Source organism: Deltaproteobacteria bacterium (assembly GCA_030690165.1).
Lineage (GTDB): Bacteria > Desulfobacterota > GWC2-55-46 > UBA9637 > UBA9637 > JACRNJ01.
The window spans coordinates 1-57,671 of the sequence record JAUYHF010000004.1 but is presented as its reverse complement, the minus strand read 5'-3'; the positions used below and the strand labels follow the sequence as shown (position 1 = coordinate 57,671).

Below are 57,671 nucleotides of genomic sequence, written 5' to 3'. Positions count from 1 at the left end.
AGGGAGAACCTCCGCAATCTTTTTTACAGGATAACCGGGACGCGGTATGACAACGAAGTTTGTAAGCTTGAAGAGTTCTTCATATTCACACCATGTAGTTATTTCATTAAATGAATCTGTGCCGACAATAAAACTAAAGTCTGTTCCAGTATATTTGTCATGGAGCTCCCTTAATGTTACAACAGAATAAGACCGCTCTTTCCTTTTTATCTCAATATCAGAGGCCTCAAAAAATGGATTGCCCTTTACTGCGAGCTGAACCATCTCAAGTCTGTGTTCCGGGGATATAAGAGAGCCGTTGTCTTTATGAGGCGGAATGAATGTGGGGATAAAAATGACCTTATCTAAATTAAAGGGCTCTCTGACCTCTTCGGCAATCCTTAAGTGCCCAAAGTGAATCGGGTTAAATGTCCCGCCCATAATAGCTATTCGCATAGTTTTAGTATACTATCCGACAAAGAGGATAATTTCAAGCTTTTCCTGTGTGAGTCAAACCCTTCCAGCAATTATAGATTATAAAACTGCTGCAACAGCCTCTATTACTGCAAAGGTCAAAAGGCCTGTTTTAAATTACTACGGTCTTGGGGCAATGGTAGCCAGAAACACAAGCCTTGTCTTTGCAACATAGCCGTGGGATTCGCCTGGTTCCCATATTATGACGGAGCCGGGTACGCCGGCGATTTCTTCTCCATCGGTCAGAAATATCCCCTCGCCCTCCATGACTGTCATAATAACCCTTGAACTGCTGCGGCATTTTTTAACACCCTGACCCGGCTCTGAACAAAACAGCGCCAGCCGCGCCTCGTCAGCGTCAAAGATTAGAAAAGAATTCTTTGAGTCAGGGGTGAACTCTATCATTTCCTTTGTATCCAGTTTTTTCATTATTGTTGCTCCTTTTTTTAAAACCTTTATAAAAATTTATCATATATTGAGGAATTTGATATGATTTTAATCATATTGCAACTGTCTTACATTCTGTGTTATCTAAACATACATGAGAAACCTTTTAGAACGTCTCAGAACAGGCCTTTTAAAAACCCACAACAGTATTGCCAGCAAAATAGACGGGCTTTTTTCTTCAGGAGCTTCACGGAAGGAATTGGCGGAAATGCTGGAGGAAACCCTTATAACTGCTGATGTCGGCGTAAAGACATCCGGATTTATTGTGGATGATATGAGGAATAAGCTTAAGGGTTATGATGCAGACGGGCTTAAGGTTTATTTAAGAGAGGTTATTTTCAATATATTGAAAGACTGCCAGCGTCCTCTGGAAATTACAGCAAAGCCATTCGTAATCATGATCCTTGGCGTAAATGGCGTTGGAAAGACAACAACAATCGGGAAGCTTGCGGCAAGGTTTACGTCAGATGGTAAAAAGGTTCTTCTTGCGGCAGGCGACACCTTCAGGGCTGCGGCAATAGAACAGTTAGAGGTATGGGCAAAAAGGGCAGGCTGCGATATTATCAAACAGGAGCAGGGAGGCGATCCGGCTGCGGTTGCCTTTGATGCTGTAAGGGCCGGTCTGGCAAGAAAGGTAGATATTGTGATTTTAGACACAGCAGGAAGGCTGCACACAAAGGTAAACTTAATGGAAGAGTTGAAAAAGGTTAAAAGGATCTTGTCCAGAGAAATTCCCGGCGGCCCGCATGAGGCGCTTTTGGTATTGGATGCGTCCACCGGTCAGAATGCCTTGGCTCAGGCGCGGATATTCAACGAGGCAGTCGGTCTTACCGGCATAGCCCTTACCAAACTGGATGGAACAGCCAAAGGCGGCATAATAGTGGCTATTGCAAATGAATTAAAGATACCTATCCGATTTATAGGTGTCGGGGAAGATGTGGAAGATTTAAGGGAATTTGATGCAAGGGAGTTTGTTGAGGCGATGATTTGAGTTGGAGGCTTACCCCATGGATGAAAAGCTTAAAACCTTTTATGATTTGTTTGAGCGAAGAAAAAGCATCAGGGAATTTGCGGACAGGGAAATAGAAAAAGACAAGCTTGAGCGTCTTCTTGAGGCGCTCAGAAGGGCGCAGAGCGCGGCCAATTGCCAGCCGTGGCATTTTATAATAATTGAAAAAGCGGATAGAAAAAAATTAGATAATGTGTTCATAAAAGAAGGGTTTAAAGCCGCGCCGCTTATTATTGCCGCATGTGCAGAGCCCTCAAAGGCATGGGTCAGAAAGGCGGACGGCAAAAACTATGCGTGGGTTGATGTAACCATTGCACTAACTGAGATGATAGCTGTTGCAACGGCAGAGGGGCTTGGAACTTGCTGGATTGCGGCAATTGACCCATTAAGGGTTAAAGATATTCTCGACATACCTTCTCATATAGAGGTAGTTGCGCTAATAGCAATCGGTTATCCAAAAGTCCCTCTTGTAAAAGAAGAGAAGAACAGGAAGACATTGGAGAGTATTATTCACTATGGTAAATGGTGACAAAAAAGACAAACAGGACTATGTGCTTCTGCGTCCCGACAGGAGAAAAAACTTAAGAAACCCCCTCCTTGTCCTCAAGGTCAAGGTGGAGTCGGACAGCAAAAGTTTTTTCGGCTACGCAAAGGTTATAGGCAGGGGCGGGATGTTCATTACATCTGTTAATCCCAAAAATATTGGAGAAGGGTTTTTTATAGAGTTTACCCTCCCTGACAAAACTGTGGCAAGATGCAAGTGCTGTGTTATGTGGCGCAGAGAATTTGTCCCAAGGTCTCAGCATGAGCCAGGCATGGGTATAAAATTTCTGGATTTATCTGAAGATATAAGAAACAAGATCGATGAGTGGGTAAAGAAGGGCTAAAATTGCAAATTGAAGATTGCAAAATGCAGAATGCAAAATTAAAAAATACAATCTACAATTTTCATTTTGCACTTTGCAATTTTCAATGGAGCGAAGCGACGGATGTCTGAATTAAGAAAAGACCTCATAACAAGGGAATGGGTTATAATGTCCCCTGAAAGGGCCAGAAGGCCCTCGGATTTTCAGCATGAACATGAAGCCCAGGCTGTAATTACAAAAAACCATTCTGTATGCCCATTCTGTCCCGGTAATGAATCAATGACCCCCCCAGAGATAATTGCATTCAGGAAAAAAGGGGCTAAAGCCAACTCGTCCGGCTGGTGGGTAAGGGTCATGCCCAATCGTTTTCCGGCGCTCAGGATGGCGGACATCGTGCAGGATATGCTGAAGCAGAGCATAGAGGTTTTTAAAAGCAATAATACGGCGCTCCAGGAAAAAATAGAGGAAAGAGACGACGATGTGGATATACTTGACAGGGAGATAAAGCTTTACCTTACAAAACTGTCTCAGGAGGGTTTGACTGAAGAGCAGGCGCGACGTGAGATGGAGATAATCACATTTACAAACAATCTTGAAAATATCGGCGATGTGATAGATAAAAATCTTATGGAGCTTGCAAAGAAAAAGATAAAAAATCAACTCTCCTTTTCCCGTGATGGATTAAAGGAGATCCTGGAATTTCATCAAAAGGTTATGGAAAATTTTGAGCTCGGCGTATCGGCGTTTACAAGCGGGGATGTTGAGCTTGCCCATCAATTATTAAGGCATAAAACAAGACTTGGCGAGATAGAAAGGGATTTAAGGCAGGCGCATATAAACCGCCTTCATCTCGGCTTAAAAGAATCTATAGATACAAGCGCCATTCATCTGGATGTCCTGACAAATCTTAAGCGCATAAATTCGTATATTGCAAATATAGCCTATCCCATATTGGAAAGGGAAAAGAAAGGATAGGATTTATCCCAAAACCCTAAATCTGATTTCGGGTTATCGTTTTTAGTTGCAAAAATAAGAGTTGTATGTTAAAACCAAACCCGATATTAAAAATAAAAGGAGGATTTGAACATGAGCAAAAAGATTATAGATGCGTTAAATCTGGACAGGGCATTTGAGTTGGCCGCTATTGTCCAGTATATGGGGCATCACTATGAGGCAGAGGGGCTTGAAAGTCCGGCAGTGATTGATATATTCAAGAAAACCTCCATTGATGAAATGAAACATGCTGAGATGCTGGCAGAGAAGATTGTATATCTTGGAGGCGTTCCGGTGCAGAAGCCTACTGAGGTGATAAGGGGCGGAGAGCTTAAAAAGATGATAAAGGATGACCTTGCCGCGGAAAACGGCGCTATAAAGCGGTATAAGGAACATATCAAGCTGTGTGAAAAAGAGGGCGATCCGGCAACAAGGCTTATGCTGGAACAGATACTCTCTGACGAAGAAGACCATGCCGACACATGGGAGACAACCCTGGGGATACGAAAGTAAAGGGTTAGCCTGAAATGGAAAAAAAGTTCTCCAGAAAAGATATAGAAAAGTTTGACGGCAAAGAGGGAAGGCCTGCCTATATAGCGTATAACGGTATTGTGTACGATGTAACTGATAACCTATACTGGATAGATGGCAATCATTTTGAATCCCACTCGGCCAGTGTTGATTTAACTTCTGAGATTGACAATGCCCCCCACGGAGAAGAGGTATTTGAGGGTGTTGTTAAGGTCGGCATACTGGAAGACTGAGATAAACTGGCAAGTTGTCTGCCATACTTCGTTATCGGACAATTTTTGCTCCTCACCGTATCGGTGAACATACGGCTTGTCGCAAAAATTGTCCGCTGCCTCGTCTGGCAGACAACTTGCCAGTTTACCAAAAAAATAAATGTGTTTGGGTATTTTTCCTTCTTTGTTGTATTTGGAGCAAACAGTGTCTGATAACTTCTCTGGTCATCCTGAGCTCATTTCTGAAATAAAAAGACGGATACAGGAAAAAGAAAAGATAACCTTTGCCGAATTTATGGATACTGCCCTTTACTGGTCTGACAAGGGATATTATACCTCCGGCCGCGCAAGATGGGGAAAAGAAGGCGATTATCTTACGAATGTTGACATAAGCCCTGTATTCGGCAGGCTGATTGCAATACAGCTTAAAGAGATGTGGGAGATAATGGGTTCTCCCATGCTGTTTACAATCGTTGAGGCCGGCGCTGGAGGTGGAGGGCTTTCATTTCAGATAAGCAGAACAATCAAGGAGTTGTTCAAGGAATTTTACAGCGCTGTTGAGTTTAAGCTTGTTGATATAAATCCTGCCCTGATAAAAGACCTGATAGAAAAAGACCGGAGAGAAGAGTTTTCATGCCATTCTGCCATTGAAGAGATAGAGCCAGGTATCACAGGCTGTATTATCTCCAATGAGCTTATTGACGCATTCCCTATCCATCGCGTTATTGAGGCAGACGGTTTAAAGGAAATCTATGTCTATGTGGAGGACAGCGGGTTTACAGAAACAGTCGGAGATCTGTCAGACCCTGCAATCAGCGCATACCTTGAAAGGCTTGGGATAAGGCTTCTGCATGGGCAGACCGCAGAGGTAAATCTAAGGGCAATGAACTGGATTAAAAAAGCTGGCGCATTGATTGATAAGGGATTTGTTGTTACAATTGACTACGGTCTTCCCGCAAAAGAACTCTTTCATCCAGATAGGGGCGGGGGCATCCAATGTTATTACAGACACACAATGAGCGATAACCCTTATCAGAGGGTCGGCTATCAGGATATAACATCAAAGGTTGATTTTACAAGCCTCGCATTAGCAGGCAGAGAGGCCGGTTTGGAGGTTACCGGATTCACGACACAGTTTTATTTCCTTACGGGGATCGGGGTGTGGAACGAATTGAAAGAAGTAGCGGAAATCGGCATCAATGATATAGATACATTGAAATGGAATCAAGGGATTAAGGAACTGGCGCTTCCGGGAGGCATGGGGGACGATTTCAAGGTTCTCATCCAGCATAAAGGCGTAGAAAATCCGGCGCTTAAATGCCTAAGTTTCAAGGATTTGAAATATACGCTGTAAGGGCAGGAGGGATTATGGCAGAGGAGACAGGTCTTGCAGACGCTGAATGGTCTGTTGATGATTGGACAAATGAATGGACAATACATGTAGGCAGAGCATACCACTGCGCTGTATGCGGGGCTATGGTTATGGTTACTAAGGGCGGCATCGGCGTGATGGAGCCGAAGTGCTGCAACAGAGATATGGCTTTAGTTGCGAAAACAGATGAAATCAGGTAATAATCTCGGGGTAATATCCTTGGGCCGGGTTTACAGATGCCCTGTATGCGGCGCTGAACTCTCTGTTATAAGGGGCGGCAGAGGCAGCCTGCTGCCGGTCTGCTGTAATACAGAGATGGTTCAGCTTAAGACTATAAACCATGTGTATGTATGTTCCGTGTGTGGCAGCGAGCTTATGGTAATTAAAGGCGGGGAAAATTTACAGCCAATCTGCTGCAATAAAAAGATGAGGCTATACACAGCATCATAAGTAGATACGCATACAGTCTGTATAAAAACTTAATTACAGAGGTGAGAAAATATGGAAGAAAAAAAAGAGAAAGAGAAAAAACATGTCTGTAGTATCTGCGGCAAGCCTTCCGAGGCTACCATATGCCATCCGTGTGAGGAGAAGATAAGGGGAGAGGCGCTCGAACGGAAAAAGGAGATAGATAAGGCAGGCAGAACCGATACCGGAAGACGATAGCCTTAAGGCTGCGGCTGCCGGTAATTTGCAGCTTTCATAGAAAAGGAGGACATATGAAGGAAAAGGCTGTAGAGAATCTTAAAATAGCAGTCCGCACAGAAATTAAAGGCTATAACTTCTATATTACTGCCTCTAATACCCTGAAGGATGAACATGGCAAAACTGTCTTCCGCCATCTTGCCAAGGAAGAGCTTGAACATATAAACGTATTAACAGCGATAGGCAAGTCATTAGAAATCGGCGGCAACTGGCTTGCATATAAGGATGCTGTTGCGTTGGATTTTGGCAAAAGCAGCGCCCCTATATTTATGGAAGAGAATGAACTTACAAAAAGATTAAAAGAGAATCCAACCGAATTAAATGCCGTAACAATTGCTATGGGGGCAGAAGAAAAAGCTGTGGATTTTTATTCAGGACTTCTTAAGGCCGCACGCGAACCTGATGAAAAGACTGTCCTCGGAAAGATCCTTGATATGGAAAAAAACCACCTCAAACTTTTAAGATGGGAAAGAGAGTCTGTTATCCATACCGGCTTCTGGGCTGATTTCATAGAATTTAATTTAGAAAAGGAATTGGAATAAACAGACCCAACACAAAACTAAATTCAAGATGCTATACGATGTCATCGTAGCCGGCCTTGGTCCAGGCGGCGCAACCTGCGCATATGAGCTTGCCCTGAATGGGTTGAATGTCCTCGCCTTTGACAAAGAAAAATTTCCAAGGTACAAGCCATGCGGTGGATGCCTGTCATTAAAGGTTGAGAAGGTTCTGCCATTTGACTTCAAATCCGTTGCAGAGGATATCACCTACGGCGTTATTTTTACCTACAGATCAAAAAGACACATCCCTGTCATATCCCAGAGACCAATCGGCTATAATGTAAACAGAGATAGATTTGACAACCTTTTAAAGGAAAAGGCAAAAGAGGCCGGCGCTGCTGTCAGGGAAGGAGAAAGGGTAACAGGCATTGAAGAATGCGGCGATTACGTAAATGTTAAAACCTCCGGGGGAATATATAGGGCAAGGATTTTGATAGGCGCTGATGGAGCCAATAGTATTGTCAGCAGGGATGTGTTGGGGCTTAGCCCAAAGATGTGCGCTGTGGCCATTGAGGCTGAGGTCCCTTTTGAAGAGGAAAGACTGGCAGAACTAAGAGGAAGGCTTTTTATAGATTTCGGCTGTATACCTCATGGATACGGATGGATTTTTCCTAAAGGCAAGAATCTCTCAGTAGGTATTGCCGGCCTCTCTCATAAGGTAAAAGGTAGGGTAAAAGAATATTTTGGCGATTTTGTTAAAAGAGAAAAGAGTCTTTCCGGCCTGAATATAAATGACATGCACGGATGGACAATACCATTTTTTCATGATACAAAACAGAAGATAGCAAAAGGAAGGGTTTTAGCAGTCGGCGATGCAGCCCATCTGGTTGACCCGTTTTTAGGCGAGGGCATATACTATGCTATAAGAAGCGCCCAGATTGCCGCAAAGGTCGTATCAGAAAAGATAAGGGATGATAAAATTGATTTAAGCCGGTATGAGGAAGTAATGGCAGCAGAACTGTACCCGGAACTATCGGCAGCTGCTAATCTGGGGAATATTGTCTATGCTTATCCAGTGTTGTGGTATGAAATATTGGAATCCGAACCATTGCTTATGGAAAAATATTATAATGTTATAAGAGGGGAAGAAAGGTATGAAGATTTTTATGCAGAGATAGTATCCAGGATTGAGGCAATGCCGTGGAGACTCGTTGTCAGATGGCTGAAAGGAATTTTCGGGTTAGAAAGCAGGGGTTAGGGGTATGTCAGGTCTCTTTCAGCAGTCCATATTTTTTCATTTTATTATAAAGGCTCTTTCTGCTTATATTTAAAATTATTGCCGTCTCTCCCTTTTTCCACCTTGTTTTGACGAGGGCGTCTTTTATCATCTCTTTTTCAGCCACTTCTGTTATGCGTCCTGTCTTTGACCGTAAGGACATCTCCATATCTTCAACCCCGGCTTCTTTACTCAACATCCTCACCGCAACATCAGCAGCTATGGTCTCTCCTTCTGCCAGCACCATGCCGCGCTGGATTACATTCTCAAGTTCTCTTATATTGCCGGACCAGTTATAATCCATAAAAAGCGCCATAGCCCCGGAAGACAGACCTTTTATATTCTTATTAAACGATATGTTGTATTTATCTATAAAGTGGCTTGCAAGCAGTGGAATATCTTCTCTCCTCTCCCGCAGCGGCGGAAGGTTAATGGAAACTACATTTAAACGATAATAAAGGTCTTCCCTGAATCTGCCGTCTTTAACCTCCTTTGCCAAATCCTTATTTGTGGCTGCTATAAGGCGAAAATCCACAGTAATCTGCATTGTCCCGCCAATCCTTGTGAATGTCTTTTCCTGTGTTATTCTTAAAAGCTTTGTCTGGGTAGACGGAGACAGGTCGCCTACCTCGTCCAGGAAAAGCGTTCCTCTGTCAGCAATTTCTATCCTGCCTGCCTTTTGCCTGTGCGCGCCTGTGAACGCCCCCTTTTCATAGCCGAACAACTCCGCCTCCAGCAAGGTGTCAGGTATTGCAATACAGCCTACCTCTACAAAAGGCCCATGCTTTCTTGCGCCCATATAATGAAGGGTTTTTGCAACCAATTCTTTTCCTGTTCCGCTCTCGCCTGTTATAAGAACATTTATGTCCACATCCTTAACTTTTTCCATAAGATTAAAAACCTCTTTTATCTTACGGCTCGTTCCAATAATCCCTTCAAAGCTGTATTTCTCTTCAAGGCTTGAATGAAGCTCCTTAACCTCCATTTTTAATTTCCATCTCTCAACAGCCCTTTTAATGACAACACGTAACTCCTTTATATCAAAAGGCTTTGTAAAGTAGTCGTATATCCCCCTATTAAGGAGTTCCATCGGAATATCCTTGAGACCGTGGGCTGTAATGAGTATGGCTATTACATCGGGGTTTATATGCTTCATCCTTTCAAATGTTTCAATGCCGCTTATGCCCGGCATTTTTATATCAAGTATAGCAATTGGGAAGGCCTCTTTTTTATATATCTCCAGCGCCTCTTCGCCTGACGGGGCTGTTGCAAAGGAATAGCCTTCCTTTTTCATAGCCTCGGCCAGAAAAAATCTCATGCTGGATTCATCGTCTACAATGAGTATGTTGGGGTTAAGCACGATGAAAACCCTCCCCCTGCCCCCTCCCGTCAAGGGATGGGGATGTGAGCGGAAGCTCTACAATGAAAGTTGTCTCTTCTTCATTGCTTTCAACCCTTATATCTCCGCCGTGGGATGATATAATATGTTTTGCAACAGCAAGGCCGAGCCCGGTTCCCCTGCCTTTCGTAGTATAAAAAGGCTCAAATATTTGCTCCCTGCCTTGTGCAGGGATAAAGGAACCCTTGTTGGTTATCTTAACAAACACCGTATCTCCATATTTTGCAACAGTAATTGCAACTGCTCCCCCTGAATCTTGCCCTTTATTTTCAAGGGTTGACTGTAGGGCATTTATCATGAGATTTAAAAACGCCCTTTCCAATCTATCGCTATCCATCCATATCTCTACCGGCGCTTTATCAGAGTCTTTTAATATTTCAACTTTTTTATCTATTGCATGGAGCGCCTTAGCCGCAACCTTGTCTAAAAGCTGCCTTATATCGCAGTATCTGTAGTCCTCTTTAGAAGGTTTTGCAAGATAAAGAAGATTATCTGCCACCTTGTTCAGGCGGTCTATTTCCTCAAGCATTACAGATATGTATTTTATTGCATCGCTGTCCATGCCCGCCTTCTCAGCCATAAGCTGGGTCAGCCCCTTTATGGATGCAAGCGGATTTTTTATTTCATGGGCGATTATGGCTGATATTCCGCCAAGCACAGCCAATCTTTCTAATCTTTCCAAGCCATGAACCGCTTCATCGGATGCGCTGTCCTTTGCCGTTAAGAGACGTTGTTTTATGGTTGAAATAGCGGTATTAAAGGTTTTGCTTAAAGAGACAAACTCATTTGTGATGTCTAAGTTTAATTCCTCTATGTTTCCCGCGGCAATCTTTTTTAATGTATCCTCCAGCCTCTTAAGCGGCCTGTTTAAGGCAAATGCAATTAAAAGACCTGTAATAACAGCAATTGCAGCGCCTCCGAGGGTTGCCACCTTTACATACCAGCGCAGATATTCAATATCCTGCCTATGAGATGACAGGATAGTGCCTGCCGGCAGAAGCCTGTCCATTGCCTCAATTATTGTAAGACCGAGTCCTATTGCAAAAGAGGCAAAAAATACAGGCATGAAAAAATACAGACTCAGCCTGACATTTTTCTTTGACAGCCATTTTTCCATTTCATCTCTTCACAATACTTACTATGTCCCACATAGGAAGGAATATGGCAAGCGCCAGAAATAAAACCATGCCGAATATAACGGTGAGGAGGATGGGCTCAAGGCTTGTGGTCAGGTTTTTTACAGTATAATCAACCTCCTGATCATAATACTGGGCAACCTTTTCCAGCATCTCATCAAGAGCGCCTGTCTCCTCGCCAACCCGAACCATCTGTACAACCATCGGGGGGAAAAGACGGCTTTGCTCCATTAACTCAGACAAGCTCTTTCCAGACCTTATGTCTATCTCTATATCCTTTACTGCCCTGGATATAAGCCTGTTATCAGTCACCCTTGACACTATATCAAGGGACTGGAGTATTGGCAGCCCGCTTTTATAAAGCGAGCCAAACACCCTTGCAAATCTGGACATGGTAGCCTTCTGTGAAAAAGGGCCGAAGATTGGTATGTTAAGCTTCCATTTATCCCAATTGTAATGGCCTGCATCGGTCTTTGTATACCATTTGAAGATTACAATGGGGAGAATAGCGGCAATGGCTGCCAGATACCAATATGATGAAAAGAAATTTGACATTGCAATCAGAATCCTTGTGGGAAGCGGCAGAGGCACATTGAAATTTGAATATAGCCTTGCAAACTTTGGAACAACAAATGTCATAAGTATAATTACGGCTATCAAAATAGCCGCGACAACTATTTTGGGATAAAGCGTTGCGGACTTAACCTTTGAATTTATCTCCTGTATCCTTTCCTTCATGGCGGCCAATCTATCGAGGATACTGTCCAGTATACCGCCAGCCTCGCCGGCCTCTACCATGCTGTAATATGTTTCATCAAAGATATGCGGATGTTTTTTTAAGGCCTGCGCGAATGTAGCCCCGCCTTCAACATCCTCTCTGACGGTTTTTATGATATTTGTTAATTTCTTATTGCTGAGTTGGGTTTCCAGAGTGAACAGCGCTCTTGTTAAAGGAATGCCGGCAGTGAATAATGTAGCCAACTGCCGGCTGAAGAGAATGGTGTCCTGCGGGGTTATAGTCTGAAAGAGAAGGTTTATGTCAGGGAGTTCAATGGATTTTTTTGCAGGCTTGACAGATAGGGGTATAAGCCCCATCCTGTCGATATTGGTTTCAGCCGCAGTCCTGGTTGCAGCCTCCATCCTGCCTGTAACCAATACCCCTGTCCTGTTTCTTGCCCTGTATGAAAAGAATGGCATAGTCCTCCAAAGAGTCAGAGAGTCAAAGAGTCAGAGTAAAACCTCGCTTCTTTAAATCTTTGACCCTTTGACTCTTTGACCCTATTCTATCTCCTGCGTTGCCTGCAAAACCTCTTCTATTGTTGTGTATCCGTTTAAAACAGCCCTTATGCCCTCATGCCGCAGCGTCTTGAAACCGTGTTTTATTGATGCCTCTAATATTTTGCCGGCGTCGCTTTTCTCTAATATCAATTTTCTGATGTCTTCATTTATCAATAGAGTCTCAAAAATTCCAAGACGGCCTTTGAGCCCGCTCCCTTTGCATGCAGCGCACCCCTGACCTTTGTAAAATGATGGAATCTTCTCTGCAGCAGGGATGCCCAGTTCTTTAAGCATATTCGGTGAAGGCTGATAAGAAACCTTGCATTTTTGGCATATCCCCCTTATCAACCTCTGTCCGACAAGACAGGTGATAGCAGAAGATATAAGGAACGGCTCTATGCCCATATCAATGAGGCGGGTTATTGTCCCTACCGCATTATTGGTATGTATGGTTGATATGACGAGATGCCCTGTGAGCGCCGCATGTATGGCAATCTCTGCGGTTTCCCTGTCCCTTATTTCTCCTATCATTACAATATCAGGATCCTGTCTCAGGATATGGCGCAGGGCATTTGCAAAAGTTATGCCGACCTTGGTGTTTACCTGAACCTGATTTATTATTTTCAGTTTATACTCCACCGGATCCTCCACAGTCACAATGTTTTTGTCTATGGAGTTTATCATGGAGAGGATAGTATAGGCGGTTGTTGTCTTGCCGCTTCCTGTAGGACCTGTAAGGAGTATCATGCCAAACGGCTTTTTAACCATCTTTTTTAATATCTCTAATGTGTCAGGGAAAGGGGTCAATTCCTCAAGTTTTAAGAGAAGCGAGGTTTTGTCCAATAGCCGCATAACAGCCTTTTCCCCAAATATGATGGGAAGCGTAGAAAGACGTATATCAATATCGCTGTTGCCGACCTTGATATTAAACCTTCCGTCCTGGGGAAGCCTTTTTTCAGCAATATCCAATCCGCCAAGTATCTTTACCCTGGACAAAACAGCAGGATGCAGTTTAAGAGGAAGATTGCTCATCTCATGCAGAACACCGTCCACCCTCATCCTCACTCTTAAAATGTCCTCATCCCGGCCTCCAGCCTCAGTTCGTAATCCGCTTGGCTCTATATGTATATCGCTTGCCCTTTCTGCTACGGCCTGAGATATTATAAGGTTTACAAGCTGGATAACAGATGCCTTGCCGGCAATCCTTTCAAGCTTCTCCGGCATATCCTCCTCGCCCTTGAGAAGTTCTATCTCTGCGCCTTCAATGTGCCCCGCTATCTCTTCTATAGAGCCTGCCGCTCCGTAATACTGGTCAATGGCCCTTTGAATATCACGTTCTGTTGCCACAGAAGGCAATATCTGACAACCGCTGACCTTCTTAAGGTCATCCGTGGCGAATACATCCAGGGGGTCAAACATTGCCACCCTGATGGCATTTCCCTCTTTTGTAAACGGGATAACCTTGTATCTTCTGGCCAGGGCCTCTGGTATAAGTTTAATAATCTGAGGCTCTATAATTACCCCGCTTAATGATACATACGGGATATTAAATTGATGGGCAAGCGCATGGGCAATGCCTTCCTCAGTTACAACGCCTATATTGACTAATGTCCTGCCGAGCCTGGCGCCTGTCCTTTTGCTTACATTTAAGGCATCTTCAAGCTGTGCGTTTGTAATGAGACCAGCGTCAACCAGAATCTCGCCTATTTTTTTAACCTTCTTTATTACGGCCATAAGGCTCCTTCTTTCTTCTTTACCTGTCTTAAGTTATACTTCTTGCCAATTTTTGTCAAATAAAAAAGGCCGTAGCGGTTAGCCACAGCCTTTAAAGTTCAAACCTGAAGGTTTGTAGTTGCCCAATTTATTGGGCGTATTAAAAGCGCCGATAAATCGGCAGGCTACAAGACTTTAGCCTTGAGGCCCTATCCCACAAATGTGCAGTTGCCTACAGGCGTCCTTGTGTCCATATTTCTGCCCCGGTTTATGTGGTCGTCTATCTCCGCTGCGGAGCCTATCATCCTGCCGAATAAAAATGTGGTAAATGCGGCGGATTCAATCTCCTTTTCCGTAATCTTCCCTGCCCTGAAAGGCTCCCAAAGCATCTTTAAAAGGATTACTGCAATCACGGCATCAACATTTACGCAATAGACATTCTCGCTTACCTTGTTATCAAAAAGAGATTGCACAAGGCTGCGGTAGAAATCAAGGAATACATTGTATATACCCTTTTCCTCAAATACCTTGCTTACAAACTGCTCCCTTGGATCATAATTTACCGCCTTGCCCTTAAATACAGGATGGTTTACGCAAGGCACCTTCATATATTCTATGTTACCTATGGCCTTTTCCTTTGCCTTATACCCTGCGTACCATTTCGCATACTCATCTGCAATTGCCTTGAGATTTAGCCCGTGTTTCTTATCATCCGGTCTTTTGAGCCCTTTGTCCCTGAAGCGGTTTATCAGGAATGAAATGGCCTCGTAGCCGTTCCCGCCATGCGCAAAACCTGTATGTGTCAGGAAACCTACAAACGCCTTGTTTATCTGCACCCTTGACGGGTCCTCAGGGCCGTCTGCGCTCACCCCGCCCTTGCATCCCTGGGCAGATATGGTGCCCGGGCCGTTTGATATAATAAGGCCAAGCAGCATCGAGAACTCAAACAACTCGTTTTGTGAGGGTTTCCTTCCTATCATAGCAATGAAAGCAATCTCTGTGAATGTCAGTTTTTCAATGACCTCGTCAATATCAATGCCGCAGAAGCTATCTTCCTTGTGCTTAAGGGCAGGCACACTGCATGCAGCAAATGCCGAGAACACCCTTGAATACCACGGCAGGCTTAAGAATGTTGTTTTTGAAACCTTCTTCCTCATAAGGGCGTTCCAGCCGATAGTCGCCCACATGCCTGCCATAAGCGCATCGCTTGACGGCTTTCCTGCTGCGGAGTCCTTTACAAAATTTATAAATATTGAGTTAATGCCGAGCCTCTCTATTCTCTTAAGCATCTTGCTGGCAAGCACATCATCCTTTTTTACAGTCATGGTATCTTTCTTTTCCTTGCCCAGCCCTTTTAATATCTCCTTGTAATCAAACTTAGCCACAGGATTCTCAATCTTTGTATGCTGGAACAATTCAAGCAAAGCAGATAATATGTCCATAGAAACCTTAACCCTGCCTTTGCCGATTATGGATATGCCTGCGGCAATGGCTGTATTTGGGGAATTTTCCGAATCCCTTGAGGCATCAGCGGCAATAAGCGCCGCATCGCCGCACATATTCACATAGGAATTAAATGCAAGGTTTGCAAGGTCTCTTGCGTATCCCTCAGGATATTCCTTTAATAAAGAAAATACGAGGTTTTCTTCCAAAGATTTCCTGGACGCATCAAGGACAGGGATATTGTAAACCTTTGTCACCTGTGTCTTTGCATCCATCATTGAAGCGCCGCTTGCGTCTTTCATTATCTGTCTTGGATAGTGCGCGCCTATCTGCCTGCTTATCGCCTCTATCTGCTCATTATACGGAATGGTTGCCTCAGCTATCCTGACATCAAGTTCCTTTGAAAGCTTAAGCCCCTGATTATTCCCGAACCAGCACTTTAATGAGAGGTCTCCCATGGACACAAAATCCGGCTTTATGCCGTTTAGCTCCATTACCCTTGTAAGCGCCTCCGGTATATGGGCTATGTTTATGACAACAGCCCCCTTTTTGCTGAATACAGGCTTTTCCGGCGTATATATCCCGTTTACCCCAAAATAATCCATGAACCATCTTTCCTTTGCCATTGCATCATCGCCTGAGCCTGCAAGACTTCCTGCATGTCCGCACGCCTTTGTAAGCTTTGCCTTCCAGCGGCCCACAACACAGGCAACTGTGGGCTTGTTTATCTCAAGACCATGTTCATAGTATCCGCCCGGCTCAACATATATTACAGCGCCTTTGCTCCTGTTGTCATTATCCATAGCATTGAAAAATTCCTTCGGCGCAAAATGTATATAGACATCCTTGCCGCTGGAAATGGATGTCGTTGTCCCCCACCCATTTGTAAGAAGATAGGTTGCAATGGTTGTGGTGAAGTTGCCTGAATTTGAAAATATAGCGATAGAGCCTTTTACAATGGATTCCTCTGGTTTGTTGCCGCCAAGCGCTCCGCCGATTCTCACCTTATTCCAAGCGTCAGCTACACCGAGGCAGTTGCCGCCAAATATATCAACGCCGTTTGTCTGGCAGATTGCCCTTATAACCCTTGCATCATGGACAGATACCTTTTCAGTAAGGATTATTACTTTTTTTAAATCAGGGTTTTGCCTCACTACCTCGGCAACACCGTCCTTAACACCGGAAGGCGGAAGATAGATGACTGCCGTGTTAAATTTATGACCCGCAGCCCTTGCTTCCTTTACAGAGTTATAGACCGGAATGGGTCCAAGCTTTGTATCAAGAACCTGGCCTGATCTTCCAGGGCCTGTGCCGAACACAACATTGCCGCCTGAATATTCATGGCTCACCGGCGTAACAGACCTGCTCTCGTTTCCCAGTATATTGAGGACACACACCCTGTCCTCTTTTGTTGCTATGTCTGCAAGGGAATTAACCCCCACATAATATGGAAATTTCTTAACTCCTGCCTTGTGCATATTAAAATCTCCCTAAATTATATTCCCATCTTTGCGGGAGCAGGTTTGTAACCTGCTCCATTAAATTTGTTATTACATTATACGAACTGTTTGGGTTCAAGTTACAAACTTGAACCCGCTAAGCGAGACACAACCCCCTGTGTCCCCCTTAACAAAGGGGGATTTAAGGGGGTTGTCCCCTTGCTACTTGACCCAGTCTTTTATATTCCCATCTTTTCTTTTAACTGTTTTTTCCCTTCCTTTTCCATCCAATGGTCAACCTTAAGCGCGTAGTTGACAACCTCTGACATGGCGCTGTCAAAACCAAAGAACCTGTACGGCAGGCCGAGGGATTCTACTGTATCCTTCATATAGGCCATACCCCTTATAAGATTCGGGCCGCCCCTGCCGACAACAACGAATATCGGCGCTGGCCCCGAAGTCTGGAAATACAATCTGAGCGCATCTGCCATTGCCCTGAATGTCTCGTATATGTCTGTATTGTTTGCCTTGCCGCCTATGATGAAAAGCACATTGGACTGGCCGAGCCAATACTTAAACACAATCTTTGAAATCTCCAGCATCTTGGCATAAGGCGGATTGCCTCCGAAGTCAGAGGATATTGTCGCCCTCTCGCCAAGAAGCTCTGTAACAAGGGCGTTTGCGCCGCCGCCAAATGTCGGGGCTGTTATTGTCCCTTTGGGATTTATGACAAACACATCGCTTTGTCCCTGATATGTTCTTAACTGGTTTATCTCCTGCTCAAACTCTGAATAGTCGGACGCAAATAGATGCGGCGGCAGTTCAAGACGCTTCCATGCAGGGTCGTCTATATCAAAAGAACCTTTAAAATCACACGCCACCGGCACAAGCCTGCCTGCGCTGTCGGGCGACATCCTTATGGGATTAAGCTCAATGACATTCATCCCGTAATTATTGTACAGCGTCCAGAGTTTCGGAAGATTCTGCACAAGGGGGCTGATTATCTCGCTCGGCGCCCCAAGCTCTTCAAGGGCATTTGCTATATGAAATGATTTAAGCCCTGTAAGCGGGTCAAAGGGAATCTCCTTTATCTTATCCTTGGTAAGTTCCTCTATGTCAACGCCGCCGTGATGCGTGATTGTCATTGTGGGGGCCCTGAATACAGTGCTTTCTGCTATTGAAAAATATACCTCATTCTTTGCTGGAACACCGCCCTCAAATGTAACGCCGTCTGCCTTTCCTGCGCCAGCAGGATGCTCTGCAAAATATAGCCTCTCTTTTTCCTTTAAAGCTGTTGCAATATCGCTTGCCCTGCCGATAAGGCCTGATTTCCCCTTCTTGCCCACACCGCCTTTAAAAATGGGCTTTATAAAGACCTGTCCCTTCTTCTTTATAAGGTCTTTAATTTCGTCAACGCTGGCCTCAGGCCCAAGCACATCCGCACAAGGGAATTCAACACGTCTTAATAATTTACTGCCCCACAATAAACCGGTTAATTGCATAAATGCTCCTTAATACCCCATGAGTTTATAAACTTGACTCCAATCTTTTGGCAATTGCTTTGATAAACTGCTCGGTATCTACATAGGAATCCTCTGGCGGTTTAGAGGTTTCGTGAATCAATCTTGCCAAGTCGCCGGTAACAGTTCCTGATTCAATTGTCTTAACATTTGCATCTTCCAGAGCCTCGGCAAATTTTACCACATCAGGGGTGTTGTCCAGTTCTCCACGGCGCTTTAAGGCGCCTGTCCATGCAAAGATACTTGCCGTTGGATTGGTAGAGGTCTTTTTCCCCTGCTGATGCAGACGAAAGTGCCGGGTTACTGTGCCGTGTGCAGCCTCTGTCTCCATCTTTCCGTCAGGGCTGACCAGAACAGATGTCATAAGCCCGAGAGAACCGAAACCACTTGCAATCATATCACTCATCACATCACCGTCGCGGTTTTTTGTAGCCCAGAGGATTCCGCCAGGGTGTTTCATTATCTGCGCTACTGTATCGTCAATAAGGGTATACCAGTAAGTGATGCCTGCCTTTTCAAAATCCCCCTTCCTTTTATTTACCTCCTCCTGAAAGATATTCATAAAAAAGGAATCATATTGTTTCAGAATGGTCTGCTTAGCAGAAAACCAGAGGTCTGTTTTACGCTGTAATGCATATGTTATACTTGCCTGCGCAAAGGAGCGGACAGATTTTTCAGTATTATGCATGCCAAGTGTTACACCACGACCTTTAAACTCATGAACGGTTAATGTCGTGGACTGTAAACCATCCGCAGGTTTATAAACCAATTCCACTGTGCCTGGCCCGGGAACGGTAAATTCAGCCGCCTTATACTCGTCACCGTAGGCATGACGACCAATGATTATAGGCTTTTTCCATGAATTCACAGCAGGTTTAATATTCTTACAAATAATAGGTTCGCGGAAGATAGTCCCGTCAAGATGCGCCCTAATGGTGCCATTCGGGCTCGGCCATTGTTTGCTGAGTTTATACTCCTCTACCCTTGCCTTGTCAGGTGTGATAGTGGCGCACTTTACACCTACGCCGTGTTTGGCAATGGCTTTCGCAGCATCCATGGTTATCTGGTCTTTGCACTCCTCCCGCTTGGGAAGCCCTAAATCATAATATTCAAGTTTTACATCCAGATAGGGCATAATCAGATGCTTTTTTATCCATGCCCACATAACCCGCGCCATCTCATCGCCGTCAATCTCTACAATAGGGTTTTTAACCTTAATCTTTTCTGCCATTTTATAATCCTCCTAAAGTTTTTGTAATAAAAAAACCGCCTGGAGCTAAAAAACAGATTTTTTAAAATCTGCAATCTTGCCCAGACGGTCGGCTATCCTTATAAACTTCCGCTCCCCGGTGGTAACCACCTTAATTCCGTCAGTTGCGGAAGACCTCATAAAATTACAAGCTGGATGTTTCTCTATCACAAAAAAGATTCTATTGTCAATCATTTTTTACACCCATGCCAGCATCTTTAAAGACCATGGCCATGTTGCTCTCTTGCCTCTTCCAGTACCTTCTCTGCCTTGACCTTTACAATCCTTCTTCCATCCACATCTACAACAGTAAATCTATAGCCCTTGTAAAAAATAAACTCGCCGCCGCGCGGTATTTTCTGGAGTTTGGAATACATAAAACCGGCCAGGGTATTAAACTCCTCTGTGCTTTCAAAGGGGATCCCTACATCTGTCAAATCCCTTAATTGCGCGGATGCGTCTATTACCATTGCGCCGTCCTTCAGCCTTTCAACAAGCCCGCCCTTTTCTATATCGTACTCGTCTTCTATTTCACCTACTATCTCTTCAAGGATATCCTCTATTGTTACAAGGCCGTCAACCTCGCCGTGCTCATTTACAACAACGGCCATATGAACCCTTCTTCTTTGCAGCTCTCTTAATAAACGGCTTATCATTGCGGTGTCAGGCACAAAATATGGCGGCCGTATCAATTCCCGCAGCGCCAGAGACCTTCTCTCTTCCATAGCCTTCAATACATCCTTGTTGTAAAGTATGCCGACAATATTTTCTTTGGCGCCCTGATAGACAGGGTATCTGGAAAAACCGCTTTCAATTATAAATTTAAACACCTGTTCCAACGACATATTAACTTCTATGGCATTAAACTTGTGCTTGGGAATCATAATGTCTTTAACCGTCATATCCGCAAACTCAAATACGCCATGAATAAGGGCCTCTTCTGTCTCTTCAAATATACCCTGTTGCTTCCCTTCCTTTATAAAATATTTGATTTCTTCCTCTGACACAAATGCCCTTTTTTCCAGACCCTTTGCCCCGAAAACCTTCAACACAAGATTGGTGGACATGGTCAGAAGTTTTACAAATCCATATGATATCCTGGACAGAAAATCTACCGGTCCCGCAGATACACATGCCAGCTCTTCGGCATATCGCAAAGCCAGTGATTTTGGTATAAGTTCTCCGAATATGAGGGTTACATATGATATGACAATGACCACAATGCCAACCGAGATAGGCTCTGCAAATTCCCGGAATGGCCACAGCGGTATGGATAATAAAAGCGGCTTTAATGTCTCTATTGCCGCCACGCCACCGATAACAGATGCGAGACTGCCTATTACGGTAATACCTATCTGAACAGTGGCCAGCAACCTATCGGGGTCGCTCTTTAGCCTGTTTACAATATCCGCAGAGTGCATCCCCTTTTTTGACAGTTCCTCTAACTTGCTTCTTCTCGCAGATATGATGGCTATCTCAGAACCTGAAAAAAAGCCGTTTGCAAAAACCAATATCAGTATTATTATGGCCTCAAGCCAGATACCTTCTGACATAATATCTCCTCTTCTTAAAAGCAGGCATCAACTGCCTGCTGCCTGCATTCAAGATTGCAGATTATAAAAAACCCCTTTTCCCAAAAACTGCGCCGTCTCGCCTAATTCTTCTTCTATGCGCAAAAGCTGGTTATATTTTGCAATACGGTCTGTCCTGGATGCAGAGCCTGTCTTTATCTGTCCTGCATTAGTGGCAACTGCTATGTCCGCGATTATTGCATCCTCTGTTTCGCCGCTCCTGTGGGATATTATTGCTGTGTAACCTGCTTTTTTTGCCATTTCAATTGCCTCAAGGGTCTCTGTAAGGGTTCCTATCTGATTTACCTTGATAAGGATTGCATTGCCGATACCCGCTTCTATGCCCTTTGCCAGGATCTTCTTGTTTGTTACAAATATGTCATCACCAACAAGCTGAACATTTTTGCCGAGCCTTTCTGTCAGGCCTTTCCATCCCTTCCAGTCGTTCTCTGCAAGGCCGTCTTCAATGGAGATAATTGGATATGCCTTAACCAATCTTTCATAATAATCAATCATCTTTTCAGAGGACAGGGTTTTACCTTCGCCTTTTAGATTGTAGACCTTTTTTGAAGAATCATAAAATTCGCTTGCGGCTGGATCAAGGGCGAGCAAGATGTCTTTGCCTGCCTTGTATCGGGCAGCGGTTATGGCCTCCATTATCAATTCAATAGCCTCTTCATTTGTTTTGAGCATCGGCGCAAATCCCCCTTCATCGCCGACAGCGGTGTTTAATCCCTTTTTCTTGAGTATTGATTTAAGGAGATGGAACACCTCCACGCCCATCCTTATTGCATTCCGAAAATCCTCTGCGCCAATTGGCATTATCATAAACTCCTGAAGATCAAGGCTGTTGTCAGCATGTGCCCCGCCGTTTATGATGTTCATCATCGGCACAGGCAGTGTATTCGCATTTACGCCGCCGATGTGCCTGTACAGGGGAATACAAAGGGATGCGGCGGCGGCCTTTGCCGCCGCCAACGATACACCGAGGATTGCGTTTGCTCCCAGATTGCCCTTATTTCCAGTGCCGTCAAGCTCAATCATTGTCCTGTCTATAAGAATCTGATCTAAGGCATCCATGCCCACTATATCAGGTCCTATCTTGTCATTCACATTTCCCACTGCCTTTAAAACACCTTTGCCAAGATACCTCTTTTTATCGCCGTCTCTAAGTTCTACTGCCTCATGCTCGCCAGTGGATGCGCCGGAAGGCACAGCAGCCCTGCCTATTGAGCCGTCTTCCAAAATAACCTCTGCCTCAACAGTAGGATTGCCCCTTGAATCAAGTATCTCTCTTGCTAAGACATCAACAATTGTGGTCATGTAAAACCTCCTTAAAGTGTGAACTGTTTACAGCTCATTCCTTACGGTATTTATTTCGCAGCCCATTAAAAAACCCCTTCAGTATCTTCCCGCATTCCCCGGCCATAACACCCTCGGTTACTTTAATCTGATGATTCAGTCTCTTGTCCTGCGACAAATCGTATAAAGAGCCGCACGCCCCTGCCTTTGGGTCATAACAGCCAAAGACAAGCCTTTCTACCCTTGCCTGAATCAATGCGCCCATGCACATAAGACACGGCTCCAATGTAACATAGATGATTGAATTTGTAAGACGCCATCCGCCGAGTTTTTTAGAGGCCTTTTTAATGGCAATTATCTCTGCGTGGGCAGTAGCATCAGCAGTAGATTCTTTTAGATTATGGCCTCTTGCTATAATTTTATTATCCGAGACTATTACAGCGCCTATAGGGACTTCGCCTTTTGGGGCAGCCTTTTCAGCCTCCTTGAGAGCCTCTCTCATGAACCATTCATCTTTTTCTCTGTCACTGACCACTGTCCACTGTTCACTGTTTTCATTGGTGCGCCCAGAGGGATTCGAACCCCCGACCCCTTGATTCGTAGTCAAGTGCTCTATCCAACTGAGCTATGGGCGCAGGCCGTTTTCATAACCTTTAACATCTTTAAGGTATTAGAGTCAATTCAAAAAAGATAAAAACGGGCTATAGGTGATAGGCAATAGGCAAGGGGTAAAACCCATAGCCTCTTTCCTATTATTTTATCCTTTATTTTTACTTTCCTATAAGATATTATCTGGCGGATATAAATGGCCTTTGATTTTAGATTAACAAAAAATGATTTGCATAGTAAGGCAAGGCTGGGTAGAATCACAATTTCTCATGGCCGGATAAATACACCTGTGTTTATGCCTGTAGGCACACAGGCAACTGTAAAGGCCATGACACCCGAAGAGCTTAAGGATATAGGGGTAGAGATAATACTCTGCAATACCTATCACCTCTATTTAAGACCGGGGCATGAACTTATAAAAAATATGGGCGGCCTGCATAAATTCATGCACTGGGACAGGCCGATACTCACGGACAGCGGCGGGTATCAGGTATTCAGCCATTCTGAATTGAGAAAGATAAAGGAGGAGGGGGTTTGGTTTCAATCGCATCTTGACGGTTCAAAGCATTTTTTAAGCCCGGAAAAGGCTATTGAGATCCAGGAGGCCCTTGGGGCTGATATAATAATGTGTCTGGATGAATGCACTGCATATCCCTCTACATACGAATATACAAAGGATTCCATGGGGCTTACGCACAGATGGGCAAAAAGATGCAAGGAAGCAAAAAAAAGCGAAGGACAATCGCTTTTTGGCATAGTTCAGGGCGGGATGTTTCAGAACTTAAGAAAAGAGAGCGCAGAGGCGATAATGAGAATAGGCTTTGATGGTTATGCAATAGGGGGCTTGAGCGTAGGGGAGGATAAGGTTCTGATGTATGAAATGATAGATGCTGTTGTCCCATATCTCCCTGAGGATAAACCGAGGTATTTGATGGGTGTCGGCACACCAGAGGATCTGATAGAAGGGGTGCTGAGGGGGGTTGATATGTTTGACTGTGTTATGCCCACAAGAAATGCCAGGAATGGAACGCTCTTTACAAAGTATGGGAAATTGGGTATAAGAAATGCCCAGTATGCTAATGACCCTAATCCGATAGAAGATGGATGCAACTGCTATGCATGCAAAAACTATTCAAGGGCATATTTGAGACATCTTTTTGCGGCAAATGAGATCCTTGCAGCGCGGCTCGGCACCACGCATAATCTTTATTATTATATAAAACTTATGGCTGATATAAGAGATGCTATAGAAGAGGATAGATTCCAGGAATTTAAGACAGAATTTTACAAGAATCTGAATTCATAAATCAAAAGGAGGTATCACAGTGTTAAACTTTACCACAATCGCATTTGCAGCAGATGAGGCGCCGGCAGCAGGAGGGATGGGGCAGTTTCTGAGCTTTGCCCCATTGGTTATACTATTTGTGATCTTTTATTTTCTCCTCATAAGGCCTCAGCAGAAAAAGGCAAAGGAGCACAGGGGGATGATTTCCAAACTTGAGAAAGGCGATATGGTTATTACATCAGGCGGTATACATGGAGCCATTACAGGTGTGACAGAGGATACTGTTACCGTAGAGATTGCCGAGAATGTCAAGGTCAAGGTTGGCAAGGAATACATAGCGTCAAAAAAAAATAAATAAAGTACAGGCTATGGGCAATGGGCGAAAGGCAATGGGGAAAAACTATAGCCCATAGCCTATAACCTCTTGCCTGTATTATTGGGGGTTCTTAAATGCCAAAGAGCATAATTGGACGTCTTGTTTTGATCGGCTTTTTCTTTTTGCTGGCTGTCGTGCTTTTTCTGCCTTCAACGCCATTTTCCAAATCCCTTCCTTCATGGTATAAAGATAACTTTCCAAAGATAGCCCTTGGACTTGACCTGCAGGGCGGCATGCATCTTGTTCTTCAGGTTGATACTGAAAAAGGGATTGAGAACCATTTGCAAAGGATGAGTAAAGGCATAGATGGATTGTTCCGGGAGAAAAAGGTTGCCTTTTCAGAGGTAAAGGCTCAAGGCCATGAGGTTTTAATATTGTATCAGAATGAAGCTGCAAAGACAGCGGTAGAAAAGGCTATGGGAGATAACTATCCGATATTTCAAAAAGTATCTGAAAAGGGAAACAGCACAGCATATACGCTTACAGACACCGAAACAAAGAGGATAAAAGAGTGGAGCACATCTCAGGCTATTGAAACCATAAGGAACAGGATAGATAAGTTCGGCGTAACAGAGCCGCTCATCCATGCGCAGGGAAAAGATGAGATTGTGGTTCAGCTTCCCGGATTAAAAGACCCTGACCGAGCCATAGCCCTGATAGGCAAAACCGCAGTGCTGGAGTTCAAGATGGTGGACGAGGCAGGAGATTTAAAAAAGGCCCTGGACGGCCAGGTTCCTGAAGGGGACGAGCTTCTCTACGAAAGAAGAGTAGATATAGAGAGCGGCGCTGTCCGGCAAACGCCATTTCTTATAAAAAAAGAGGCTGTTCTTACCGGCGATCTATTAACCGATGCAAGGGTTGCAATAGATTCTCAGTTTAACGAGCCGTATGTGTCCATAACATTTGACAGCGAAGGTTCAAGGATATTTGAGGATGTTACGAATCAAAATATAAATAAGCGGATGGCGATTATTCTTGACAGAAATGTTTATTCAGCGCCAGTAATAAGGGAAAAGATAGGCGGCGGCAGGGCGCAGATTTCAGGGAGTTTTACGCATGAAACAGCGACAGATTTGGCAATTGTGCTTCGGGCCGGCGCCTTGCCTGCGCCTGTAAATATAATCCAGAATGTTACGGTGGGGCCTTCCCTCGGTGAAGATTCTATCAAGGCAGGTGTTAATGCGGCAATCATAGGCGGCATTCTCGTCCTCGGCTTTATGCTTTTTTATTACAGGCTTTCAGGCCTTATCGCTGATTTTGCAATGGCTCTTAATATTACAATGCTGCTTGGCGCTATGGCATGGTTCAATGCAACACTTACCCTGCCAGGCATTGCCGGCATTATCTTAACAATCGGCATGGGTGTTGATTCCAATGTCCTGATATTTGAGAGAATAAAGGAGGAGCTTAAAACAGGCAGGACAGTCAGGTCAGCCATTGACGCAGGATATGACAGGGCGTGGTGGACTATCATAGACTCCCATGTGACAACACTTATCACAGCAGCCATATTGTTTCAGTTCGGCAGCGGCCCTATCAAAGGTTTTGCAGTATCCTTAAGCATCGGCATATTGATAAACCTCTTTACCGCCCTTGTTGGGACAAAAGTGGTTTTTGACTTTATAACACAGAGGAGAAGAATAGAGAGACTGAGCATATAAAGGGGGTTTTTAAAATAAATGGATATCTTAAAAGATACAAAGATAGATTTTATAGGAAAGAGGCATTATGCCTTTTGGTTGTCAATAATACTGGCTATCATGGGAATTATTGCGGCTGTGCTTATACCGCTCGGCAAGGCAAATATGGGGATTGATTTCACAGGCGGCATGGCGATACAGCTTAAGTTTGAAAAACCATTTGCCCTTGAAGACGCAAGAAAGATATTGGATAAAGAGAATTTTAAAGATGCTGAGCTTCAGCAGTTCGCCGGCGGCAATCAATTGCTTATAAGGTTCAAAAATACAGAAGGCGAATTAAAGGCAACATCAGACAGGCTGTCGCAAGCCTTTACAAGAGGATTTGCCGATAATAAATTCATTATAGAATCAACCACTGCCGTTGGCCCGACAGTAGGTAAAAAACTCCAAAAGGACGCATTATGGGCGGTTGGCATATTGCTTCTGGGCATCCTTATATATCTGGCGCTGAGATTTGAGCTTATATTCGGAATTGCGGCTGTAATTGCCACCTTTCACGATGTGCTTGCGGTATTGGGTGTGTTTTATGTGTTAAATAAAGAGATAAATCTTTTAATAATCACAGCCCTGCTTACCCTTGCAGGTTATTCCATGACTGATACAGTTGTTGTTTTTGACAGGATAAGGGAAAACTTAAGAAAAAGAGGCAAGGAGACACTTGAGGGTTTAATTAACAGAAGTATAAATGAGGTTCTGAGAAGGACAGTTGTTACATCAGGCACAACACTTTTGGTTTTGGCAGCGCTCCTTACAGCAGGCGGCGAGGTAATACATGATTTCTCGCTTGCGCTCTTTCTCGGTGTGCTTGTCGGCACATATTCGTCAATCTTTGTTGCAAGTCCGCTGCTTCTATTGTGGAAGGGTAAAAGGGGAAGGTTAATCAGGTAAGTAAAGAAATTATCGCCTCACCCATATCCTTGCATCCAACAAGTTTCATTCCATGCTGGTTTATATCCGCCGCGCGAAAGCCTTTATTCAATACCTTCTCCACAGCCCTTTCAATATCACTCGCTGCATCTATGAGGTTGAATGAAAATCTGAGCATCATTGCCGCAGACAGGATAGTGGCAATGGGGTTTGCCTTGTCCTGGCCCGCAATGTCCGGCGCGCTGCCGTGAATGGGTTCGTACATCCCCACTTTGCCGCCGATGCTTGCTGACGGGAGCATACCGATAGAGCCGGTGAGCATTGCTGCCTCGTCAGAAAGAATGTCTCCGAATGTATTCTCTGTTACTATCACATCAAACTGTTTTGGATTTCTTATAAGCTGCATGGCGCAGTTGTCCACATACATGTGATTTAGCTCCACATCCTGATAGTCCTTATGCGCCTTTGTAACAACCTTTCTCCATAACTCGGTGGTCTCAAGCACATTTGCCTTGTCAACAGATGTAACCTTTTTCCTTCTCTTTCGCGCCACATCAAAGGCAACCTTTGCAATCCGCTCTATTTCAGGTGTGGTGTATATCATAGTGTTTATCCCGCGCTCCGTGCCATCCGGGAGTTTCTCAACGCCTCTTGGCGCGCCGAAATACAGACCTCCGGTAAGCTCCCTTACAACCATAATATCAACGTCCTCAATAACCTCTTTTTTTAACGTTGACGCATCTGAAAGAACAGGATATATCTTTACCGGCCTGAGATTTGCGAAAAGCCCGAGTTCTTTTCTTAGCGCCAGCAAAGCCCTCTCCGGCCTTATGGAATAATCAAGCCCCTCCCATTTTGGCCCTCCGACAGCGCCCAATAAAACCGCATCGCTTTCCTTTGCAAGTTTCAAAGTCTCATGGGTAAGCGGAACACCGTATTTATCAATAGATGCGCCGCCCACAAGCGCCTCTTCCAGCTCAAAGCATATCTTATGCCTCTTGCCGATTACACGCAAAACCCTAACAGCCTCTCCGACTATCTCAGGCCCGATACCGTCTCCCGGCAGGACAGCGATTCTGTAACTTTTTGTCATTTTTACTCCTTGCTATCTACTGATATTTTCTGCACCGCTTCAAGAAAAACAGACAGGCCGCTGTGAGGTATTACTACCGTGCTTCTCCTATCATTGGAAAGCTCTGCAATCTGCAGGAATTTACCACCTTCATTTTCCTTCAAGTCCACCCAGATGGTCTTGTTTTCTATATTGATCCTCTCACTGGATATTGTTTTGCTTCTTACGCCTTCCTTCTTCATTACACCCCCTGTATAGTTGATAGTTCATAGCTGATGGCTCATAGTTTTTACTATGAGCTATGAACCATGAACTTTCTTTTTTACCCATTCCATCAATCCGCCTGTATGCACAAGTTCCTGCATAAATGGCGGGATTGGCTGAGCCTTAAAGACTGTGTAATTATGGGAGACTGAGGATTTTGTAATTTTAATCTCTCCACTGTCCATATCAACCTCTAACTCATCACCCTCATTTATATTGTCAACTGCAAATAGCGATTCAAATATCGGCAGCCCCATATTAAAGCAGTTGCGGTAAAATATCCTTGCAAAGCTCTTTGCTATAACGCAGGATACCCCCGCTGCCTTTATGGCAATGGGCGCATGTTCCCTTGATGAACCGCAGCCGAAATTTTTATCAGCAACGATAATATCGCCAGCCTTTATCTTATTGACAAATTGCGGGTCTGCATCTTCCATGCAGTGTTTTGCCAGTTCCTTTGGGTCGGATGTATTTAAATATCTTGCAGGTATAATCTGGTCGGTATCAATATCAGCCCCGAATTTCCATGCCTTGCCTGTAAATTTCATGCCTGCCCCCATACATTTATCTTCTTCTTCCCTTCTTTTTTTGCCATATACATAGCCTTATCTGCCCTTTCAATGAGTTCCTCGGGGCTCTTTCCATCCTCTGGAAAGGAGGATATGCCAGCGCTGAAGGATAGCCCTACTACATCTCCTTCCTTCCCCATGAACCCCTTACAATGGATAGTTTCCAGAAGTTTCTCCGCCAGGACCTTCCCCCCCTTTTTATCGTTTCCTGGGGTGATAATGATAAACTCTTCCCCTCCATACCTTCCTATAATATCGCTCTTCCTTAAAAGTCTCTTTAAGATGTCAGCAAAATCGGCCAGCAATTTATCCCCCATGAGGTGGCCATGTGTATCGTTAAACCCCTTAAAATCATCTATGTCAATAAAGACAACAGAAAGGATAAGGTTCTGTCTGGACGCCCTTGCAATCTCCTCCCGGAACCTCCTCATAATCGCCCCTCTGTTGTATATCATGGTTAGATAATCAAAGGTGGCCTGTCTTTGTAGATCCTCTATGAGATGGGTCTTCTCAATCGCCTCTACCGATTGGGCGGCGAGGATATTCAGAAAGAGGGCCTCTGTATCTGTAAATGCCCCCTCCATCTTACGATAGACCGTTATACACCCTATGGTTGTTTCCCTGGTCTTGAGAGGCACAGAAAGAAGGGCCTTTATCCCCTCCATCTGCGCCAGCTCCTTGTGGACACAGCGCTTTACCTTCATTACATCCGTTGTCATAAACGGTTCTCCACTGAGCACCACCCTCCCCACTATCCCCTCCCCCAAACTTAGAGGCGGTTGTTTTAAAAAACCATTGGATAGACCCCAGCCTGTTTTAATCTCCAGCTTTCCTGTCTTGATGTTAAAGAGTCTAATGGTTGAGGCGTCTGCCCTGGTTAGTGATATGGCGGTTTTGATGATATGCTGTAACACCTCGTCTATATCTTCAAAGACAACCACCCGTTCCATGAGATAATATATCTTTAAGAGATTGTTGTCCTTTAAGAGCGCCATTAACCCTCCTCCCTTCCTGATACCGCCTTGTTTAAATCTTCTAAAAGCCTCTCCACATCTATAAAATGGAGCTTGCAGGCCTGTCCAATGGTAACCAGTTTTGCCAAGGATTTCCTTGCCACCGGATTTGCCAAAAGCCCGAAACAATGCCCCTGTTTAACAAACACATCCATGGTTTCCGGATGTTTGGTTAATACGTCTTCAACTATCATGTCTTTGGTAATCTTCATAATTCATTTCTTAACTACCTCATCCGGGTGCGCAATCCTGCCCTTTACGGCTGTTGCTGCGGCAATCGCTGGATTGGCAAGATATACCTCGCTCTTTGGATGCCCCATTCTGCCTACAAAGTTTCTGTTCGTTGTTGCAAGAGCCCTCTCTCCCTCTGCAAGTATCCCCATATGTCCGCCGAGGCACGGGCCGCATGTAGGCGGGCTGATTATCGCCCCTGCCTTAAGATAAATATCAAACAGTCCTTCTTCCATTGCCTGTTTGTAGATAAGCGGGGTTGCGGGTATTACAATCAATCTCACATAAGGCGCAACCCTTTTCCCCTTTAATATCTTTGCGGCTATTCTCAAATCTTCCATCCTCCCGTTTGTACAGGAGCCGATGACTACCTGGTCAATTGGTATATTTCCAACCTCTGTGATATTTTTTGTGTTCTCTGGAAGATGGGGAAATGCCACCTGAGGCTCTATCTTTGCGCAATCGTATTCTCTCACATTGCAGTAAACTGCATCTTCGTCACTTGCATAGAATTTATACGGCCTCTCTGCCCTTTTATCCACATATGCCTTTGTAATCTTATCAGGCACGATTATCCCGTTCTTCCCCCCTGCCTCAATAGCCATATTGCACATAGAGAGGCGGCTGTCCATAGAAAGCCTTTCAATAGCCGGGCCGCAGAATTCCATTGCCTTATACAATGCGCCGTCAACGCCGATATCGCCTATGGTGTAGAGTATAAGGTCTTTTCCATCAACCCATTTATTCAGCTTGCCTTTAAATATAAACTTCATTGATTCAGGCACCTTGAACCATGCCTCGCCTGTAATCATTGCAGCAGCCAAATCAGTTGAACCGACACCGGTTGCAAATGCCCCCAGCGCGCCATAGGTGCAGGTATGGCTGTCCGCGCCTATAACCAGATCGCCAGGCACAACTATTCCCTTTTCAGGAAGCAGCGCATGTTCCACGCCTACATCCCCGCCGTCAAAATAATGCGTCAATTTCTGATCCTTTGCAAATTCTCTTAAAATCTTGCACTGCTCAGCAGATTTTATATCCTTATTCGGCGTAAAGTGGTCAGCCACCAGCACAACCTTATTTTTATTGAAAACATTTTTTGCGCCGCTTGCCTTAAACTCCTTTATTGCAATAGGCGCAGTAATATCATTGCCCAGGGCAATATCCACCTTTGCATTTATGAGCTGGCCTGGTTTAACCTCTTTAAGCCCGGCATGTTTTGCAAGGATTTTTTCGGTAATGGTCATTGGCATTACACCACCCGCTCCTTCTTCTCTCTCTTTTTATACTCCAGTTTATTCAACGCATTTATATACGCCTTGGCGCTGGCGACTATAATATCGGTATGCGCGCCCTGTCCCAACACTATATGGTCATTTTCCTGCAAGCGAACGGTAACCTCTCCCTGCGCGTCAGCGCCGCCTGTTATGGCATTCACTGAATAGCGCAGGAGTTTGCTCTTTGTCTTTGTCATCTTTGCAATGGTCTTATAAACAGCATCAACCGGCCCGTCGCCAAACCCTGCCTCTTTTACATGTTTGCCGTCTATATACATCTCCACTGTTGCAGTAGGGGTTGATTCTGTGCCGCTTACAACATTTAACTTATCCAGTTTAAATCTCTCAGGTATCTCTATCCTCAAAACCTCATCAGCAACAATGGCCTCAATATCCTCGTCAAAAACCTCCTTTTTCCGGTCAGCAAGGACTTTAAATCTTTCAAATGCCTTATTTAAATTTTCATCAGATAATTCATAGCCCAATTCCTTAAGCCTTATTTTAAAGGCGTGCCTTCCTGAATGTTTTCCCATGACCAACGTTGACTTGGCAAGACCGATGGATTCAGGCCTCATTATCTCGTAGGTGGTCTTCTCTTTCAAAAGGCCGTCCTGATGAATCCCTGATTCGTGGGCAAAGGCATTGTCCCCCACAATTGCCTTATTCGGCTGAACCATTATGCCTGTAATGCTGCTTATAAGCCTGCTTGTCGGATATATATGCTCTGTAACTATCCTTGTGTCAATATTAAGGATATCCTTCCGGGTCCGTAATATCATTACTATCTCTTCGAGCGATGCGTTCCCAGCCCTCTCTCCAATGCCGTTTATGGTGCATTCCACCTGCCTGGCGCCGTTCATTACAGCAGCAAGAGAATTTGCAACTGCAAGCCCCAGATCATTGTGGCAGTGGACCGATATTATCGCCTTTTTTATATTGGAGACATTTTCCTTTATGCCCTTTATCAATGCGCCAAATTCAGAAGGGATTGAATAGCCAACTGTATCAGGTATATTAACGGTTGTTGCGCCCGCATCTATAACAGCCTCAATTACTTCGTAGAGATATTCCCTGTCAGAACGGCTCGCATCCATTGGAGAAAACTCTACATCATCCACATAGCCCTCTGCCCTCCTGACCATCTCAACAGCCCGCTTTTTAGCCTCTCCTCTCGTCATCCTGAACTGATGTTTGAGATGTATATCCGAGGTGGAGATGAATGTATGTATCCTGGGTCTGGCCGCGTCTTTTAATGCCTCCCATGCCCTGTCAATATCCTCAGGCTTTGCCCTTGCAAGACTGCAAATAACAGGACCTTCAACCTCGCTGCCAATTCTTTTAACAGCCTCAAAATCTCCGGGCGAGCTTATTGCAAAGCCTGCCTCAATTATATCCACGCCAAGCCTTGCAAGCTGTCTGGCAATTATTAACTTTTCCTCCACATTCATGGAGGCGCCGGGAGACTGCTCTCCGTCCCTGAGTGTTGTGTCAAATATCTTTACATGTTCTGTCACTTCTTAAAAATCTCCTCTTCCTTGCGCTGGATATTTTGAACGACAGCCTTTTTTGCGCGTCTGTCAAATAATGTAATAACCGGCCCTGACAATGCGTAACCCAATGTCAAAATAAATAATGTCACCTGCGGCTCTGCCGCTACGACAATCAACAGCAGTATCAATCCAACCAGCAGCCTGAACGGCATACGTTTGATAAGGCTGAGTTCTTTAAAACTATAAAACTTGACATTGCTGACCATAAGAAATGCAAGCGCATAGACCATAACCAATATAGTTATATGCTTCGTGGTTTCGTCATGGCCAAAATGGAAAAATAGCAGGACAGTTGCAGCCACAAGCGATGCCGATGCAGGTATCGGCAGCCCGTTGAACCTTTTGCTCTCAAGAGTATCTATCTGTATGTTGAACCGCGCAAGCCTTAATGCCCCGCATACAACATAGAGAAATGCAGCCAGCCAGCCGTATCTGCCGAAAGGTCTGAGCGCCCATGTAAATATCAATATGCCGGGCGCAAGGCCAAATGCCACCAAATCTGCCAGCGAATCGTATTCCACGCCAAACTTGCTTGTTGACTTGGTCAGCCTGGCAACCCTTCCATCCATGCCGTCCAATATCGCGGATATGAAGATGGCAATTGCCGCCTTTTGAAAATGTCCGTCAATGGACGCAATAATAGAGTAAAAACCGCCGAAAAGGCTGGCAGATGTAATCAGATTAGGAAGAAGGTATATCCCTTTTTTAATGCCGCTCCCTTTTTGTTTTATTTTGATCTCATGATCTATCATCTCTCACCAATATGCCAATATTGAACTCCCAGCCTTTACCTTATCACCCACTTTGACATTTATCCTGCAATCCACAGGCAGATATACATCTAATCTTGAGCCGAATCTTATCATGCCGAATCGTTTTCCTCTTTCTATTTTATCTCCCTCTTTTGCATAGCACACAATCCTTCTCGCAATAAGCCCGGCAATCTGGTTTACAACAAATCTCTTGCCATTTTTTGCCTCTATAAGCAAGGCATTCTGCTCATTCTCAAGAGACGCCTTATCCTTATCAGCCGAGAAAAACTTGCCGGGATTATAAAAAACACCTGATACCTTGCCTGATGCCGGAACCCTGTTGACATGAACATTGAAGACATTCATAAATATGCTTATCTTTATCGCGTCCTGTTTCATAAAACGGTTTTCAAATACACTGTCAACAATAATTATCCTGCCGTCTGCAGGAGATATTATGTCATCGGTTTCAGAAGGTATGTCTCTTTCAGGGTCGCGGAAAAAGGAGACAATGAAAATAGTCAATCCGCCTGATAGGTAACTTACAGCTCTTAAACCAGCCAGACATAAAGTTATCGTAACAAAAATTGAGGCCAGGATAAAGGGGTAACCCTCCCTGGCCAAAGGAATCCTCATCTCGCTTCGCTCCAATTAATTCTTCGTCTTATCTACTATCTTCCCTTTCTTCATCCACGGCATCATTGCCCGGAGCTTTTCGCCAACCTTTTCTATCGGATGCTCCTGTCCTTTTCTTGTAAGCGCAGTGAACACTGGTTTATTTGCCTTATTTTCCAGCATCCATTCTTTTGCAAATACGCCGCTTTGAATCTCCGCCAGTATCTTTTTCATCTCTTTTTTTGTCTCTTCGGTTACTATCCTTGGCCCTCTGGTCAGATCGCCGTACTGGGCTGTATTGCTGATGGAATATCTCATGTTCGAAATTCCGCCCTCGTATATCAAATCAACAATGAGTTTTAATTCATGCAGGCACTCAAAATACGCCATCTCTTCAGGATAGCCTGCCTCAATTAGCGTCTCATAGCCTGCCATTATAAGGGCTGTTGTTCCACCGCACAAAACAGCCTGTTCTCCAAATAAATCTGTCTCTGTTTCATCTTTAAAGGTAGTTTCAATAATGCCTGCCCTTCCGCCTCCAATGGCAGATGCGTAAGCAAGCGCCACATCTTTAGCATCCTTTGACGGATCCTGATGAACAGCAATGAGCGTAGGAACACCGTTGCCTTTTGTATATTCATGCCTTACCAAATGCCCTGGCCCTTTTGGCGCAGCCATAAACACATTTATATTTGCATCAGGAACAATCTGGCCAAAATGGATATTGAACCCGTGCGCAAAAGCCAGATATGCGCCTTTTTTAAGGTTCGGCGCAATCTCATTTTTATATAAATCACCCTGCAGCTCATCCGGCACAAGTATCATCACCACATCCGCCTGCTTTACAGCGCCTCCCACTTCCATAACCTTCAGGCCTGCTGTCTCCGCTTTTTTCCACGATGCGCCGTCTTTTCGCAGTCCTACTACCACATCAACCCCGCTGTCTTTTAAATTCTGCGAGTGCGCATGACCCTGACTTCCGTAACCTACTACAGCAACCTTTTTTTTTCTGATAATTTCCAGATTTGCATCCTTGTCATAATAGACCTTCATTCTGTATCCTCCATCTTTAGAGTGTCAGAGTATCAAAGTATCAGAGATTCAGAGTAAAAACTTTGACTCTTTGACACTCTGACTCTATGACACTTTTTATTTCCCTGTCTTCGGGCTCCTTGCCATTGCAATCTTTCCAGTCCTGACTATCTCCTTTATCCCAAACGGCTTTAAAAGCTCCATGATTGCCTTTACCTTTTCATTGTCGCCGGTCATTTCAATCGTGTATGTGATAGGGCTTACATCAATGACCTTTGCCCTGAATATGTCAACTATGCTCAGTATTTCAGCCCTGTCCTTTGCGTCCACATTCACCTTTATCATGGCAAGTTCCCGCTCGATATGCTCCTCCGCGGTAAGGTCAGAGACCTTGATAACATTTATAAGCTTATTCAACTGTTTTGTAATCTGCTCAACAACCTGATCGTCTCCTGTGGTAACAATCGTCATCCTTGAGACCTTTAGGTCAAGGGTCTCAGCAACGCAGAGGCTCTCAATATTGAAGCCCCTGCCGGAAAAAAGGCCGCTAACCTTGCTCAAAACCCCGAACTCGTTATCTACAAGAACAGATATTGTATGACGCATATATTTATTTACCTCTCACACCAACAGCATTTTATTCAACGGCTGCCCTGCTGGAACCATTGGATAGACATTTTCTTCGCTGTCAACCTGAAAGTCCATGAACACAGGCTTGTTCTTTACAGCAAGCGCCTCTTTTACAACAGCATCCACCTCATTTGGTTTAGTTGCCCTGAGTCCGACAGCGCCGTATGCCTCTGCCACTTTGACAAAATCAGGGGCGACATCATTCATGCAGGTGTAGGAATATCTCTTCTCATAGAAAAACTCCTGCCACTGTCTGACCATGCCAAGGAATCTATTATTGAGTATTGCCACCTTGACCGGCAGTTTGTATTGAACCGCTGTTGCAAGCTCCTGAATATTCATCTGTATACTGCCATCGCCTGCAATGTCAATAATAATCTTATCGGGAAATGCAAGTTGAGCGCCGATAGCGGCAGGGAAGCCAAAACCCATGGTGCCAAGGCCGCCTGATGTCAGAAATGTTCTCGGTCTGTCAAATTTATAAAACTGCGCCGCCCACATCTGGTTCTGTCCCACCTCTGTTGTGATAATAGCCTTGCCCTTTGTCAGCTCATAAATCCTTTCTATGACATACTGGGGTTTTATCTTTTTCTCATTCAGTTTGTAAGAAAGTTTATGGGTCTCCGCCCATTTTTTTATCTGGTCATGCCATTCCGATAATGTCTGTTTGTGGGCATGGTGTCCCTTTGTTTCGTCCAGCGCCTTAATTATATCCCTGAGAACCGATTTTACATCGCCGACAATCGGCACATCCACCCTGACATTTTTGCTGATAGATGTCGGGTCAATGTCAATATGGATTATCTTTGCATACGGCGCAAATTCATCTATCTTTCCGGTAACCCTGTCATCAAACCTGGCTCCGACAGCGATGAGACAGTCCGTGTTTGTGACAGCCATGTTTGCGACATATGTCCCGTGCATGCCAAGCATGCCCAGAAATAACGGATGTGTGCCGGGAAACCCGCCGAGACCCATAAGCGTATTGGTAACCGGAATATGCAGCTTCTCTGCAAGTGTTTTCAGTTCATCTGTCGCATCCGATAAGATAACTCCGCCGCCAGTGTATAGCACAGGCCGCTTTGCCTTGAGGATTATCTCAACGGCTTTCTTGATCTGTCCCGGATGTCCTTTGTAAGTCGGTTGATAATTTTTCAGCTCGACCTTTTCCGGATACTTAAATTCACACGACGCGCTAAGCACATCTTTCGGCATATCAACAAGCACAGGCCCTGGCCTGCCTGTTGCGGCTATATAAAATGCCTCTTTGATAATCTTTGCCAGATCTCTCACATCCTTAACCAGATAATTGTGTTTTGTGCATGGCCTTGTGATGCCCACAATATCCGCCTCCTGAAAGGCATCGTTGCCGATAAGTGGAGTGGGCACCTGCCCTGTAAAGACAACAATGGGAATAGAATCCATATATGCCGTTGCAATCCCTGTCACAGTATTCGTTGCGCCAGGACCAGAGGTAACCAAAACAACCCCCGGTTTTCCTGATGCCCTTGCATAGCCGTCTGCCATGTGAACAGCGCCCTGCTCATGGCGCACTAATATATGCTTCAAGGCAGTTACGCCATAAAGCGCATCATATACAGGCAATACAGCGCCGCCCGGATAACCGAAGATGGTATCCACCCCTTCTTTTAAAAGGCTTTCAATGAATATTTGCGCGCCTGTTTTTTTCATAACGACTCTTATAGTTACAAAGATATATTTTTATTTCACCACAGCCCCTGTATTTGCAGATGTTACAATCTTTGCATATCTTGCAAGCCAGCCTTTTTTAATCTTTGGTTCAGGTGGCTTCCAGTTTGCTTTTCTTTTATTCAACTCACTATTCTCAACCCTCAAGTCTATCTTTCTGTTTGGAATATCTATCTCTATCTCATCGCCATCCTGAATAAACGCTATTAGCCCGCCCTCCATTGCCTCAGGCGATATATGACCTATGCAGGGACCACGTGTGCCTCCGGAAAATCTGCCATCAGTTATAAGCGCAACCTTGTCTGCCATGCCCATGCCTGTTATTGTTGCTGTGGGCGCAAGCATCTCTCTCATGCCGGGCCCGCCTTTTGGGCCCTCATATCTCACAACAACAACATCGCCTGCCTTTACCTTTCCATTTAGTATCGCTTGCATGCAGGCCTCTTCGGAATCAAAACACCTTGCCTTGCCTATGAAATGTTTTGCCTTTTCATTTACCGCGGTCTGCTTTACAATACAGCCATTGGGGGACAAATTACCTTTTAAAACCGCTATACCGCCTTCTTTATAATATGCATTTTCCATTGTCCTTATCACATCGCTGTCAATAACCCTGGCGCGGGAGGCAATCTCTTTTATAGTTTTTTTGGAGACAGTTATAGTATCTTTCAAAGAATTTTTCAGCCTGCTCATAACAGCAGGAATTCCGCCTGCGTATTCTAAGTCCTCCATAAAATAGTCACCTGCTGGCTCCAATTTAACGATATTGGGCGTCTCTCTGCTTATCATGTCAAACAGTTCAAGTGGCAGTTCTATCCCTGCCTCATGTGCAATGGCCGGGATATGCAGCGCTGTATTTGTTGAGCCGCCAAGCGCCATGTCAATCCGAATAGCATTCTCAAACGCATCCTTTGTCATAATCTTTCTGGGTGTCAAATCTTCCTCTACCATGCCCACTATCCGCACACCGGAATCAAACGCAATCCGCCTCTTATCCGCAGAGCCTTCAAGACCGGTTGCGCACCCGGCCAGGGACATACCGAGCGCTTCCGTAACACATGCCATTGTATTTGCAGTATACATCCCCTGGCATGAGCCTCCGCCGGGGCATGCGCAGACCTCAAGGTCAGAAAGCTCTTCCTCTGTTATCTCTTTGTTTTTAAACCTGCCTATTGCCTCATATGTATCGCGGACAAACGAGCGGCGCTTCATCTTATACACGCCTGTATGCATCGGCCCTGCTGTAACAATTATTGAAGGCACATCAAGCCGCGCAGCAGCCATGAGCATACCGGGGGTAACCTTATCGCAATTTGTAAGGAGCACAAGTCCGTCAAGGGCATGCGCCATTGTAACAGACTCAATCATGTCGGCAATAAGTTCTCTGCTCGGCAGGGAATAGTGCATGCCTGTATGCCCCATTGCAATACCGTCGCATATAGCAGGCACACCGAAAAAGAATGAATGGCCGCCGCCTGTATGCACGCCTTTTTCAATAAACCTTTCGAGGGTTCTCATACCGATATGTCCCGGCACAAGGTCGTTAAAAGATGTGGCAATGCCGATAAATGGCCTCTCCATCTCCTCTTTTGTAAGACCGGTTGCGTAAAGGAGCGCCCTGTGTGGAACCCTTTCAAGCCCTTTTTTTATTCTGTCGCTTCGCATATATTTATAGAAACAGGTCTTTAGACATGTTAATCCCTTCTTGAGAGGGGCAGGGATGTGTAACTACGAACTGCGAACTATCTATCCGGATACCTTAAAACTATCTCTTCCATCCTGTCCTTCTGCGTCAATTTCATCTTCTTAAGCCTTTTTTCTTCAACCTCTTCTGCTGCTGTTAGATAAATTTTCTTGCTGAGCTTTGCAGCCCTTTTTTCATAGTTTCTATGAGCCTCGTAAATCCTTCTAAATTCTGAATCTCCTTCAAGTAATCCCTTTAAAAAGTTTCCGCCTGATTCGTTCATAAGAATGGCCTCCTTTTTATTTTAGATTACAATGATAGATATTATTACAACATTCCTATCTTGTCAATTTAATCTCTGCCTCCTAAGGCCTCAGATAATTCAAGTTTATCTTTTCAGGGATGCCGGCATCTCCTTTCTTAAACCTCTTCCATGCAAGCAAACCAATGTTTAATGCCCTTATTGACCAGAGATGAGGGGGGGCAAATATTGCCAAATCCTTTAAGGCATCTTTAATAACATCTCCGTATACCTTTATGCCGTTGCCAAGAAATATTGTAGGTTCTTTTACCATCTTTATAAGGACATCAGGGCTTATTGCTGTATCAGGCATAAAACAAGTTGCATATTGTAAGTTATATGTTTCAAGATTTTGCTCCGAAAATGCCTTCCTTACCCCATCCCCACCCCTACCCTCCCCTTGAAGGGGAGGGGGTAAAATATTCTCCTCTCCATCAGGGAGAGGAGTAAGGTGAGGGTGGGGTTGATTTGCATCCTGAAACTTGTAAATCCCTGCGTAAACCTCTTTTTTTCTCGCATCTAATATAGGGCAAATTGGTTTATCAGAATACGGGATATTCATTGCAAGGGCTTCTAATGTTGAAACCCCAACAACAGGTTTATTTAAACTCCATGCAAGCCCCTTTATGGCAGCAAGCCCGATCCGCAGTCCTGTAAAAGAACCCGGGCCGATAGTCAGCGCAAAACCATCTACATCTTCTATCTTTGTGTTGATACTGCTGAGAAGGGTCTTTATCAAAGGCAGCAGTCTCTCCACATGGGTCTTTTGGGTGCAGGTTGTTAATTCAGCAATAACTTGGTCATCCTCAAGCAGCGCGATGCTTCCCGATGATGCGGATGTATCTATAGCAAGTATCTTCAATTTATCAATCTGCGCAGAAATCCGATTATATCAAGCCGCATCACATCATTATATGTTACAAATACCATCAATAAAACCAAGAGACCGATGCCTATATTCTGGACAATAGTCATGACCTTTTCGCTAAGCGGTTTACCCCTTAAAGCCTCTATGCCAAAGAATACAAAAAAACCGCCGTCTAAGACAGGTATTGGTAAAAGGTTTAATATGCCCAACTGGAGACTCAGGAAGGCCGTAAGCGAGAGAAGCGCTGTCAGACCTGATTCTGCGGCCTGGCCGGCCACCTGGGCAATCATCAAAGGTCCGCCAAGGGTCTTGATAGATATCTCTCCTATAAAGAGCTTTTTTATAATCACAAAGGTCATAATGGTCAGCTCTCCCATCTTTTTTGTTCCTTCTATTACTGCCCCTACCGGACCATAACGTCGTGTAATCGTCTCCTGAAGAGGCGATATGCCTATGACATATGCCTTTATATCCTCATTCAACTCAGGTTTAATGCCGACGGTAAAAGTTTCATTTCCTCTTTTTATCAGCAGCAACTTTTCTTCTGCCTTTTTATTTTGAATGGCCTGCTGAAGTTCTATCCAGTGGTCTATCTTTACTCCATTTACAGCGAGGATTGTGTCGCCGATCTTAAGCCCTGCCTTTTCAGCAGGCAATCCCTTATTCAGACCGCCTACCGCAGGGATCACGGGAGGGAGAAATCCTGCAATCCCTCCACCTGTCCGGGAAGACGCCTCAGGTGTAAATAGTATCTCTTTTAACGCCCCATCCCTTTTAATCTTGAGTTTGAGGGATCTATTCGGATTAGATATAATGGCAGTATTCAACTCTTCCCAGTTTTTTATTGATTCGTCATCAATAGATAGTATTATATCTCCTTTTTTTAAGCCTGCCTTATCAGCAATTTCACCCTTTACAACATAGCCGATTATCGGCTCTTTATCTAAATATGCGGGTATTTGAATTCCGATGAGGTATATAAGCGGCAGAAGCGCAAACGCCAAAACAAGATTCATTATCGGCCCTGCTACTACTATTGCCGCCTTTTTTGAAAGAGGCTTATTGGCAAATGATTTTTCATTATCCTCTTGGCTGACCTCTTCATCGGTTGATTCGCCGACCATTTTTACATAACCGCCGAGCGGAAGCGCGGAAATAAGATATTCTGTCTCACCTCGTTTTATGCCGATTATTTTGGGCCCGAACCCGAGAGAGAATTTCAATACCCCCACCCCTGAAAGCTTTGCCATAATAAAATGGCCAAGCTCGTGGATAAAGACTAAAATGCCGAGAACCACCAAAAATGATATTAATGTTGTCATTGTATCCCCTTTTTTTATTTGGTGAGCAGTTTTAAAACTGCTTGATATTACTTGTGTTCAAATTACGAATTGAAATATCCTAAATCTTATCTCTATAATGGTGATGAGAATCAACCACAAACCATGCCAAGACCATTGGCAAATAAAGAGGATTAAGCTTAGGTTTATAATCATACACTGTTATGACAAATGTTGCAAATGGTTCCGAGATTTGAACGAAATTCTTATTCCCTTAAGTGATTTCCTATCTCGAAAGATGCTTCGAAATCTATCACCCCCTCCCAAAAATTCTTTGGACGGCCGAACTTCGCGGGGCCATATATCGGATCAAACCGCACAGTATAAGTTTTTCCCCCTATTAGCTCTCTTTCAATTTTAGAACTATGCCCTTCCTCTGATTTTAGAGCTATCTCGTGAACACCGGGTTTAACCCGCAGTCTTTTTATTAACGTATAATGAATCCCTTCGCCTCTTTCCTCAGCAAGGTTGGATTCTTTTTCCTTTTCACCTTTGACCGATTCCTTGATTTCCTTCCCATCTACAAAAAAGGTAAAGGTATATGAATCTTTTGTTTGCCGTTTCTTAACGTGGGTTATTATGATGACATCTACTTCTTCTTTGGAGAGTGATGCCATGTCTAAAGCGACCTCTTTGACATCTGCCAGCGCTGCTATCTCTTTCGGCGTATGCTTGTAGCATCCTGTAAAAATAACTGCAACAGATAAGCAACATAGAAACTTAGATATCTTTTTCATTTAAATCGCCTCCTCTCCATGTTCAAAGGTTTTTATTCTGACAGCCTTTTCTATATCGTAGACAAAGACCTTCCCATCCCCTGGATTTCCGGTGTGGGCTGTCTTTGTGATAGTCTCAACAACCTTATCCACCAATTCATCTTTCAGCATAATCTGGAAGCAATGTGTCCATTCTTCTATTCCCTCCTCATGTAATAGCCGGGGCAAAGGTTCATCCCCTCTCCGGGATTTCTGCCGCATTCTCTGCCTCTTTTATCCCTACTTCAACAGCTTCGTCTCTTTGGTGAAAGATCCGATAGATCACCGGCAAGACCAGCAGCGTCAGCACGGTAGAGGAGAGAATCCCGCCGATCACCACCGTGGATAGCGGCCGCTGGACCTCTGCCCCAAGTCCCACAGCCAAGGCCATCGGAACAAACCCCAACGACGCAACCAGGGCGGTCATTAACACCGGACGAAGCCGCGTCATCGCACCGTTAAAGATGGCCTGGTCCAAGGAGTGACCTTCTGAACGGAGCTTATTGATGAAAGAAATCATCACAAGCCCGTTGAGCACGGCGACCCCGGAAAGCGCGATAAAGCCGACCCCCGCCGAAATTGACAATGGAATACCCCGCAGCCAAAGCGCCGCAACCCCACCGGTGAGGGCGAGCGGTACGCCGGTAAAAACCAGAAGAGAATCTTTGATTGTCCCGAATGTGATAAACAGCAGGAGAAAGACCAGCAAGAGGGCGACCGGCACCACAATTTTCAGGCGATTTGCTGCGGAGATCATCTGTTCAAACTGCCCTCCCCATGTGGTCCAATAGCCTGCTGGAATGGTCACACGCTCCCGAATCGTCCGCTCTGCCTCCTGCACGAACGATCCGATGTCGCGCCCTCGCACATTGACCGTCACCACTACGCGACGTTTGCCGTTTTCCCGGCTGATTTGATTCGGGCCTGGGGCCACATTGAAATCCGCCACAGCGCCGAGGGGGAGGTAAGCTGCGCCGGCTCGACCTTCAGAATGGAGAGAGGCGATCTGTCGTATCTCTACAGTTCCGGTTTTAGGAAGTGGAACGGGGATCCGTTTCAATGCCTCAATTTTGCCGCGCATATCCTCCGGCAGACGAACAATCATATCAAAGCGCCTGTCTCCCTCAAAAATCTGACCCGCGTTCTTTCCCCCGATGGCGATTTCTATCACCTCTTGAACGTCTGATATACTCAGGCCGTACCGGGCCATCTCTTTCCGGTTCATCTTAATCGTCAGGACCGGCAGGCCGGTCACCTGTTCCACTTTGACATCGGAAGCGCCGGGGATCTTCTCCATCACCTTAGCGATTTTCTCGCCAGTCTCAAACAGAACGTTCATATCGTCGCCGAAAACCTTCACCGCAACGTCGCTTCGCACACCGGCGATCAGCTCATTAAAGCGCATCTGGATTGGCTGGATGAACTCGTAATTATTCCCCGGAATCTTTTTGACCTCCTCTTCAAGCGCCCGGACCAGGTCGGCCTTGGGCCGGTTCGGGTTCGGCCACTCTGACCTCGGCTTCATCATGATAAAATTGTCGGCGACGCTTGGCGGCATCGGGTCGGTGGCAATATCCGCTGTCCCTATTTTTGCAAAAATTGTCTCCACCTCTTGGAATTCTTTGATTTTCTTCTCCAAGACATGTTGCATCTCAATTGCCTGGGAGAGGCTGGTCCCCGGAATCCGTAGCGCATGCATCGCAATATCCCCCTCGTCCAGGCTCGGCATGAACTCGGTCCCCATCCGGGACGCAAGCAACCCGGTCAAAATAACGAGCAAGGTTGCGGTCGTCACCACCAATGCCCTGTTCTGAAGAGAGAGATTCAACAAAGGGGAATATGCCTTCTTGGCCCATCGCACGAGAAAATTTTCTTTCTCGGAAAGCCGCCCGGAAAGCAGAAGCGCTACCGCTGCCGGGACAAAGGTCACCGAGAGGATCATCGCGCCGAGCAGCGCTGTGATTACAGTGAATGCCATCGGGATGAACATCTTCCCTTCAACACCGGTCAACGTCAGGATTGGCAGGTAAACGATCATGATAATCATCTCGCCGAACATGGTTGCCCTCCGGACATCCTTGGAAGCTTCGAAGACGATCTCAAAGCGCTCGGCGCGGGTGAGCAGCCGCCCGAGGCGACGCTGCTCCTCCGAAAGCCTGCTGATGCAGTTTTCAACGATAATGACGGCGCCGTCGACAATGATTCCGAAATCGAGCGCTCCCAGACTCATCAGATTGGCGCTGACCTTTCTTTCGACCATGCCGGTAATCGTAAAGAGCATAGATAAAGGAATGACCAGTGCGGTAATCAGCGCCGCCCGGATATTTCCCAAAAAGAGGAAGAGGATGGCAATGACCAGAAGCGCCCCTTCCATCAGATTTTTTTTGACTGTCTCAATGGTTGCATCGACCAGCGTGGTCCGGTCATAGACCGTTTTGGCGGAGATCCCTCCTGGGAGAGTCCGATTGACCTCTACCATTTTCTGAGCCGCTCGTTGGGAGACGGTTCGGCTATTCTCCCCGATCAGCATTAATATCGTGCTCAAAACTACCTCTTTCCCATCTTTCGTCGCGGCGCCGGTCCGCAGCTCTTTTCCGAGGAGGACCTCCGCCACATCTTTGATGTAAACAGGAACCCCTTGATGATTCCCGAGGATGATCTGCCGGATTTCCTCCAGATCGGCCACCTGCCCCGGGGCCCGGATCAGATACTGCTCCCCGCGATGCTCGATGTATCCTGCGCCGACATTGGCATTGTTCTTTCCGAGGGCCTCAATGATGTCCTGGAATGTCAATCCATAAGATATCAACTTTTCAGGGGAAGGGGTGACATGAAATTGCTTCTCATATCCGCCGATGGTGTTTACGTCGGTGACCCCCGGCACGTTTCGAAGCTGGGGTTTGATGACCCAATCCTGAATCGTTCTCAAATCGGTCGGGGTGTAGGGGGCGCCGTCCGGTTTTTTAGCCCCTTCTTTCGCCTCAACAGTCCACATGAAGATCTCGCCGAGACCGGTGGCAATCGGCCCCATCGTCGCCTCAACTCCCGGCGGAAGTTTTCCTTTGGCCTCCTGGATCCGCTCATTGACCAACTGCCGCGCAAAATAGATGTCGGTCCCGTCCTCAAAAATGACGGTGACCTGCGAGAGGCCGTAGCGGGAGAGGGAGCGGGTCTCTTTCAAATTGGGAAGCCCTGCCATGACCGTTTCGATCGGGAAGGTGATCCGCTGTTCGGCCTCCGCGGGAGAGAAGCCAGCCGCCTCGGTATTAATCTGAACCTGAACATTGGTAATATCAGGCACCGCGTCGATGGGGAGCAGCTGATAATTATAGACCCCCAACGCAGAGACCGCCAGCGTCGCCATCAGGATGAGCCATCGCTGCCGGATGGAGAATTTGAGTATCTTTTCAAGCATGACTAACCTCCTTAAACTGCCAAATCATTTTGTTCACCGGTGCGGATTCGAACCACCTCGGAGAGATTACCGATCGTGATGATGCCGTCACCTTTTATTCCGGTATGCGCTGCGCTACGAATTGCCTCGGTCAGGGCCGGGGCGATTTCGTCCGAGCAAACAATGACCATCACGACCTTGCGGTGGTAGTCGATGTCATCCTCCGTGACGACATAGGCGCCGCCGGTGCCCCGGCCCCGGCCCTGTCCACGGGCATCCAGCAGGGTAAAGCCAGGGAAGTGTGCAATTTCATGCAGGGCGCGCACTACCTTGCTGACTATATGAGGGTGAATGATCGCTTTGATTTCTTTCATCCCGTTATCCTCCTTTTATTTTTTTCTCTGGCATCTGACCCTTGGTCCCGGCCTTCGTCTTTTAATGATCGTGCGTGGCCCCCGTCTTGCCGAGATCGGCCTTCAACACAAAGCTGTTCTTCGCGGCATATTTCTCTCCGGGCGAGAGACCGGAGAGGACTTCCACCCATTTTCCATCGCTTCGCCCCAGCTCCAATGGACGCGCTTCAAACTGATTGCCGTATTGGACGAATACGACATTCCAGTCCCGGAAGGTCTGGATTGCGTCGGCCGACACAGCGACCGGCACTGGCGCCTCTTCCTGAAACAGCTCGACCGTGACGAAAAGACCAGGACGCCAGAGCCCTTTGGGATTCGGGATGTCGACATGGGCCGTGGCAGCACGGGTCTGTTCGCCGACCATGGACCCCAGATACGAGAGATTGCCTGTGGCTTCCAAGCCCAATTCTTTCGACCTCACCGTTGCTTTCTGACCCAGGCGGACGACACGAAGATCTTTGGCATAGACCGTAATTTCCCCCCAAAGCGTAGAGAGGTCGGCAATGACAAAGATGTCGGCGTCCTCCTTGATCGCCTCGCCGACGGCAACCTGCTTTTCGACAATCATCCCGTTAAACGGCGCCCGCAATTCGTAGCGGGCCAGGTTTCCTTCCGTCATTTTTGAGATGTTCTCCATGTCCGCCTTGGAAAGACCTAAGGCGAGCAATCTTTGGATAGCCGCTTGTGACTCGATCTCTGTCTCGGCCAATCCTTGCTTGCTGGCAAGAAAATCCTGCTCAGGGGAGATCTTCTTTTTAAAAAGGCTCTCCTCCCGTTCAAAGTTCGCTTTGGCCAGTTCCACTCGTTTTGCCGAGGATAGATAAGCGCTCTTTAAATCGGCCAACTCCCGACTATTGAGAACAGCGATGACCTCCCACTTCTTGACTTGATCTCCCAAGTTCTTCCGTATCTCTGTGACAACTCCCGATAGTCTGGGGACGACATGCGCCACCTTATTTTTGTTGAGCCCTATCTTGCCGGGAAGCTCCAGAATCATTTTCATCCGGATCGGTCCGGCGGTCTGAATCTCAATTCCGGCGGCCGCCGCCGCTTCGGGGGCCATTTCCACTCTTCCTTCGACCTGGGAGTATTCCCATTGGTAGGACTGCCCCTTCCACTCTGCAGCGACCCTCACATCGAATGAGTGCAGCTCTTCGACCACCTTATCTCCCCGGAGATAATCTCCCTCTTTTTGGAAGCTAATCTCATCGACCTTTCCCCCCAGCCGGTGCAGCGCGATATTGAGTTTCACCTCATTCGGATCAAACGGCTTTCCCTTCTCAAAGAGATAGACCCGAAACTGCGGCGGAACCCCCTTTTCGTAAATCGTGACCTCAACCTGAAAACCGTCCTTGGAGAGGAGTCTTCCTCCGTGAGGCCCTTTCACCACATCGGCCGCCTTCTTTTCAGAGCCTTCATTCTCCTGAGTATTTCTCTCCATCGAGTTTTTGTCTGTGCGCAACGTGAGGAATGCCATGACGATCCCCACCAATAGGACAGCGATGACCGGTATTGCATTTTTATTTTTCATTTTATGACTCCTAATTTATTTTCTTCTGGAGCGTTCTGGACAGCGTCCAACCTTTCCCCAATCAACCGTTCCACATCGGCCACGGCATGGTGGTAGTCAGTCAACGCGCGAAGCAATTGAGCGCGGGAAGCAAAAAAGATCCGCTGCGCGTCAAGAACATCCAAAAGGCCGAATTTCCCCAGGCGATATCCTTCGTTCACCGCCTCAAATGCTGTCTTTGCTCCGGGAAGAACCGTCTCTTCTAAAGAGGTAACCTCTATATATGCCGTGGAGAGGGCGCGGTAGGCCTCGGCGAGTGCTGTGGCGACCCGCACCTTGGCAGCCCGTCGCTCCTCTTCCGCCCTCGTCAGCCGGAAGCGCGCCTCCTGGATGTTTCCCTGATTCCAGTTAAATAAGGGCAAAGGGATGGAAAGGCCAAAGACAAAGAGATTGTCATCCGTCGTGTTGTATCGTCTGTATCCCCCCATCAGGGTGATGTCTGGAATGGCCTTCGACCTTTCCATGTCAATAACTGCCTTACGCTGCGAGATCTCAGCCGCCCACCTGGCGAGGTCCGGATTCTGTGAGAGATGTTGTTCTAATTGCGAAAGTGGAGGTATCTCGTAGACAGGACCGAGATACCCTTCCGCCCTCTTGAAAAGGGAGTGTGTGCTTCCCCATGTCGCGGCCAGGCGTTTACGAGAGGCCTCCAATTCCCGTTTGGCCCGCTCCATCTCTATCCGGGTGGATGAAAGAGCGACATTCGCCTTCGTCTCTTCCACGGGGGAAACCTTTCCTGCCTTCACCCTTTCAGAAACCACTCCCGCAACCTGCTCCGCCAGGCGTACCGTTTCCTCCGTAAGCGCCAATTGTTGCTGCGCGCTCAAAAGAGCGGTAAATGCCTGAGAAACCTGGGTGGCGACATAGATCCGTTTGGTTTCGTAATCCCATCCCGCCAGATCGCGCGTGAGGGAAGCGACTTCTTTTCTTTTAGAGCGCTTTCCTCCCAACTCGATGAGCTGGCTGAGTTGGAGGGTCGACTGCGGCTGTGGGACGCTTTCGACTGAGGCGTCCGTCGCCCCGATGTCTTGCAGGTCAGCCCCGATCGTCGGATTGGGAAGAAGCCCGGCCTGAAGTGTTGCCGCTTCCTGGGCGCGGACTTCCCACGAGAAGGCCGCCAACTCCGGGTTTCTCATTAACGCCAGAGCCAGGGCCTGCAGCAGCGTGACGGCACCGGTCAGCTCTTCTATCTCAATCGCTTTTTGCGCTGTTTCTTCCGTCTCGGCGGGAGGGTGAAATACGGGGAGAGCTCTCCCAAGTGGACGGGGTTCTGGAAAAGCGGTATCTGAACGATAGATGACGCAGCCAGTAAGCCCGAATAGCAACACAACACCTAAAATAATTGTTTTTGAATGCATGAATATCCTCCGAAAAATTTTCTCTCCATAGAGAGGCGACATCTCGCGTCTCTACAGGTTGCCGTCTCTGAGCCAAAATAGAGACGGGCGATGGGATCACTGTTTCGGAAGATTTAAATCAAAAGAATAGTGGTGTGGAGAGAAACAAGAGTAGGATTTGCTTTGGGTGGGGGATCTGATAAGAAATGGGTTGAAATAGACTTAATAAAAACAGGTCTTATCTTGGCGATTGCTAAATCGGTTTTGGATGCCCCAATCGTTTTTACCGCCGCAATGACCAGTTGCTTCTCTTCTGAAACGTGGAATTCGTGGTCCGAATGGTCATCTTGCCCGGCCGCGGTGGAGAGGACTTTGTCCAGTATATCATGTTCATGTTTACGATCATCACCCGCTGGCGACTCATGCTCATCTTGATTTCCTGGATGATGAAGGACGAGATGAATTATGCCATGGCTTTGGCTTAAGAAGATTTTGTGGGTATTTCCTGTCATCACGAAAAGCAAGGGCAACCCCTGAGCGCTTCCCGCCCAGACCAGAAGATAGGCCAGCAGACATAAGGATACTATGAATGGTTGAGTTCGGCTCTTTTTCTGACGCGGTATTTTCGTGGACAACTCCTAATCGTTAGAAATATTTATATCACATTTGTGTTTCGATGACAAATCAAATCAGAAGCTGTTTCGAACAGCTATATAATCCGATATAATCAGATATAAAGTAAAGTAAAGTTTAATTTAAGCAATAAAGATGCGCGCTTATTATCTCTTTTGCCCTTTCCCGCGCCTTTCTGTCCGCATCCAAAATTTCTTTCAGTTTTGGATGGACTTTGGATTTAGGATTGTTGAATTTCTCCATCGTTGTTTTCACAATCTTTGGTATATCCGTAAATTTTATTTTTTGCGCTAAAAACGCCTCCACCGCAACCTCATCTGCGGCGTTCAAAATTGCCGGCATAACACCACCTGCCTCTATTGCCTGATATGCCAATTGCAGCGCTGGAAATCTTTTTTCATCCGGCTCCATGAATATAAGCTTATCCATTTTGCAAAGGTCAAGCGGCGCAACACCGCAGTTAATTCTGTCATCAGGGTATGTAAGGGCGTAGGATATAGGCCCTTTCATATCAGTTGGTCCAAGCTGTGCCATAATTGAACCGTCCACATATTCAACCATAGAATGAACAATGCTCTGAGGATGAACATGCACGCTGATCTTTTCCGGCGGCATGTCAAAAAGCCACATAGCCTCAATTACCTCCAACCCTTTATTCATCAGAGTTGCTGAGTCTATGGTCACCTTTTTCCCCATCTTCCATTTTGGATGGTTCAATGCCTGTTTTGGCTTAATGCCTAATAATTTTTTGATAGGCAGATTTAAAAACGGCCCGCCGGATGCCGTGAGTATCAGCCTTTTAATATCCTTTTTTTTATGCCCTACCAGAGATTGAAATATAGCGCTGTGCTCGCTGTCAATAGGGAGAAGATTAATATTGTTTTTTCTAACCTCCTCCATTACCAATCCTCCTGCCATTACAAGAACCTCTTTATTTGCAAGGGCAATGTCCTTGCCCGCCTTTATTGCCGCCAGGGTTGGCGCAAGGCCGCTTGCTCCAACCAGCGCAGAGACAGTCAAATCTACACCATTGCAGACAGCCACCTCAAGCAAACCATCATCTCCGCAACAAACTTTCGGCTTGTAAGATAAATCGCGTTTTAATTCATTTATATCTTTTTCGTCTGAAAGAGATATGATTTTCGGCTTAAATTCCTCTGCCTGTCTTCTGAACAACCCCTTATTTCTGCCTGCCGCAAGCGCCAATATCTTAAATCTGCCAGGGTATCTTCTGACAATCTCAAGAACATTTTGACCTATAGAGCCTGTGGAACCGAGGATTGCAAGTTTTTTTATCTTAGCCACTTTTTACTCAAAAATACACATCAATCAAGGCTAAAGCCTTGAGTTACGGGTAACCGCAAGCTTTAGCCTGCGTTATGTAACTCAAACCTTTAGGTTTGAAAAATAAGGTAATAATACAAAAACGGGATTGGAAAGATGAGGCTGTCTATCCTGTCCAGCATCCCGCCATGACCGGGAAGGATGCTTCCTGAATCCTTTACTCCCGCGCTTCTCTTGATAAGCGACTCAAAGAGATCGCTTAATTGTCCCAATATTCCTATGAATATCGCCAGCACGCTAATTTCTTTCAGCAAAATATGGGTTAAAAAAAAATGATGAAATATGAGAGCAACTGCAACCCCCCCTATGAGCCCGCCTAATGCGCCCTCCACAGTTTTTTTGGGACTAACCACCGGAGAGAGTTTATGTTTTCCAAGCCCTTTGCCCGCATAATATGCAAATGTATCGTTTGCGGCTATAATACAAACAAGAAATAAAACCCAGAACCTTCCCTGCTCCAGATCCCTTATCAGTATAAGATGGGAAATAGGAAAGGCTATATATATGATCCCCAGAACCCCTGCGCCTATGCGGGTGGTAACAGAGGCAAGCAGGTTGTGTCTAAAAAGGGAGTCTATGAAGATAAAAAAAACTGCAAAGATTAAATAAAAGATTAAATATCCGGAAAACCCTTTATGCTCAAACAGATAAATTATAACAGGGACAATTGCCCCTAACAAAGTTCCGATAACCAAAAAAATCTTATCATAGCCGATGGTTATTTTGTAATATTCAAACATGGCAAGGCAAATTATTAAAACAACTATCGCGAAAAACCAGAAGGCAGCGGCATAGAGCGCCAAAAATACAAATAAAACGCCGAGTAAAAGACCGGTGATTACCCTTGTCAGATAATTCCCCCCCTATCCTATCTGCCTGACTTTAAGCTGGTCCCTTGTGAGGCCGAACCTTCTTTCCCTGTCCTGAAAATCCAGGAGCGCTTCAATAAGATGCTGTTTTGTGAAATCGGGCCACAGTACATCTGTTACATATATCTCGGTATAGGCCATCTGCCAGAGAAGAAAATTGCTTATTCTGAACTCGCCGCTCGTCCTTATGAGAAGATCCGGGTCCGGACAGCCGGCAGTATAGAGATGCCTTGCGAAAAACTCCTCTGTGATATCGTCTATATCAATCCTGCCCTCTTTTACCCCTAAAGCGACCCTTTTTGCAGCCTCTACTATCTCGGCCCTTCCGCCGTAGCTAAGCGCAAGATTTAAGACCATTTCGCTGTTGTCTTTTGTCTTCTCTTCCACCTCTTTTATAATCTTCTGGATATTCGTGGGAAGTTCCCAGAGGCTGCCTATTGCCTTAAATCTTATGCCGTTCTTAACAAGTTTCAGGATCTCGCCCCTCAAATGCCGTTCCAAGAGTCCCATAAGCGCACTGATCTCTGAACGCGGCCTGTTCCAGTTTTCTTTTGAAAATGTATAGAGGGTGAGACAGCCGATGCCAATCTCGCGGCAGAACTCAACTGTGTCCTTCACAGCTTCAATGCCTCTTTTGTGGCCGTTTATTCTCCCAAGATGCCGCTTTTCCGCCCATCTGCCGTTGCCGTCCATGATAATGGCGATGTGTTGGGGAAGCCTCTCTTTTATAAGTCCGTCTAATATATTCACCTTTAGGGTGCGTGGTTTCGCAGGCTAAAGCGTTCGACTGAGCTCACGCCGAAGTCCCACGGCTACCAATCTCCTCTTTTTTTAAAGAAAGCCCTTGCCCTATCTTATCCAATATCCCGTTTATAAACGCCCCTGAATCCTCTGCCCCGTATATCTTTCCAAGCCCTATTGCCTCGTCAATAGCCACCTTAAACGGGATATCAGGACAATAAACCATTTCAAAGGCCGCAAGCCTCAGGATGTTCCTGTCTATAAGGGTAATCCTGTATACTGACCAATTCTCTGCATTCGTCTCTATCAACCTGTCTATCTCTCTTCTATGCTCCCACACGCCGTTTACCAATCTTAAAATAAATCCTTCTGCATCCTTTGCAAGATTTTTCTCTTCGAACTGCATTGCGGTTATATCCTTGATATCACCGTCAGCCATATCAAGTTGATAAAGCATCTCCAACGCCGCTATCCTTGCCTTACGCCTGCTTAAAGCCATCTACTTCCTCTTTCCAAGCTCCTTAAATAAATTTGCCATCTCTATGGCGCTTAAGGCAGCATCCCTCCCTTTATTCCCTGATTTTGTGCCTGCCCTCTCTATCGCCTGCTCCAGATTATCGGCGGTTATAATGCCAAAGGAAATCGGAAGCCCTGCCTCCAAAGATAACTTTGCAATACCTTTCGCAGCCTCAGATGCAATGTAATCAAAGTGCGGCGTGGAACCCCTGATTATGGCGCCAAGACATATAACTGCGTCGTATCTGCCGTTCTTTATCATGGCCTGCGCTGCAACAGGCGTCTCAAAAGAACCGGGGACCTTGACCACATCTATATCGCCGTCTGATGCGCCGCTCCGTAAAAGCGTGTCAACAGCGCCTTCCAAAAGCTTGTTGCCTATAAAGTCATTAAATCTGCTTACCACCAGCCCAAACTTTAATCCCTTTGCTGATAGACCACCTTCTATTATTTTTGGCATAAAACCTCCTGTTTAGTTCATGGCTCGTAGCTCATGGCTCATAGTAAAAACTATCAGCTATGAGCTATCAGCTTTTCTATCATTAGCGCTTACACGAAATATCCTTTTTCTCGTCTTCAACAACCGCTTCAAGATTACCTATCATATGCCCCATCTTCTCTTTTTTAACCCTTAGGTAGCTGATATTCCGCTCATGAGGAACAACCTCAAGCGGTGACCTTTCAACAACCTCAAGGCCATAGCCTTCAAGGCCCACTATCTTTTTAGGATTATTGGTCATAAGGCGCATCTTTCTTACGCCAAGGTCAAGAAGTATCTGCGCCCCTATTCCGTAATCCCTAAGGTCTGCCCTAAAACCGAGTTTTTCATTTGCCTCTACAGTATCCATACCCTTATCCTGCAAGGCATATGCCCTAATCTTGTTTGCAAGACCTATGCCTCTGCCCTCCTGATGCATGTAAAGGATTACCCCTTTCCCTTCTTTTTCAATTAGCTTCATGGCGCACTTAAGCTGGTCTCCGCAGTCGCATCTTTCCGAACCAAACACATCGCCTGTAAGACATTCGGAATGAACCCTGACCAGAACAGGCTCTTCGGGGATTATTTCACCTTTAACCAGAGCCATATGCTCATGTACATCCACATCATTCTCATAAACTATTGCCTTAAAATCTCCGCCATATCGGGTAGGCACTACTGCCTCTGCAACCCTTCTGACGAGCCTGTCTTTTCTTAATCTGTATTCAATAATATCGGCGATAGTAACTATCTTAAGGCCGTGCTCCTTTGCAAAGACTTCCAGATCAGGCATCCTTGCCATTGTGCCGTCATCCTTCATAATTTCGCATATAATCCCGGCCGACTTTAATCCGGCAAGCCTTGCCATATCAACCGAACCCTCTGTCTGTCCTATCCTTACCAATACCCCGCCCTTTCTGGCGCGCAATGGAAAGATATGGCCAGGCCTTGCCAGTTCATCAGGTCTTGCCTCGTCTTTAATAGCTGTGAGGATAGTATGCGCCCTGTCATGGGCAGAGACTCCGGTTGTAACACCTGTTCTGGCGTCTATGGATACTGTAAACGCTGTCTTGAGCGGAGAGGTATTCTCCGCTACCATTGGCCTTAAATCAAGTTCATCTGCCTTTTCCTCTGTCAGGGTAAGGCATATAAGCCCGCGGCCGAATTTTGCCATAAAGTTTATGGCCTCAGGCGTCACTTTTTCTGCGGCCATTGTCAGGTCGCCCTCGTTTTCCCTGTCCTCGTCGTCAACGAGGATGATCATCCGCCCCTCTTTTATATCCTTAATTGCCTCTCCAACCCTTTTTATTGCCATACGCTCCCCTTATTCAAAATACAGACACCAGACTTAAGTCTAAAGTCTAAATTAGACTAACATACAAACTGATTAAACTCAAATCCTCAAACTTCCTGCCAGTTCACTCACTCGTTTAACACCATTCTTCCTGCAATAATCCTCTATCCCTTCTATCATCTTTATGCTTGCCTCCGGGTCTATAAAATTCGCCGTCCCCACCTGAACTGCGGATGCGCCGACGAGCATAAACTCTATTGCGTCCTCTGCCGTCATAATTCCGCCTATGCCTATCAGAGGCGTCTTTACTGCCTTAGCCACTTGCCACACCATTTTTAAAGCAACAGGCTTTATTGCAGGGCCTGAGAGTCCGCCTATTATATTGCCGAGTTTAGGTCTCCGTGTGTTTACATCCACAGCCATGCCTGAAATGGTGTTTATGAGCGAAATGGCGTTGGCGCCTGCATCCACTGCGGCCTTTGCTATTGCCGTTATATCCGTGACATTTGGAGAAAGCTTTACAATCAGCGGAAGCTTGGTGTATTTTCTGACTGCGCTTACAACCTTAAGCGTCATATCAGGGTTTGTGCCAAACTCAAGCCAGCCCTCCTGCTTATTAGGGCAAGATATATTCATCTCTAAACCAGCAATGCCATCCGCACCATCTAAAGCCCTTGCCGCCTCGCAATATTCATCAATAGAGTCGCCGAAAAAATTTGCAATCACTTTTGTGTCAAATTTTTTAAGAAATGGCAGTCTATCTTTTATAAATGCCTCAACACCCACATTTTGCAGGCCGATGGAATTAAGCATGCCTGCTGCTGTTTCCACAATCCGTGGCGGAGAATTGCCTTGCCGCGGTTTTAGAGACAGCCCTTTTACAACCACAGCGCCGAGTCTGTTTAAATCCAGATATGGCGCAAATTCCTCGCCGTAACCAAATGTACCGGATGCGGTCATTACGGGGTTTTTGAGCTGAATGCCCGCTATGTTTACGGACATATCAGGTTTACTTTCACTGACCCTTAACCACTGTCCACTGTCCACTGTCTTTACACCTTTTCCCATTCTATCTCCCTTGCGTCAAACACTGGCCCGTCCTTGCAGACCATTTTATAGACGGGGTCGGGGATCGGGGATCGGGGATCGATGTTTAAACCTTCTGACCCCTGACCCCTGACCCCTGACTTCTGACTCCTGACTTTTACAGCACATCCAAGGCAGGCTCCCATGCCGCATGCCATTGCGTTATCTAAAGATACATGGCAGGGAACATCTGCATCTTCAGCTATTTTTGCAACCTCTTTCAACATACCTTTTGGGCCGCATGCGTACACGACACAATCATCTTTTTTTGTAACTTCCTTTTTGAGCAGATCCGTTACCAATCCCTTTTTTCCCACGCTTCCGTCTTGCGTGGAAATTTCCATTGCAATATCAAGTTTCTTAAAATCCTCTAAATCCGGCAAATCATCTTTGCCCCTTCCGCCAAATAGAAGTTTCAAGCTGATAGCTGATAGCTGACAGCTTTCAGCCAACAAATAAAATGGCGCAATGCCAATGCCGCCGGCAACCATGAGTATATTCAACCCCCTCTGTCCCCCGTTAGCAAAGGGGGATGAAAGGGAGTTAGGAAAGCCATTGCCTAAAGGGCCAAGCATGTCTACCATATCACCTTGCCTTAAACCTGTCATCAGCCTCGTTCCTTTTCCAACCACCTTATAAAGGATTTCAATGCCTTCGTCTATAATCCTATACACCCCAAACGGTCTCCTCAGCAGAGGATCAATATAATTTGTAAAATGGAGCATGACAAACTGTCCCGGCTGAATATTCGGCAAAGGCTGCCAATTGATTCCTATCTTATAGTAGAGAGGAAGTATTTGTTTGTTGTAGAGAATTTTGGTTTGCATAAAATAGGTTAAAGAAGCGAATGATATCCGGAAACCGGACAAACACGAAAAATGGCGTATTATCCGACTGCGTAACTATAATAAAATTAACCGGTTGTGTCAATTCGTATTTGTTTTCGGTAATGTATTATTTCTTGTGTCAGAAGCAAGAAAGGGGTATCTCCATGGTAAGCCAATACCAAAACAAAAGGAGGATACCCCATGACTCAAAGAGCCACAATAGAGAATTATGCACAGGCAGTAAGGATAGTCAAG

Annotated in this window: 59 protein-coding genes, 1 tRNA gene and 1 riboswitch (1 of these 61 running past the window's edge); of the genes, 16 read left to right on the top strand and 44 right to left on the bottom strand. The window is 45.7% G+C overall.

The genetic code is table 11. The features are described from left to right. Window positions 1–435: the 5' portion of a nicotinate-nucleotide adenylyltransferase gene (gene nadD, locus Q8P28_00730; protein ID MDP2681321.1), read on the bottom strand. The gene continues 207 nt to the left of window position 1, outside the view; the window shows 435 of its 642 coding nt (coding positions 1–435); it begins with the start codon at window positions 433–435; its stop codon lies off the left edge, out of view. 138 nt (window positions 436–573) lie between these two features. Further along, window positions 574–882, bottom strand: a complete 309-nt coding sequence (locus tag Q8P28_00725) for an AraC family ligand binding domain-containing protein (protein ID MDP2681320.1) — start codon at window positions 880–882, stop codon at window positions 574–576. A gap of 112 nt (window positions 883–994) precedes the next feature. On the opposite strand from Q8P28_00725, the gene ftsY reads away from it, so the two are divergent. The 12 genes from ftsY (at window position 995) to Q8P28_00665 (ending at window position 8,346) form a co-directional block, all read left to right on the top strand. Next, entirely contained in the window at window positions 995–1,891 is an 897-nt protein-coding gene (gene ftsY, locus Q8P28_00720; GenBank protein ID MDP2681319.1) for a signal recognition particle-docking protein FtsY, read from the top strand. Window positions 1,892–1,907: 16 nt separating this feature from the next. Continuing rightward, entirely contained in the window at window positions 1,908–2,438 is a 531-nt protein-coding gene (locus tag Q8P28_00715) for a nitroreductase family protein (protein ID MDP2681318.1), read from the top strand. Further along, window positions 2,425–2,796 (top strand): PilZ domain-containing protein, encoded by a 372-nt coding sequence (locus tag Q8P28_00710; GenBank protein ID MDP2681317.1) that lies wholly within the window; start codon window positions 2,425–2,427, stop codon window positions 2,794–2,796. Before Q8P28_00715 ends, Q8P28_00710 begins: the two co-directional genes overlap by 14 nt. Window positions 2,797–2,898: 102 nt before the next feature. Next, complete coding sequence (locus Q8P28_00705; GenBank protein MDP2681316.1) at window positions 2,899–3,750, top strand: PhoU domain-containing protein; 852 nt, start codon at window positions 2,899–2,901, stop codon at window positions 3,748–3,750. Between the two features lie 111 nt (window positions 3,751–3,861). Then, entirely contained in the window at window positions 3,862–4,281 is a 420-nt protein-coding gene (locus Q8P28_00700; protein ID MDP2681315.1) for a ferritin-like domain-containing protein, read from the top strand. Between the two features lie 14 nt (window positions 4,282–4,295). Continuing rightward, the gene (locus Q8P28_00695) at window positions 4,296–4,532 is read left to right on the top strand and encodes a cytochrome b5 domain-containing protein (GenBank protein ID MDP2681314.1); all 237 of its coding nucleotides are present in this window, start codon (window positions 4,296–4,298) and stop codon (window positions 4,530–4,532) included. Window positions 4,533–4,716: 184 nt separating this feature from the next. Next, on the top strand, window positions 4,717–5,865 hold the full coding sequence (locus Q8P28_00690; protein MDP2681313.1) for an SAM-dependent methyltransferase: 1,149 nt from the start codon (window positions 4,717–4,719) through the stop codon (window positions 5,863–5,865). 14 nt (window positions 5,866–5,879) lie between these two features. Then, complete coding sequence (locus Q8P28_00685; protein MDP2681312.1) at window positions 5,880–6,083, top strand: hypothetical protein; 204 nt, start codon at window positions 5,880–5,882, stop codon at window positions 6,081–6,083. Next, on the top strand, window positions 6,070–6,333 hold the full coding sequence (locus tag Q8P28_00680) for a hypothetical protein (GenBank protein ID MDP2681311.1): 264 nt from the start codon (window positions 6,070–6,072) through the stop codon (window positions 6,331–6,333). The genes Q8P28_00685 and Q8P28_00680 overlap by 14 nt, the downstream gene beginning before the upstream one ends. Window positions 6,334–6,384: 51 nt before the next feature. Further along, entirely contained in the window at window positions 6,385–6,549 is a 165-nt protein-coding gene (locus Q8P28_00675; GenBank protein ID MDP2681310.1) for a hypothetical protein, read from the top strand. Between the two features lie 53 nt (window positions 6,550–6,602). Beyond that, window positions 6,603–7,130, top strand: coding sequence for a ferritin family protein (locus tag Q8P28_00670; GenBank protein MDP2681309.1), 528 nt, complete (start codon window positions 6,603–6,605; stop codon window positions 7,128–7,130). Between the two features lie 28 nt (window positions 7,131–7,158). Then, the gene (locus Q8P28_00665) at window positions 7,159–8,346 is read left to right on the top strand and encodes a geranylgeranyl reductase family protein (GenBank protein ID MDP2681308.1); all 1,188 of its coding nucleotides are present in this window, start codon (window positions 7,159–7,161) and stop codon (window positions 8,344–8,346) included. A 7-nt stretch (window positions 8,347–8,353) separates the two neighbouring features. On the opposite strand, the gene Q8P28_00660 is transcribed toward Q8P28_00665, so the two are convergent. From Q8P28_00660 to Q8P28_00610, 11 genes are all read right to left on the bottom strand, one after another. Further along, complete coding sequence (locus tag Q8P28_00660) at window positions 8,354–9,724, bottom strand: sigma-54 dependent transcriptional regulator (GenBank protein ID MDP2681307.1); 1,371 nt, start codon at window positions 9,722–9,724, stop codon at window positions 8,354–8,356. Then, window positions 9,717–10,880, bottom strand: a complete 1,164-nt coding sequence (locus Q8P28_00655; protein MDP2681306.1) for an ATP-binding protein — start codon at window positions 10,878–10,880, stop codon at window positions 9,717–9,719. The genes Q8P28_00660 and Q8P28_00655 overlap by 8 nt, the downstream gene beginning before the upstream one ends. Window position 10,881: 1 nt before the next feature. After that, window positions 10,882–12,096: a type II secretion system F family protein gene (locus tag Q8P28_00650; protein ID MDP2681305.1), complete on the bottom strand. Its 1,215-nt coding sequence runs from the start codon at window positions 12,094–12,096 to the stop codon at window positions 10,882–10,884. An 81-nt stretch (window positions 12,097–12,177) separates the two neighbouring features. Next, the gene (locus Q8P28_00645; GenBank protein ID MDP2681304.1) at window positions 12,178–13,911 is read right to left on the bottom strand and encodes an ATPase, T2SS/T4P/T4SS family; all 1,734 of its coding nucleotides are present in this window, start codon (window positions 13,909–13,911) and stop codon (window positions 12,178–12,180) included. 188 nt (window positions 13,912–14,099) lie between these two features. Continuing rightward, on the bottom strand, window positions 14,100–16,811 hold the full coding sequence (locus tag Q8P28_00640; GenBank protein MDP2681303.1) for a CoA-binding protein: 2,712 nt from the start codon (window positions 16,809–16,811) through the stop codon (window positions 14,100–14,102). 200 nt (window positions 16,812–17,011) lie between these two features. Continuing rightward, complete coding sequence (locus Q8P28_00635) at window positions 17,012–18,274, bottom strand: ATP citrate lyase citrate-binding domain-containing protein (protein ID MDP2681302.1); 1,263 nt, start codon at window positions 18,272–18,274, stop codon at window positions 17,012–17,014. Between the two features lie 25 nt (window positions 18,275–18,299). Then, complete coding sequence (locus tag Q8P28_00630; GenBank protein ID MDP2681301.1) at window positions 18,300–19,523, bottom strand: NADP-dependent isocitrate dehydrogenase; 1,224 nt, start codon at window positions 19,521–19,523, stop codon at window positions 18,300–18,302. A gap of 71 nt (window positions 19,524–19,594) precedes the next feature. After that, window positions 19,595–19,680: riboswitch (ZMP/ZTP riboswitch) on the bottom strand. 79 nt (window positions 19,681–19,759) lie between these two features. After that, entirely contained in the window at window positions 19,760–21,094 is a 1,335-nt protein-coding gene (locus Q8P28_00625; protein ID MDP2681300.1) for a hemolysin family protein, read from the bottom strand. A gap of 48 nt (window positions 21,095–21,142) precedes the next feature. Further along, the gene (gene eno, locus Q8P28_00620) at window positions 21,143–22,435 is read right to left on the bottom strand and encodes a phosphopyruvate hydratase (GenBank protein ID MDP2681299.1); all 1,293 of its coding nucleotides are present in this window, start codon (window positions 22,433–22,435) and stop codon (window positions 21,143–21,145) included. Between the two features lie 34 nt (window positions 22,436–22,469). Then, window positions 22,470–22,949: a tRNA adenosine(34) deaminase TadA gene (tadA, locus tag Q8P28_00615; GenBank protein MDP2681298.1), complete on the bottom strand. Its 480-nt coding sequence runs from the start codon at window positions 22,947–22,949 to the stop codon at window positions 22,470–22,472. 23 nt (window positions 22,950–22,972) lie between these two features. Next, window positions 22,973–23,049, bottom strand: a tRNA-Arg gene (locus tag Q8P28_00610). Window positions 23,050–23,219: 170 nt separating this feature from the next. Between Q8P28_00610 and tgt the strand changes: the two genes are divergently transcribed. The 4 genes from tgt (at window position 23,220) to secF (ending at window position 27,272) form a co-directional block, all read left to right on the top strand. Beyond that, window positions 23,220–24,329 (top strand): tRNA guanosine(34) transglycosylase Tgt, encoded by a 1,110-nt coding sequence (tgt, locus tag Q8P28_00605; protein MDP2681297.1) that lies wholly within the window; start codon window positions 23,220–23,222, stop codon window positions 24,327–24,329. Between the two features lie 19 nt (window positions 24,330–24,348). Beyond that, a complete protein-coding gene (gene yajC, locus Q8P28_00600) occupies window positions 24,349–24,666 on the top strand; it encodes a preprotein translocase subunit YajC (GenBank protein MDP2681296.1) in 318 nt (105 codons plus the stop codon). 92 nt (window positions 24,667–24,758) lie between these two features. Beyond that, complete coding sequence (gene secD / locus Q8P28_00595) at window positions 24,759–26,345, top strand: protein translocase subunit SecD (protein ID MDP2681295.1); 1,587 nt, start codon at window positions 24,759–24,761, stop codon at window positions 26,343–26,345. Between the two features lie 18 nt (window positions 26,346–26,363). Further along, window positions 26,364–27,272 (top strand): protein translocase subunit SecF, encoded by a 909-nt coding sequence (gene secF, locus Q8P28_00590; GenBank protein MDP2681294.1) that lies wholly within the window; start codon window positions 26,364–26,366, stop codon window positions 27,270–27,272. Here the strand turns inward: secF and leuB are convergent. The 31 genes from leuB to Q8P28_00435 form a co-directional block, all read right to left on the bottom strand. Next, window positions 27,265–28,344 (bottom strand): 3-isopropylmalate dehydrogenase, encoded by a 1,080-nt coding sequence (leuB, locus tag Q8P28_00585; GenBank protein MDP2681293.1) that lies wholly within the window; start codon window positions 28,342–28,344, stop codon window positions 27,265–27,267. The two genes, secF and leuB, sit on opposite strands and share 8 nt — an antisense overlap. 2 nt (window positions 28,345–28,346) lie before the next feature. Further along, complete coding sequence (locus Q8P28_00580; protein MDP2681292.1) at window positions 28,347–28,565, bottom strand: DNA-binding protein; 219 nt, start codon at window positions 28,563–28,565, stop codon at window positions 28,347–28,349. Window positions 28,566–28,622: 57 nt separating this feature from the next. Then, window positions 28,623–29,135, bottom strand: a complete 513-nt coding sequence (locus tag Q8P28_00575; protein ID MDP2681291.1) for a 3-isopropylmalate dehydratase small subunit — start codon at window positions 29,133–29,135, stop codon at window positions 28,623–28,625. Continuing rightward, entirely contained in the window at window positions 29,132–30,151 is a 1,020-nt protein-coding gene (locus Q8P28_00570) for a sensor domain-containing diguanylate cyclase (GenBank protein MDP2681290.1), read from the bottom strand. The genes Q8P28_00575 and Q8P28_00570 overlap by 4 nt, the downstream gene beginning before the upstream one ends. Next, window positions 30,151–30,381: a DUF1858 domain-containing protein gene (locus Q8P28_00565; protein ID MDP2681289.1), complete on the bottom strand. Its 231-nt coding sequence runs from the start codon at window positions 30,379–30,381 to the stop codon at window positions 30,151–30,153. Before Q8P28_00565 ends, Q8P28_00570 begins: the two co-directional genes overlap by 1 nt. Window positions 30,382–30,384: 3 nt before the next feature. Continuing rightward, on the bottom strand, window positions 30,385–31,653 hold the full coding sequence (leuC, locus tag Q8P28_00560; GenBank protein ID MDP2681288.1) for a 3-isopropylmalate dehydratase large subunit: 1,269 nt from the start codon (window positions 31,651–31,653) through the stop codon (window positions 30,385–30,387). Then, window positions 31,653–33,191 (bottom strand): 2-isopropylmalate synthase, encoded by a 1,539-nt coding sequence (locus Q8P28_00555; protein ID MDP2681287.1) that lies wholly within the window; start codon window positions 33,189–33,191, stop codon window positions 31,653–31,655. The genes leuC and Q8P28_00555 overlap by 1 nt, the downstream gene beginning before the upstream one ends. After that, entirely contained in the window at window positions 33,188–33,979 is a 792-nt protein-coding gene (gene pssA / locus Q8P28_00550) for a CDP-diacylglycerol--serine O-phosphatidyltransferase (protein MDP2681286.1), read from the bottom strand. The genes Q8P28_00555 and pssA overlap by 4 nt, the downstream gene beginning before the upstream one ends. Before the next feature lie 3 nt (window positions 33,980–33,982). Next, window positions 33,983–34,615, bottom strand: coding sequence for a phosphatidylserine decarboxylase family protein (locus Q8P28_00545; GenBank protein MDP2681285.1), 633 nt, complete (start codon window positions 34,613–34,615; stop codon window positions 33,983–33,985). 15 nt (window positions 34,616–34,630) lie between these two features. Next, window positions 34,631–35,647 (bottom strand): ketol-acid reductoisomerase, encoded by a 1,017-nt coding sequence (ilvC, locus tag Q8P28_00540; protein ID MDP2681284.1) that lies wholly within the window; start codon window positions 35,645–35,647, stop codon window positions 34,631–34,633. A gap of 96 nt (window positions 35,648–35,743) precedes the next feature. Then, a complete protein-coding gene (gene ilvN / locus Q8P28_00535; GenBank protein MDP2681283.1) occupies window positions 35,744–36,232 on the bottom strand; it encodes an acetolactate synthase small subunit in 489 nt (162 codons plus the stop codon). A 15-nt stretch (window positions 36,233–36,247) separates the two neighbouring features. Beyond that, a complete protein-coding gene (gene ilvB / locus Q8P28_00530; GenBank protein ID MDP2681282.1) occupies window positions 36,248–37,948 on the bottom strand; it encodes a biosynthetic-type acetolactate synthase large subunit in 1,701 nt (566 codons plus the stop codon). A 30-nt stretch (window positions 37,949–37,978) separates the two neighbouring features. Continuing rightward, window positions 37,979–39,631, bottom strand: a complete 1,653-nt coding sequence (gene ilvD / locus Q8P28_00525; GenBank protein MDP2681281.1) for a dihydroxy-acid dehydratase — start codon at window positions 39,629–39,631, stop codon at window positions 37,979–37,981. Window positions 39,632–39,708: 77 nt separating this feature from the next. After that, window positions 39,709–39,933, bottom strand: coding sequence for a DUF465 domain-containing protein (locus Q8P28_00520; protein MDP2681280.1), 225 nt, complete (start codon window positions 39,931–39,933; stop codon window positions 39,709–39,711). Window positions 39,934–40,015: 82 nt separating this feature from the next. Next, on the bottom strand, window positions 40,016–40,813 hold the full coding sequence (gene tsaB / locus Q8P28_00515; protein MDP2681279.1) for a tRNA (adenosine(37)-N6)-threonylcarbamoyltransferase complex dimerization subunit type 1 TsaB: 798 nt from the start codon (window positions 40,811–40,813) through the stop codon (window positions 40,016–40,018). Continuing rightward, entirely contained in the window at window positions 40,810–42,141 is a 1,332-nt protein-coding gene (gene rseP / locus Q8P28_00510; protein ID MDP2681278.1) for an RIP metalloprotease RseP, read from the bottom strand. The genes tsaB and rseP overlap by 4 nt, the downstream gene beginning before the upstream one ends. Window positions 42,142–42,365: 224 nt before the next feature. Continuing rightward, window positions 42,366–42,896 carry a hypothetical protein gene (locus Q8P28_00505; protein ID MDP2681277.1) on the bottom strand — a complete coding sequence of 177 codons (531 nt, stop codon included), beginning with the start codon at window positions 42,894–42,896 and terminating at the stop codon, window positions 42,366–42,368. Continuing rightward, window positions 42,897–43,136 carry a P-II family nitrogen regulator gene (locus Q8P28_00500; protein MDP2681276.1) on the bottom strand — a complete coding sequence of 80 codons (240 nt, stop codon included), beginning with the start codon at window positions 43,134–43,136 and terminating at the stop codon, window positions 42,897–42,899. Beyond that, on the bottom strand, window positions 43,108–46,329 hold the full coding sequence (locus tag Q8P28_00495; protein MDP2681275.1) for a CusA/CzcA family heavy metal efflux RND transporter: 3,222 nt from the start codon (window positions 46,327–46,329) through the stop codon (window positions 43,108–43,110). Before Q8P28_00495 ends, Q8P28_00500 begins: the two co-directional genes overlap by 29 nt. 11 nt (window positions 46,330–46,340) lie before the next feature. Beyond that, window positions 46,341–46,682: a P-II family nitrogen regulator gene (locus Q8P28_00490; GenBank protein MDP2681274.1), complete on the bottom strand. Its 342-nt coding sequence runs from the start codon at window positions 46,680–46,682 to the stop codon at window positions 46,341–46,343. A 61-nt stretch (window positions 46,683–46,743) separates the two neighbouring features. After that, the gene (locus Q8P28_00485) at window positions 46,744–48,252 is read right to left on the bottom strand and encodes an efflux RND transporter periplasmic adaptor subunit (GenBank protein ID MDP2681273.1); all 1,509 of its coding nucleotides are present in this window, start codon (window positions 48,250–48,252) and stop codon (window positions 46,744–46,746) included. Beyond that, window positions 48,249–49,649, bottom strand: coding sequence for a TolC family protein (locus Q8P28_00480; protein ID MDP2681272.1), 1,401 nt, complete (start codon window positions 49,647–49,649; stop codon window positions 48,249–48,251). The genes Q8P28_00485 and Q8P28_00480 overlap by 4 nt, the downstream gene beginning before the upstream one ends. 113 nt (window positions 49,650–49,762) lie before the next feature. Beyond that, complete coding sequence (locus Q8P28_00475) at window positions 49,763–50,140, bottom strand: hypothetical protein (GenBank protein ID MDP2681271.1); 378 nt, start codon at window positions 50,138–50,140, stop codon at window positions 49,763–49,765. 238 nt (window positions 50,141–50,378) lie between these two features. Beyond that, a complete protein-coding gene (locus tag Q8P28_00470; GenBank protein ID MDP2681270.1) occupies window positions 50,379–51,557 on the bottom strand; it encodes a 1-deoxy-D-xylulose-5-phosphate reductoisomerase in 1,179 nt (392 codons plus the stop codon). Window positions 51,558–51,655: 98 nt separating this feature from the next. After that, window positions 51,656–52,444, bottom strand: a complete 789-nt coding sequence (locus Q8P28_00465; GenBank protein ID MDP2681269.1) for a phosphatidate cytidylyltransferase — start codon at window positions 52,442–52,444, stop codon at window positions 51,656–51,658. A gap of 24 nt (window positions 52,445–52,468) precedes the next feature. Continuing rightward, window positions 52,469–53,224, bottom strand: a complete 756-nt coding sequence (locus tag Q8P28_00460; protein MDP2681268.1) for an isoprenyl transferase — start codon at window positions 53,222–53,224, stop codon at window positions 52,469–52,471. 43 nt (window positions 53,225–53,267) lie between these two features. Beyond that, window positions 53,268–53,714: a transcription antitermination factor NusB gene (gene nusB, locus Q8P28_00455; protein MDP2681267.1), complete on the bottom strand. Its 447-nt coding sequence runs from the start codon at window positions 53,712–53,714 to the stop codon at window positions 53,268–53,270. Further along, window positions 53,715–54,191 carry a 6,7-dimethyl-8-ribityllumazine synthase gene (ribE, locus tag Q8P28_00450; GenBank protein ID MDP2681266.1) on the bottom strand — a complete coding sequence of 159 codons (477 nt, stop codon included), beginning with the start codon at window positions 54,189–54,191 and terminating at the stop codon, window positions 53,715–53,717. An 82-nt stretch (window positions 54,192–54,273) separates the two neighbouring features. Further along, window positions 54,274–55,524, bottom strand: a complete 1,251-nt coding sequence (locus Q8P28_00445; GenBank protein MDP2681265.1) for a bifunctional 3,4-dihydroxy-2-butanone-4-phosphate synthase/GTP cyclohydrolase II — start codon at window positions 55,522–55,524, stop codon at window positions 54,274–54,276. A 78-nt stretch (window positions 55,525–55,602) separates the two neighbouring features. Continuing rightward, window positions 55,603–56,571: a dihydroorotate dehydrogenase gene (locus tag Q8P28_00440; GenBank protein ID MDP2681264.1), complete on the bottom strand. Its 969-nt coding sequence runs from the start codon at window positions 56,569–56,571 to the stop codon at window positions 55,603–55,605. Next, window positions 56,556–57,416 (bottom strand): dihydroorotate dehydrogenase electron transfer subunit, encoded by an 861-nt coding sequence (locus tag Q8P28_00435; GenBank protein ID MDP2681263.1) that lies wholly within the window; start codon window positions 57,414–57,416, stop codon window positions 56,556–56,558. The genes Q8P28_00440 and Q8P28_00435 overlap by 16 nt, the downstream gene beginning before the upstream one ends. Window positions 57,417–57,671: the final 255 nt, after the last annotated feature.

Coding starts and splice junctions, on each gene's coding strand:
- pssA (MDP2681286.1), bottom strand. CDS start 33,979: ATGATAGATCATGAGATCAAAATAAAACAAAAAGGGAGCGGCATTAAA.
- Q8P28_00680 (MDP2681311.1), top strand. CDS start 6,070: ATGAAATCAGGTAATAATCTCGGGGTAATATCCTTGGGCCGGGTTTAC.
- Q8P28_00575 (MDP2681291.1), bottom strand. CDS start 29,135: ATGAAATTTACAGGCAAGGCATGGAAATTCGGGGCTGATATTGATACC.
- ilvC (MDP2681284.1), bottom strand. CDS start 35,647: ATGAAGGTCTATTATGACAAGGATGCAAATCTGGAAATTATCAGAAAA.
- Q8P28_00700 (MDP2681315.1), top strand. CDS start 3,862: ATGAGCAAAAAGATTATAGATGCGTTAAATCTGGACAGGGCATTTGAG.
- Q8P28_00570 (MDP2681290.1), bottom strand. CDS start 30,151: ATGGCGCTCTTAAAGGACAACAATCTCTTAAAGATATATTATCTCATG.
- Q8P28_00715 (MDP2681318.1), top strand. CDS start 1,908: ATGGATGAAAAGCTTAAAACCTTTTATGATTTGTTTGAGCGAAGAAAA.
- tgt (MDP2681297.1), top strand. CDS start 23,220: ATGGCCTTTGATTTTAGATTAACAAAAAATGATTTGCATAGTAAGGCA.
- Q8P28_00440 (MDP2681264.1), bottom strand. CDS start 56,571: ATGGGAAAAGGTGTAAAGACAGTGGACAGTGGACAGTGGTTAAGGGTC.
- Q8P28_00645 (MDP2681304.1), bottom strand. CDS start 13,911: ATGGCCGTAATAAAGAAGGTTAAAAAAATAGGCGAGATTCTGGTTGAC.
- Q8P28_00495 (MDP2681275.1), bottom strand. CDS start 46,329: ATGCTTGAAAAGATACTCAAATTCTCCATCCGGCAGCGATGGCTCATC.
- Q8P28_00670 (MDP2681309.1), top strand. CDS start 6,603: ATGAAGGAAAAGGCTGTAGAGAATCTTAAAATAGCAGTCCGCACAGAA.
- Q8P28_00520 (MDP2681280.1), bottom strand. CDS start 39,933: ATGAACGAATCAGGCGGAAACTTTTTAAAGGGATTACTTGAAGGAGAT.
- Q8P28_00665 (MDP2681308.1), top strand. CDS start 7,159: ATGCTATACGATGTCATCGTAGCCGGCCTTGGTCCAGGCGGCGCAACC.
- Q8P28_00685 (MDP2681312.1), top strand. CDS start 5,880: ATGGCAGAGGAGACAGGTCTTGCAGACGCTGAATGGTCTGTTGATGAT.
- Q8P28_00445 (MDP2681265.1), bottom strand. CDS start 55,524: ATGGCAATAAAAAGGGTTGGAGAGGCAATTAAGGATATAAAAGAGGGG.
- Q8P28_00485 (MDP2681273.1), bottom strand. CDS start 48,252: ATGAAAAATAAAAATGCAATACCGGTCATCGCTGTCCTATTGGTGGGG.
- secD (MDP2681295.1), top strand. CDS start 24,759: ATGCCAAAGAGCATAATTGGACGTCTTGTTTTGATCGGCTTTTTCTTT.
- secF (MDP2681294.1), top strand. CDS start 26,364: ATGGATATCTTAAAAGATACAAAGATAGATTTTATAGGAAAGAGGCAT.
- Q8P28_00435 (MDP2681263.1), bottom strand. CDS start 57,416: ATGCAAACCAAAATTCTCTACAACAAACAAATACTTCCTCTCTACTAT.
- Q8P28_00710 (MDP2681317.1), top strand. CDS start 2,425: ATGGTAAATGGTGACAAAAAAGACAAACAGGACTATGTGCTTCTGCGT.
- Q8P28_00565 (MDP2681289.1), bottom strand. CDS start 30,381: ATGAAGATTACCAAAGACATGATAGTTGAAGACGTATTAACCAAACAT.
- Q8P28_00655 (MDP2681306.1), bottom strand. CDS start 10,880: ATGGAAAAATGGCTGTCAAAGAAAAATGTCAGGCTGAGTCTGTATTTT.
- Q8P28_00580 (MDP2681292.1), bottom strand. CDS start 28,565: ATGAAGAAGGAAGGCGTAAGAAGCAAAACAATATCCAGTGAGAGGATC.
- Q8P28_00500 (MDP2681276.1), bottom strand. CDS start 43,136: ATGCGGCAGAAATCCCGGAGAGGGGATGAACCTTTGCCCCGGCTATTA.
- rseP (MDP2681278.1), bottom strand. CDS start 42,141: ATGACAACATTAATATCATTTTTGGTGGTTCTCGGCATTTTAGTCTTT.
- Q8P28_00505 (MDP2681277.1), bottom strand. CDS start 42,896: ATGAAAAAGATATCTAAGTTTCTATGTTGCTTATCTGTTGCAGTTATT.
- Q8P28_00640 (MDP2681303.1), bottom strand. CDS start 16,811: ATGCACAAGGCAGGAGTTAAGAAATTTCCATATTATGTGGGGGTTAAT.
- Q8P28_00625 (MDP2681300.1), bottom strand. CDS start 21,094: ATGTCAGAAGGTATCTGGCTTGAGGCCATAATAATACTGATATTGGTT.
- Q8P28_00725 (MDP2681320.1), bottom strand. CDS start 882: ATGAAAAAACTGGATACAAAGGAAATGATAGAGTTCACCCCTGACTCA.
- leuB (MDP2681293.1), bottom strand. CDS start 28,344: ATGACAAAAAGTTACAGAATCGCTGTCCTGCCGGGAGACGGTATCGGG.
- Q8P28_00650 (MDP2681305.1), bottom strand. CDS start 12,096: ATGCCATTCTTTTCATACAGGGCAAGAAACAGGACAGGGGTATTGGTT.
- Q8P28_00630 (MDP2681301.1), bottom strand. CDS start 19,523: ATGGCAGAAAAGATTAAGGTTAAAAACCCTATTGTAGAGATTGACGGC.
- ilvN (MDP2681283.1), bottom strand. CDS start 36,232: ATGCGTCATACAATATCTGTTCTTGTAGATAACGAGTTCGGGGTTTTG.
- ilvB (MDP2681282.1), bottom strand. CDS start 37,948: ATGAAAAAAACAGGCGCGCAAATATTCATTGAAAGCCTTTTAAAAGAA.
- Q8P28_00545 (MDP2681285.1), bottom strand. CDS start 34,615: ATGAGGATTCCTTTGGCCAGGGAGGGTTACCCCTTTATCCTGGCCTCA.
- Q8P28_00635 (MDP2681302.1), bottom strand. CDS start 18,274: ATGCAATTAACCGGTTTATTGTGGGGCAGTAAATTATTAAGACGTGTT.
- Q8P28_00705 (MDP2681316.1), top strand. CDS start 2,899: ATGTCTGAATTAAGAAAAGACCTCATAACAAGGGAATGGGTTATAATG.
- Q8P28_00480 (MDP2681272.1), bottom strand. CDS start 49,649: ATGCATTCAAAAACAATTATTTTAGGTGTTGTGTTGCTATTCGGGCTT.
- Q8P28_00675 (MDP2681310.1), top strand. CDS start 6,385: ATGGAAGAAAAAAAAGAGAAAGAGAAAAAACATGTCTGTAGTATCTGC.
- ribE (MDP2681266.1), bottom strand. CDS start 54,191: ATGCCAAAAATAATAGAAGGTGGTCTATCAGCAAAGGGATTAAAGTTT.
- Q8P28_00695 (MDP2681314.1), top strand. CDS start 4,296: ATGGAAAAAAAGTTCTCCAGAAAAGATATAGAAAAGTTTGACGGCAAA.
- ilvD (MDP2681281.1), bottom strand. CDS start 39,631: ATGCGAAGCGACAGAATAAAAAAAGGGCTTGAAAGGGTTCCACACAGG.
- Q8P28_00490 (MDP2681274.1), bottom strand. CDS start 46,682: ATGAAAGAAATCAAAGCGATCATTCACCCTCATATAGTCAGCAAGGTA.
- eno (MDP2681299.1), bottom strand. CDS start 22,435: ATGACCACAATTGTTGATGTCTTAGCAAGAGAGATACTTGATTCAAGG.
- leuC (MDP2681288.1), bottom strand. CDS start 31,653: ATGCCAATGACCATTACCGAAAAAATCCTTGCAAAACATGCCGGGCTT.
- Q8P28_00475 (MDP2681271.1), bottom strand. CDS start 50,140: ATGACAGGAAATACCCACAAAATCTTCTTAAGCCAAAGCCATGGCATA.
- ftsY (MDP2681319.1), top strand. CDS start 995: ATGAGAAACCTTTTAGAACGTCTCAGAACAGGCCTTTTAAAAACCCAC.
- nusB (MDP2681267.1), bottom strand. CDS start 53,714: ATGGCTTTAAGCAGGCGTAAGGCAAGGATAGCGGCGTTGGAGATGCTT.